54 protein-coding genes (1 of these 54 running past the window's edge) are annotated in these 57,671 nt (G+C 43.9%); 18 read left to right on the forward strand and 36 right to left on the reverse strand.

Going from position 1 to position 57,671, the window contains the following annotated elements; genetic code table 11:
- Nucleotides 1–624 precede the first annotated feature (624 nt).
- The 7 genes from R7093_RS21170 to dusA all read right to left on the reverse strand — a co-directional run bounded on the left by R7093_RS21170 (nucleotide 625) and on the right by dusA (nucleotide 7,630).
- On the reverse strand, nucleotides 625–1,404 hold the full coding sequence (locus tag R7093_RS21170) for a phosphoadenylyl-sulfate reductase (RefSeq protein WP_005382748.1): 780 nt from the start codon (nucleotides 1,402–1,404) through the stop codon (nucleotides 625–627).
- A complete protein-coding gene (cysI, locus tag R7093_RS21175) occupies nucleotides 1,397–3,133 on the reverse strand; it encodes an assimilatory sulfite reductase (NADPH) hemoprotein subunit (protein WP_047104170.1) in 1,737 nt (578 codons plus the stop codon). The genes R7093_RS21170 and cysI overlap by 8 nt, the downstream gene beginning before the upstream one ends.
- Nucleotides 3,133–5,004, reverse strand: coding sequence for an assimilatory sulfite reductase (NADPH) flavoprotein subunit (locus R7093_RS21180; protein ID WP_005381262.1), 1,872 nt, complete (start codon nucleotides 5,002–5,004; stop codon nucleotides 3,133–3,135). The genes cysI and R7093_RS21180 overlap by 1 nt, the downstream gene beginning before the upstream one ends.
- Nucleotides 5,005–5,121: 117 nt before the next feature.
- A complete protein-coding gene (locus tag R7093_RS21185) occupies nucleotides 5,122–5,352 on the reverse strand; it encodes a hypothetical protein (RefSeq protein ID WP_005381264.1) in 231 nt (76 codons plus the stop codon).
- Nucleotides 5,353–5,509: 157 nt separating this feature from the next.
- Nucleotides 5,510–6,169: a TIGR04219 family outer membrane beta-barrel protein gene (locus R7093_RS21190; RefSeq protein WP_047104168.1), complete on the reverse strand. Its 660-nt coding sequence runs from the start codon at nucleotides 6,167–6,169 to the stop codon at nucleotides 5,510–5,512.
- Between the two features lie 98 nt (nucleotides 6,170–6,267).
- Nucleotides 6,268–6,483, reverse strand: coding sequence for an envelope stress response protein PspG (gene pspG / locus R7093_RS21195; protein ID WP_005381266.1), 216 nt, complete (start codon nucleotides 6,481–6,483; stop codon nucleotides 6,268–6,270).
- Nucleotides 6,484–6,646: 163 nt separating this feature from the next.
- The gene (gene dusA, locus R7093_RS21200; protein WP_318146793.1) at nucleotides 6,647–7,630 is read right to left on the reverse strand and encodes a tRNA dihydrouridine(20/20a) synthase DusA; all 984 of its coding nucleotides are present in this window, start codon (nucleotides 7,628–7,630) and stop codon (nucleotides 6,647–6,649) included.
- A gap of 254 nt (nucleotides 7,631–7,884) precedes the next feature.
- Between dusA and R7093_RS21205 the strand changes: the two genes are divergently transcribed.
- From R7093_RS21205 to R7093_RS21225, 5 genes are all read left to right on the forward strand, one after another.
- A complete protein-coding gene (locus R7093_RS21205) occupies nucleotides 7,885–8,958 on the forward strand; it encodes a site-specific integrase (protein ID WP_065765549.1) in 1,074 nt (357 codons plus the stop codon).
- A 281-nt stretch (nucleotides 8,959–9,239) separates the two neighbouring features.
- Nucleotides 9,240–10,340 (forward strand): site-specific integrase, encoded by a 1,101-nt coding sequence (locus R7093_RS21210; protein ID WP_318146794.1) that lies wholly within the window; start codon nucleotides 9,240–9,242, stop codon nucleotides 10,338–10,340.
- A gap of 48 nt (nucleotides 10,341–10,388) precedes the next feature.
- On the forward strand, nucleotides 10,389–10,646 hold the full coding sequence (locus tag R7093_RS21215) for a hypothetical protein (RefSeq protein WP_318146795.1): 258 nt from the start codon (nucleotides 10,389–10,391) through the stop codon (nucleotides 10,644–10,646).
- Between the two features lie 448 nt (nucleotides 10,647–11,094).
- Nucleotides 11,095–11,232 (forward strand): hypothetical protein, encoded by a 138-nt coding sequence (locus tag R7093_RS21220; protein ID WP_021823223.1) that lies wholly within the window; start codon nucleotides 11,095–11,097, stop codon nucleotides 11,230–11,232.
- Between the two features lie 263 nt (nucleotides 11,233–11,495).
- Complete coding sequence (locus R7093_RS21225; RefSeq protein WP_318146796.1) at nucleotides 11,496–12,203, forward strand: hypothetical protein; 708 nt, start codon at nucleotides 11,496–11,498, stop codon at nucleotides 12,201–12,203.
- 276 nt (nucleotides 12,204–12,479) lie between these two features.
- Here R7093_RS21225 and R7093_RS21230 read toward each other — a convergent pair whose 3' ends face one another.
- From R7093_RS21230 to R7093_RS21240, 3 genes are read right to left on the reverse strand one after another with little or no spacing between them, the layout of a single operon-like run.
- Nucleotides 12,480–15,413, reverse strand: coding sequence for a type I restriction endonuclease subunit R (locus R7093_RS21230; protein ID WP_318146797.1), 2,934 nt, complete (start codon nucleotides 15,411–15,413; stop codon nucleotides 12,480–12,482).
- Between the two features lie 35 nt (nucleotides 15,414–15,448).
- Nucleotides 15,449–16,765, reverse strand: coding sequence for a restriction endonuclease subunit S (locus R7093_RS21235; protein WP_318146798.1), 1,317 nt, complete (start codon nucleotides 16,763–16,765; stop codon nucleotides 15,449–15,451).
- Nucleotides 16,766–16,777: 12 nt separating this feature from the next.
- A complete protein-coding gene (locus tag R7093_RS21240; protein WP_318146799.1) occupies nucleotides 16,778–18,322 on the reverse strand; it encodes a type I restriction-modification system subunit M in 1,545 nt (514 codons plus the stop codon).
- Between the two features lie 805 nt (nucleotides 18,323–19,127).
- Between R7093_RS21240 and R7093_RS21245 the strand changes: the two genes are divergently transcribed.
- From R7093_RS21245 to R7093_RS21255, 3 genes are all read left to right on the forward strand, one after another.
- Nucleotides 19,128–20,558, forward strand: coding sequence for a hypothetical protein (locus R7093_RS21245; RefSeq protein ID WP_318146800.1), 1,431 nt, complete (start codon nucleotides 19,128–19,130; stop codon nucleotides 20,556–20,558).
- A gap of 80 nt (nucleotides 20,559–20,638) precedes the next feature.
- Nucleotides 20,639–20,995: a hypothetical protein gene (locus tag R7093_RS21250; RefSeq protein WP_021822422.1), complete on the forward strand. Its 357-nt coding sequence runs from the start codon at nucleotides 20,639–20,641 to the stop codon at nucleotides 20,993–20,995.
- Nucleotides 20,996–21,083: 88 nt separating this feature from the next.
- On the forward strand, nucleotides 21,084–21,446 hold the full coding sequence (locus tag R7093_RS21255; RefSeq protein ID WP_318146801.1) for a hypothetical protein: 363 nt from the start codon (nucleotides 21,084–21,086) through the stop codon (nucleotides 21,444–21,446).
- On the opposite strand, the gene R7093_RS21260 is transcribed toward R7093_RS21255, so the two are convergent.
- The 4 genes from R7093_RS21260 to R7093_RS21275 all read right to left on the reverse strand — a co-directional run bounded on the left by R7093_RS21260 (nucleotide 21,443) and on the right by R7093_RS21275 (nucleotide 24,503).
- Nucleotides 21,443–22,804, reverse strand: coding sequence for a relaxase/mobilization nuclease domain-containing protein (locus R7093_RS21260; RefSeq protein WP_318146802.1), 1,362 nt, complete (start codon nucleotides 22,802–22,804; stop codon nucleotides 21,443–21,445). The two genes, R7093_RS21255 and R7093_RS21260, sit on opposite strands and share 4 nt — an antisense overlap.
- Nucleotides 22,801–23,145, reverse strand: coding sequence for a plasmid mobilization protein (locus tag R7093_RS21265; RefSeq protein WP_318146803.1), 345 nt, complete (start codon nucleotides 23,143–23,145; stop codon nucleotides 22,801–22,803). Before R7093_RS21265 ends, R7093_RS21260 begins: the two co-directional genes overlap by 4 nt.
- A gap of 190 nt (nucleotides 23,146–23,335) precedes the next feature.
- Nucleotides 23,336–24,055, reverse strand: a complete 720-nt coding sequence (locus R7093_RS21270) for a transglutaminase domain-containing protein (protein WP_140344020.1) — start codon at nucleotides 24,053–24,055, stop codon at nucleotides 23,336–23,338.
- A gap of 148 nt (nucleotides 24,056–24,203) precedes the next feature.
- Nucleotides 24,204–24,503, reverse strand: a complete 300-nt coding sequence (locus tag R7093_RS21275; protein WP_069538965.1) for a pyocin activator PrtN family protein — start codon at nucleotides 24,501–24,503, stop codon at nucleotides 24,204–24,206.
- 791 nt (nucleotides 24,504–25,294) lie between these two features.
- Here R7093_RS21275 and zur point away from each other — a divergent pair.
- Nucleotides 25,295–25,759 (forward strand): zinc uptake transcriptional repressor Zur, encoded by a 465-nt coding sequence (zur, locus tag R7093_RS21280; RefSeq protein WP_005381268.1) that lies wholly within the window; start codon nucleotides 25,295–25,297, stop codon nucleotides 25,757–25,759.
- A 9-nt stretch (nucleotides 25,760–25,768) separates the two neighbouring features.
- The gene (locus R7093_RS21285) at nucleotides 25,769–26,230 is read left to right on the forward strand and encodes a chemotaxis protein CheX (RefSeq protein ID WP_005381269.1); all 462 of its coding nucleotides are present in this window, start codon (nucleotides 25,769–25,771) and stop codon (nucleotides 26,228–26,230) included.
- Between the two features lie 98 nt (nucleotides 26,231–26,328).
- Here the strand turns inward: R7093_RS21285 and pgi are convergent, their stop codons facing one another.
- The gene (gene pgi, locus R7093_RS21290; protein WP_047104161.1) at nucleotides 26,329–27,981 is read right to left on the reverse strand and encodes a glucose-6-phosphate isomerase; all 1,653 of its coding nucleotides are present in this window, start codon (nucleotides 27,979–27,981) and stop codon (nucleotides 26,329–26,331) included.
- Between the two features lie 306 nt (nucleotides 27,982–28,287).
- Here pgi and R7093_RS21295 point away from each other — a divergent pair, with 306 nt between their 5' ends.
- A complete protein-coding gene (locus R7093_RS21295) occupies nucleotides 28,288–28,707 on the forward strand; it encodes a secondary thiamine-phosphate synthase enzyme YjbQ (RefSeq protein WP_005381271.1) in 420 nt (139 codons plus the stop codon).
- 38 nt (nucleotides 28,708–28,745) lie between these two features.
- Here the strand turns inward: R7093_RS21295 and alr are convergent, their stop codons facing one another.
- Nucleotides 28,746–29,822, reverse strand: coding sequence for an alanine racemase (alr, locus tag R7093_RS21300; protein ID WP_005381272.1), 1,077 nt, complete (start codon nucleotides 29,820–29,822; stop codon nucleotides 28,746–28,748).
- Between the two features lie 13 nt (nucleotides 29,823–29,835).
- Nucleotides 29,836–31,236, reverse strand: coding sequence for a replicative DNA helicase (locus R7093_RS21305; protein WP_005382759.1), 1,401 nt, complete (start codon nucleotides 31,234–31,236; stop codon nucleotides 29,836–29,838).
- A 221-nt stretch (nucleotides 31,237–31,457) separates the two neighbouring features.
- On the opposite strand from R7093_RS21305, the gene R7093_RS21310 reads away from it, so the two are divergent.
- The gene (locus tag R7093_RS21310; RefSeq protein WP_047104159.1) at nucleotides 31,458–32,222 is read left to right on the forward strand and encodes a DUF481 domain-containing protein; all 765 of its coding nucleotides are present in this window, start codon (nucleotides 31,458–31,460) and stop codon (nucleotides 32,220–32,222) included.
- A 77-nt stretch (nucleotides 32,223–32,299) separates the two neighbouring features.
- Here R7093_RS21310 and rplI read toward each other — a convergent pair whose 3' ends face one another.
- From rplI to pilM, 14 genes are all read right to left on the reverse strand, one after another.
- A complete protein-coding gene (gene rplI / locus R7093_RS21315; RefSeq protein ID WP_005382760.1) occupies nucleotides 32,300–32,752 on the reverse strand; it encodes a 50S ribosomal protein L9 in 453 nt (150 codons plus the stop codon).
- Between the two features lie 33 nt (nucleotides 32,753–32,785).
- Nucleotides 32,786–33,013, reverse strand: a complete 228-nt coding sequence (gene rpsR, locus R7093_RS21320) for a 30S ribosomal protein S18 (RefSeq protein ID WP_000090472.1) — start codon at nucleotides 33,011–33,013, stop codon at nucleotides 32,786–32,788.
- Nucleotides 33,014–33,029: 16 nt separating this feature from the next.
- On the reverse strand, nucleotides 33,030–33,332 hold the full coding sequence (gene priB / locus R7093_RS21325; RefSeq protein ID WP_005381298.1) for a primosomal replication protein N: 303 nt from the start codon (nucleotides 33,330–33,332) through the stop codon (nucleotides 33,030–33,032).
- 8 nt (nucleotides 33,333–33,340) lie between these two features.
- A complete protein-coding gene (rpsF, locus tag R7093_RS21330; protein ID WP_005381299.1) occupies nucleotides 33,341–33,730 on the reverse strand; it encodes a 30S ribosomal protein S6 in 390 nt (129 codons plus the stop codon).
- Between the two features lie 244 nt (nucleotides 33,731–33,974).
- Nucleotides 33,975–34,646, reverse strand: coding sequence for a ribulose-phosphate 3-epimerase (rpe, locus tag R7093_RS21335; RefSeq protein ID WP_005381300.1), 672 nt, complete (start codon nucleotides 34,644–34,646; stop codon nucleotides 33,975–33,977).
- A 92-nt stretch (nucleotides 34,647–34,738) separates the two neighbouring features.
- Entirely contained in the window at nucleotides 34,739–35,578 is an 840-nt protein-coding gene (locus tag R7093_RS21340) for a Dam family site-specific DNA-(adenine-N6)-methyltransferase (RefSeq protein ID WP_047104153.1), read from the reverse strand.
- 69 nt (nucleotides 35,579–35,647) lie between these two features.
- A complete protein-coding gene (locus tag R7093_RS21345; RefSeq protein ID WP_047104150.1) occupies nucleotides 35,648–37,159 on the reverse strand; it encodes an SPOR domain-containing protein in 1,512 nt (503 codons plus the stop codon).
- Nucleotides 37,160–37,211: 52 nt separating this feature from the next.
- Nucleotides 37,212–38,312, reverse strand: a complete 1,101-nt coding sequence (gene aroB / locus R7093_RS21350; RefSeq protein ID WP_318146804.1) for a 3-dehydroquinate synthase — start codon at nucleotides 38,310–38,312, stop codon at nucleotides 37,212–37,214.
- 32 nt (nucleotides 38,313–38,344) lie between these two features.
- Nucleotides 38,345–38,863, reverse strand: a complete 519-nt coding sequence (gene aroK, locus R7093_RS21355; protein WP_005381319.1) for a shikimate kinase AroK — start codon at nucleotides 38,861–38,863, stop codon at nucleotides 38,345–38,347.
- 187 nt (nucleotides 38,864–39,050) lie between these two features.
- Nucleotides 39,051–40,787: a type IV pilus secretin PilQ gene (locus R7093_RS21360; protein ID WP_047104147.1), complete on the reverse strand. Its 1,737-nt coding sequence runs from the start codon at nucleotides 40,785–40,787 to the stop codon at nucleotides 39,051–39,053.
- Nucleotides 40,788–40,812: 25 nt separating this feature from the next.
- The gene (locus tag R7093_RS21365; protein ID WP_005382766.1) at nucleotides 40,813–41,328 is read right to left on the reverse strand and encodes a pilus assembly protein PilP; all 516 of its coding nucleotides are present in this window, start codon (nucleotides 41,326–41,328) and stop codon (nucleotides 40,813–40,815) included.
- A complete protein-coding gene (locus tag R7093_RS21370) occupies nucleotides 41,318–41,911 on the reverse strand; it encodes a type 4a pilus biogenesis protein PilO (RefSeq protein ID WP_005381322.1) in 594 nt (197 codons plus the stop codon). Before R7093_RS21370 ends, R7093_RS21365 begins: the two co-directional genes overlap by 11 nt.
- The gene (locus R7093_RS21375; protein WP_047104144.1) at nucleotides 41,904–42,479 is read right to left on the reverse strand and encodes a PilN domain-containing protein; all 576 of its coding nucleotides are present in this window, start codon (nucleotides 42,477–42,479) and stop codon (nucleotides 41,904–41,906) included. Before R7093_RS21375 ends, R7093_RS21370 begins: the two co-directional genes overlap by 8 nt.
- Nucleotides 42,463–43,479, reverse strand: coding sequence for a type IV pilus biogenesis protein PilM (gene pilM, locus R7093_RS21380; RefSeq protein WP_005381324.1), 1,017 nt, complete (start codon nucleotides 43,477–43,479; stop codon nucleotides 42,463–42,465). The genes R7093_RS21375 and pilM overlap by 17 nt, the downstream gene beginning before the upstream one ends.
- A gap of 144 nt (nucleotides 43,480–43,623) precedes the next feature.
- Between pilM and R7093_RS21385 the strand changes: the two genes are divergently transcribed.
- Entirely contained in the window at nucleotides 43,624–46,185 is a 2,562-nt protein-coding gene (locus R7093_RS21385) for a penicillin-binding protein 1A (RefSeq protein WP_005381325.1), read from the forward strand.
- A 52-nt stretch (nucleotides 46,186–46,237) separates the two neighbouring features.
- Here the strand turns inward: R7093_RS21385 and oxyR are convergent, their stop codons facing one another.
- Entirely contained in the window at nucleotides 46,238–47,149 is a 912-nt protein-coding gene (gene oxyR, locus R7093_RS21390) for a DNA-binding transcriptional regulator OxyR (RefSeq protein WP_005381326.1), read from the reverse strand.
- A 169-nt stretch (nucleotides 47,150–47,318) separates the two neighbouring features.
- Between oxyR and R7093_RS21395 the strand changes: the two genes are divergently transcribed.
- The 3 genes from R7093_RS21395 to R7093_RS21405 all read left to right on the forward strand — a co-directional run bounded on the left by R7093_RS21395 (nucleotide 47,319) and on the right by R7093_RS21405 (nucleotide 50,349).
- Nucleotides 47,319–48,047: a redoxin family protein gene (locus R7093_RS21395; protein ID WP_005395721.1), complete on the forward strand. Its 729-nt coding sequence runs from the start codon at nucleotides 47,319–47,321 to the stop codon at nucleotides 48,045–48,047.
- Between the two features lie 190 nt (nucleotides 48,048–48,237).
- The gene (locus R7093_RS21400; protein ID WP_318146805.1) at nucleotides 48,238–49,710 is read left to right on the forward strand and encodes a dihydrolipoyl dehydrogenase; all 1,473 of its coding nucleotides are present in this window, start codon (nucleotides 48,238–48,240) and stop codon (nucleotides 49,708–49,710) included.
- A gap of 357 nt (nucleotides 49,711–50,067) precedes the next feature.
- Nucleotides 50,068–50,349 carry a DUF3624 domain-containing protein gene (locus R7093_RS21405; RefSeq protein ID WP_025768083.1) on the forward strand — a complete coding sequence of 94 codons (282 nt, stop codon included), beginning with the start codon at nucleotides 50,068–50,070 and terminating at the stop codon, nucleotides 50,347–50,349.
- 194 nt (nucleotides 50,350–50,543) lie between these two features.
- Here the strand turns inward: R7093_RS21405 and argH are convergent, their stop codons facing one another.
- The 4 genes from argH to argC form a co-directional block, all read right to left on the reverse strand.
- Entirely contained in the window at nucleotides 50,544–52,418 is a 1,875-nt protein-coding gene (gene argH, locus R7093_RS21410) for an argininosuccinate lyase (RefSeq protein WP_005381331.1), read from the reverse strand.
- Nucleotides 52,419–52,660: 242 nt separating this feature from the next.
- Complete coding sequence (locus R7093_RS21415; protein WP_017821738.1) at nucleotides 52,661–53,875, reverse strand: argininosuccinate synthase; 1,215 nt, start codon at nucleotides 53,873–53,875, stop codon at nucleotides 52,661–52,663.
- 84 nt (nucleotides 53,876–53,959) lie between these two features.
- Nucleotides 53,960–54,751, reverse strand: coding sequence for an acetylglutamate kinase (gene argB, locus R7093_RS21420; protein WP_005381333.1), 792 nt, complete (start codon nucleotides 54,749–54,751; stop codon nucleotides 53,960–53,962).
- A 21-nt stretch (nucleotides 54,752–54,772) separates the two neighbouring features.
- Nucleotides 54,773–55,777, reverse strand: a complete 1,005-nt coding sequence (gene argC, locus R7093_RS21425) for an N-acetyl-gamma-glutamyl-phosphate reductase (RefSeq protein WP_005382790.1) — start codon at nucleotides 55,775–55,777, stop codon at nucleotides 54,773–54,775.
- A 144-nt stretch (nucleotides 55,778–55,921) separates the two neighbouring features.
- Between argC and argE the strand changes: the two genes are divergently transcribed.
- Together argE and ppc are read left to right on the forward strand one after the other, a co-directional pair.
- Complete coding sequence (gene argE, locus R7093_RS21430; RefSeq protein ID WP_047104137.1) at nucleotides 55,922–57,058, forward strand: acetylornithine deacetylase; 1,137 nt, start codon at nucleotides 55,922–55,924, stop codon at nucleotides 57,056–57,058.
- A gap of 272 nt (nucleotides 57,059–57,330) precedes the next feature.
- On the forward strand, nucleotides 57,331–57,671 hold the beginning of the coding sequence (gene ppc, locus R7093_RS21435; RefSeq protein ID WP_005381336.1) for a phosphoenolpyruvate carboxylase. The gene runs 2,293 nt beyond the window's last position; only the first 341 of its 2,634 coding nucleotides appear in the window; it begins with the start codon at nucleotides 57,331–57,333; its stop codon lies off the right edge, out of view.

Here is a 57,671-nt window from a genome sequence, read left to right on the forward strand (position 1 = left end):
GCCGCCAGCGTTCAATCTGAGCCATGATCAAACTCTTCAATTTAAGATTTTGTTCGGCTCAATGAATACTGAACATTACATAAGTAATGTTTGAATTGACTGTGCTGAATCTTTCGATTCAATGGTCACTTCGTTTCATTGAAACCTAATTTGATACCGAAGTATCTAATTGGATTATCATCAACGAGTGCCCACACAGATTGATAGGTCTATATTGTTAAAGAGCAACTCTTCTTTGTGATTGACATCACTTCGGAAGAGGCGGCCATTCTAGCGAGATAATTTATCGTGTCAAACACTTTCTTCAAATTATTTCGTTTTTCTTTTCAGCCTTATCAACTTCGCTTAAACCCTTCTGAGCCCTTGCCCTGTCGACGAGGAGGCATTATAGAGATCGCGCTCACATTGGCAAGTGTTATTTTTCAAAAATTGCAAAAACAATGGTTAAACGATGAGTTTTCGATCAAACCTTTATTTATTCAACTTTACCCCAAACTCTCACACAACTTATCCACAGAGTTGTGCTTTGAGACGTATTTTTCAAGTACCATAAATAAAGAAAGCTGCTTTATTGCAGCTACCTTTATTAAACTTAACCTAAACTCTATTTAAAGAGTATTATGGCTATATGCCAGACCCATCTTGTTCAGAGCCATCATCTTCGTGTAGGCCACATTCTCGCTTTAAGCCAAAGAATCGAGTTTCTTCCTCTGACATTCCCGGCTCCCATTTACGAGTGGTATGTGTATCACCAACTGAAAGGTAACCTTCATCCCACAATGGGTGGTATTTAAGGCCGTGTTGTTCTAAGTAGTAATGAACGTCTTTATTAGTCCAATCAATTACTGGTAGAAATTTAAACACACCGTTCTGAATTGATAGAATCGGTAAACCTGCACGAGATTTACTTTGCTCTCGACGCAGTCCAGAGAACCACGTTCCAACATTAAGCTCTTTTAACGCTCGACGCATCGGCTCAACTTTATTGAGCTTGTTGTATTTTTCAATTCCCTCTACGCCTTGCTCCCATAATTTTCCATATCGAGCTTCTTGCCAATTCGCACTTTCCTTGGCTCGATAAACTTTTAAATTTAGGTTGAGAGCATCTGTCAGCTCATCGATAAATCGGTACGTCTCAGCAAACAGGTAACCAGTATCGGTTAGAATGACGGGGATGTCCGCTTTGGCGCGAGTAACTAAATGAAGCATAACCGCGGCTTGAATACCAAAACTAGAAGAAACCGCGAACTCGCCTTCTAGATTATCTAAAGCCCACGCTACTCTCTCTTGTGCTGAAAGCTTTTCGAGCTCGACATTAATTTGAGCAAGACGGAGGATTTGCTCCGTCTTTGTTAATGTCAGTAACTCTGTGAGCTCCAGCTTGGATGCTACAGAATCAAGCATGAAAGTCCCTCTTTGATACGAGCACTTCTTGGATAATGCCAGCACGAATAGTGAAATCGCCAAAGGCTTCGCCTTCTTCACGCTCTTTCGACCATCGAGCCACCAGCAGATCAATCTCTTCTAAGATTTGCTTATCCGTGATGTTCTCTTTATACATTTTTGGTACTCGAGTACCGGCACGGTTACCACCTAGGTGCAAGTTGTAACGACCCGGCGCTTTGCCAACTAGACCAATTTCAGCCAACATTGCGCGACCACAACCATTTGGACACCCAGTTACACGCAAAATGATGTTGTCATTTTCTGGTAGGTTGTGCTTCTCCAGAATCCCCTCAACATCAGTAACAAACTGAGGAAGGAAACGTTCAGCTTCTGCCATCGCTAGCGGACAAGTTGGAAAAGCAACACAAGCCATTGAGTTCTTACGCTGTTCACTTACGCCGTCGTCCATTAAGCCATGTTCACGAGCGATCTTTTCAATCTTCGCTTTTTCGTTTTTAGGTACACCCGCAACAATTAGGTTTTGGTTTGCTGTCATGCGGAAATCGCCTTTGTGGATTTTGGCAATTTCAGCAACACCCGTCTTAAGTGGTTTACCTGGAAAGTCTAATAAGCGACCATTTTCGATGAAAAGCGCTAAATGATATTTACCATCAATTCCTTCTACCCAGCCAATACGGTCACCACGTTCTGTGAATTCATATGGACGGCTTTGCTCAAACTTAACACCAGCACGTTTCTCGACTTCCGCTTTAAAGACATCGCTACCTACACGATCCAATGTGTATTTGGTTTTTGCGTTCTTACGGTTTGAACGGTTACCCCAGTCGCGCTGAGTTGTTACTACAGCTGCGGCAACATCAAGTGTCTTGTCCAGCGGAATAAAGCCAAAGTCGTCAGCGCGGCGCGGATAAGTTGATGTATCGCCATGCGTCATCGCTAAGCCGCCGCCGACCAGGACGTTAAAACCAACCAGCTTGCCGTTATCTGCAATCGCTACGAAGTTGAGATCGTTAGCGTGTACATCTACGTCATTTTGCGGTGGGATAACCACTGTGGTTTTAAACTTACGTGGTAAGTAGTTCTTGCCTAGAATCGGTTCGTCTTCTTCTGTGCTTTCTACTTTTTCACCGTCTAGCCAAATCTCTGCATAAGCGCGCGTCTTTGGTAATAGATGCTCACTGATCTTCTTCGCCCATTCGTAAGCTTCTTGGTGTAACTCTGACTCCACTGGGTTAGTGGTACACAACACGTTACGGTTTACATCACCCGCGGTTGCAATCGAATCAATGCCAATACTGTTGAGCGTTTGATGCATCAACTTAATATTCGGTTTTAATACCCCATGAAACTGGAACGTTTGGCGAGTCGTCAGACGAATACTTCCATATAAAGAGTGCTCCGTTGCGAACTTGTCGATCGCTAACCATTGCGTTGGCGTGATGATGCCTCCAGGCATACGAGCACGAAGCATCACATTATGTAATGGTTCCAGTTTTTGCTTTGTGCGTTCATTACGGATATCACGATCGTCTTGTTGATACATACCGTGGAAACGAATTAACTGGAAGTTGTCGGCAGTAAAGCCACCTGTAATAGGGTCCTGTAAATCTTGCTCAATAGTGCCACGTAATAAGTTGCTTTCTCGCTTCAGGCGCTCGTTATCAGATAGCGGCCCTAACTCTTCACCTAATACAACCTGCTTATTATTGTCCGTAGAAAAAGTCATTAGTAAACATCCCTCTGATAACGTTTCGCTTTACGTAGGTCATTAATAAATTGTTCTGCATCGTCACGCGGCATCTTGCCTTCTTGTTCAGCAACGATAACCAATGCGTCGTGCACATCTTTTGCCATACGCGTTGCATCACCGCAGACATAGATATAAGCGCCTTCTTGGATCCACTGCCACACTTGAGCTGCGTTTTCTAAGATGCGATGTTGTACGTAAACCTTTTCTACTTGGTCACGACTAAAGGCAACATCCAATCGGCTTAGTACTCCTGACTTGAGATACTTTTGCCATTCCACTTGGTACAAGAAGTCTTGAGTGAACGTGCGATCACCAAAGAACAACCAGTTTTTGCCTTCAGCATCGCGGTTTTCACGTTCCTGAATAAAGCTACGGAATGGTGCGATCCCTGTGCCAGGACCAACCATGATAATTGGAGTACTATCATCTTCCGGCAGTTTAAAGTTGTTGTTATGCTCAACAAATACTTTAACTTCATCTCCCTCTTCGAGACGCTGAGCTAAGAAACTAGACGCACCACCATATCGTTTTTCGTCGTTTTGTTCGTACTCAACCAAAGCAACCGTTAGGTGTACTTCTTCATCGACCTCTTCTTGGCTTGATGCAATAGAGTAAAGGCGTGGAGTAAGACGACGAAGCAAACCAATCAACTCATCTGCGGTTAACTTGGTTTTCTTTTCTGCCAGTACATCAACGATTTGAGTATTTGCAGAGTACTCGCGAAGCTTATCTTTATCTTCAACTAACTTTTGTAGCTTCTTGCTACCGGATAACTCGGCAAACTTTGTGATGAGCTGCGGGTTAGATGTTGTGATTTCATATTTACTCACGAGAGCACTGTGGATTGACAAGCTTTCACCATCAACGTCAACAGTCTCAACCCCAGACAAACCGACCTTACCAAGAATGGCATTTGCAAGTTCCGAGCTATTTTCAAACCACACACCTAGTGCATCACCTGGCTGATACGTTAAGCCCGAGCCTTCTAAGTCGATTTCTATATGACGAACGTCTTTTCCAGAGTCACGGCCCGTGATTTTTTGACTGGTCAGTAACGTCGCAGTGTACGGATTTTGTTTATTGTAAGGAGAGTGCGCAGTCGCAGCTTGACCCACAGGAAGTTGAACCACATCCGCTTCAGAGCCAGAAGAAAGTGTATCTTTTACCTTGTCTAACGCATTCTTACGCCATTCAGTTGCGGGGGCTTCATAATCCACATCGCAATCAAGACGCTCGATAAATGGAGTCGCGCCTAGCTTTGATAGGTAAGTGTCGAAGTCTTTACCGGTCTGACAGAAGAACTCGTAGCTAGAATCTCCCAATGCAATAACACCATATTGCAGGTTTGGCAGCTTAGGAGCCTTCTTCGATTGCAAAAACTCATGTAGCTCAATGGCATTGTCTGGCGCTTCGCCTTCGCCGTTAGTCGATGCCACAATAATGACATGCGTTTCTTTGGCTAAGTTTTTACCTTTGTAATCGCTTGCATCAAAAAGTTCGACTGCAATTCCTTCTGCTTTTGCTTCCTGTTCCAGAGCTTCAGCAACACCTTTAGCATTGCCCGTTTGGGAAGCAAAAATAATACTCAACTTACCTGCTGGCTTCGCTGATACGGCTGCCGTTGCTTGTGCAATTGGCGTTACCGCTGTGTTTGGTTGATTTTGAGCTAATCCCCAAAAATACCCACTGACCCAAGCAAGTTGCTGTGAAGACAACTCAGAGACAGTTTGTTGGAGTGAGCTAATTTGTTGGTCATTCAGAGGGCTTGCGATTGGAGGATTTCCTCCTTGCCCATTATTATCTTCAGACACATTCTTGTGAGAATACTCATTCTTTTGAAAAGACATTATCACGACATCCCTATTCATTGCGTGACGATAGAGTACCCACTCTCCTTAATAACAAGAAAGAATAGAAGTGAATGTTTTATAACTTTTTGGAAGTAAGAACGGCTTACTTTTTGCTCATCGATCTTCAATGCGGACTTGTTGAAAGCCTACTGCCATTGCCGATTTTGACGCAGTATCCAAATCTTCATAAAGACATTCTTCGCCGTGACTGTCCGTTAGAAAAACAAAACCACCGCGCGCATGTCTGAACTCTACAACCCAACCACCCTCTTGGATTGCAGGCTCAATAATCGCTTCGATAAGCTGATTTTCACGGAATAGATGTCTTAGTTCATTTATTGTCATCGCTATCCCTGTTTTAACTTTCACATTGCTCCTAGGTAAGCATGGTCTAAGTCAGCCAAATAGGGAGAAATTTCGATTAGATATAATGAAGTGATATAAAAAAACGCCGCTTATAAAGCGACGTTTTAAGTAAATCGAATATCTAACATGGCTGAGTTTAGAACGCGTATTCCGCACTCACAAAGAAGCCGTTAGCAAAAATAAACTCTTTCCCTAGATCCGACATGAATTTATCGGACTCTAAATCAATCACACGGTAACCTCCACGAAAAGCCAGTCGAGCTTTTTCGAGCGGTACATTGTATTGAACACCTGCCATGAAATCGGTGCTTTTGATACCTTTGTTGTCACCAAAGTTTATCTCACCAATCACATCAAAGTTTGTATCCGGAACTTGAATTTCTGCGTAGCCATACCAAGCCCAAATCAGCTCATCAAATTCTTCTACACGCCTGCTTGAGCCAGCATCAATATATTTAGTGTCACTTAAATTACTGAACGTAAAACCCGCATCAAAGTGCAATAAATCATGCTCTAGAACGTGGTAATACAAGGTTAAATCGAGCTTATCGAACCCCATGTAATTCGCATCAACACTTGAGTAACGAAGGCGCGCATTAGGGACGTATTTAACATCATGTTCAATCGCCGCGAAAAAAGTGCCTGTGGTACTGCTATCTCGTCTCACTTCATTAACTTTAGTGTCGGCAGCCCATACCTCTGCGCCGACTTTTGTCGATACAGAGTACTCTGCAAAAACAGGAAAAGATACTGCTAACGATAATGCCGTTAAAGCGATGTTCGCTTTATTTGTCATGTAGTATTTACTCCGAGATAGCTGATATTCACGTAGAGGACGTGAGAGGAAATATACCATATTCTCACGCCTCTCCATCAACTAAATGATGTTACTCATTATTTATAGCGGGGCTGAGCAACGTAATTCTTGAAGAACCAAATACCCAATGCAATCACGATTAACCATGGTAATAGCTTGAGTACCGCTCCAACCATTCCCAGTAAAAACATCACAACTAACGCAATACCAGTTGCTGCAAATACGGTCATCATTGTGATACCCGTAACCAACAAGGTCGCCGCAAAGACTAAAATAAAGATTAGCTCCAACATAATCACTTCTCCATTTGTTTTCAATAAACAGAGCAGTTTCCATACCAACTTACAGAAACGAAGTTAAGATTATGATTTTTAATAAAAAACAAAGCCAGAGGCATTTCTGCACTCTGGCTTTATCATTCTTTAGTTGGTAATTTTAGCCATTCACTGGCGAATTTTACACATTCAATTCTTTTGGAATCTTAGCTAGCGCGTCTTGCAATACTTCTAGACCAGAACCTGGTTTGTGCGCATTTTCACTGATATGACGACGCCATTGACGAGCACCGGGCATGCTTTGGAACAAACCTAACATGTGACGGGTAATGTGACCAAGATACGCACCTTTCGCTAATTGCGCTTCAATGTATGGGTACATCTCTTCAACAATTTCGCTGCGTTTCTTCACTGGAGCATTAGAGCCAAACAACTCTTGGTCTACCGATGCCAGTAGATATGGGCTTTGGTATGCTTCACGACCAATCATCACACCGTCAAGATGCTGAAGATGTGCTTCTGCTTCTTCTAATGATTTCACGCCACCGTTAATCGCAATCGTTAGGTGTGAGAAGTCTTGCTTCAATTGGTAAGCGCGTGGGTAATCCAATGGTGGGATCTCACGGTTTTCTTTTGGGCTTAAACCACTTAACCAAGCTTTACGAGCATGGATAGTGAACTGCTCACAGCCACCCTTTTCTGAAACAATAGAAACGAAATCCGTTAGGAATTCGTAAGAGTCTTGATCATCAATACCAATGCGAGTCTTGACTGTTACAGGGATATCGACCACGTCTTTCATTGCTGCGACACAATCCGCAACTAACTGCGGTTCAGCCATTAGGCAAGCACCAAATCGACCGTTTTGTACGCGGTCAGATGGACACCCCACATTTAGGTTAATCTCATCGTAGCCACGCTCTTGCGCTAGCTTGGCACACGTAGCCAAATCTGCTGGGTTTGAACCACCAAGTTGAAGGGCTAACGGATGCTCTTCTTCGTTATAAGCCAGGAAATCTCCTTTTCCATGAATGATCGCACCTGTCGTCACCATTTCAGTGTACAACAGGGTTTCTTTGGTCATTAAGCGATGGAAGTAGCGACAATGACGATCAGTCCAATCTAACATAGGAGCAACGCTGAGACGAGAAGATGGAAAGTTCATAATTAAAACCTTAAAAATCAACAATATAGAAATATGTCATATGTATTTTGCAATGACCTATTTCTGCATATTTTGTCCGGTTTTAACTTAAAAAGTCCCTAAAGGGATCAATTTGGGGACTTTTAGGGACACGAAAAGCAGAAATCTTCATGCGAATTTGGGTCGGGGATTATACAGCCAAGGTCACATTTCGCAAAATCTGTACCGCCACCATTGCAAGAGTCTTTGCCACAACCTGACCAGAGGAAATTAATGTGGCAACGATTAGTATTGAAAAAGTAGCAAGTAAACAGGGGACGCGATACAAAGCACGGGTGAGAGAAGCAAGAAACGGAAAACGTCTGTTCGAAAAATCTAAGACATTCGGCAAAAAGACAGACGCGAATAAGTGGGCAAAGCAGTTAGCTAAAGAGCTACGAGAAGATGGCATCCCCTCACTTGAATCTAGTTCGAAAGAAATTTTGATTGGCGATTTAATCACGCTCTACCTTGAAGATCCCATTACCTCACGAGATCTGGGACGCTCTAAATCCGCGGTGCTGAGAAGATTGCGCTCTTACGACATTGCGCTTGTTCCTGCACATCTGTTGACCGCAACACATTTGGTACAGCATTGCCGAGTAAGGTTAGCCGAGCCAACTGCGCCGACACCACAGACGGTTTATCAGGACATCACTTACTTGCGCAGCGTAATCAACGTGGCTGGGCCAATGTTTGGCTACAACGCAAACGTACACGCACACAACGAAGCAATACCTACCTTAATTAAATATCGCCTCATTGGTCGCAGTGAGAAACGGGATCGACGCCCAACTGAGGTTGAATTGAATCTAGCAGAGCAAGGTTTAAGAAAACGTGAAAGCCACCGAGCATCATCCATTCCACTAGTCGATATTTTCCACATGTCACTTTCTACTTGTATGCGCCTCGGCGAAATTACAAGGATCAGGTGGGAAGACTTTGATGAAAACGCAGGTACAGTGGTCATTCGAGATCGCAAAGACCCACGGCAGAAAAAGGGCAATCACTGCACTATCCCTCTATTCAGTGATGCCATTGAAATCATAAAACGTCAGCCAAAAATTGATTCGTGCATTTTTCCCTACAAATCAACTTCGATTGGTGCTGCTTGGCAGAGAATCTGTCATGAACAAGGTATTGATGACCTCCATTACCATGACTTACGAGCAGAAGGAGCGTGCAGGCTGTTTGAACAAGGACTCAACATCGTTGAAATATCACGTATTACAGGACATCGCGACATCAACGTTTTGAATAACATTTATTTGCGGTTGAGTGTTGAGGATATTCACCAACGCATCAACTAGCAAACGAGTGGCTCTGTCATGATTGAAGAGCCACACCCATTGTTACATATAGTTACATTTTCAAAGGTATGGTTTGTTCTTTGACGAAAAGGAGCGGAATCATGGACTCAAACTTTCTAACTAATTGATAAATCGCCCCATCTAAAAAAACCAATAATCTCATGCACTAATATAAATAAAAGTATCTTACAATCAATAACTTAAAACAAAAATACCATCATATTTACAATCAAACCCAAACCATTACTATCGACTCAAACCAGTTAAAAAAGAGTCAAAAAATGGCAACAATTAGTATCGAGCCACAACATCTCAAATCCGGCATGTCTTACAAGGTCAGAGCAAGATCAGGCAAAAAAGACGCTATTAAATTTTCCATGTCTCGCACATTTAAAAAACAGTCACAAGCTGCGCGACTTGCCAAAAAAATCTCAGCGCAGCTTAAGGAGAACGATTTTAGTTTTCTTCATTCAAAGCCTTTTGCTCTTGCTGTTAGCGATGCCCTAACCCAATTTCAATCTTATGTGTCAGCGGATGAAGAAATGGCCTCCAAATACAACAAAAATATCTCAACCGTCATTAAGCGTTTTATTAACTCTTCATTAGCAGATCTGCCAATCGATTTGATTACACCTAGGGATATCATTCAATCAATGAGAGAGATTCAGGAAAATTATCAACTTTCACCCTCAACGCTAGGCTTTTATCTAAGCGCACTATCCACGGCGTTTTATGATGCGAACACGCTATTAGGATTCAATTTCAATACAGATGCACTGCGAGATGCGAGACCAACGTTAAAAAGGCATGGATTGATAAGTCGGAGTCGTCCTCGCAATCGAGTTTTATCACTTGATGAGCTGAATCGCATTACTGAATACTATGACAAAATGAAATTAAGGGGGCGTTCATCAATCCCGATGATAGACATTATGTGGTTTGCATTATATGTCTGCTTACGACAAGGTGAAATTTGTCAGAAACTCCAATGGAAGCACTACGATGAAACGACACATGTCCTTACCGTCGATAAGCGAAAAGATCCGACAGATAATAAAAACAAAATCACTAAAATCACGCTCAATGCTGCCACCATTGCCATCATCAACAAGATGCCAAAAGGGAGGCCAACTGATCCGATTTTTCCATTCAATCCAAAATCAGTGAGTACATCATGGACGAAAGCAATGAAGGCGCTCGGTATTGATGATCTGCATTTTCACGACCTACGAGCAACTGGCTCGTCTGAACTCTACAAGTACGGCATGGATCTTTATGGGGTGTCCAAACTAGCAGGTCATAGCTCGGCTAAGATGCAACTCACACATTACCTGCGTAGTATCCCAGTGGTCTTGCCTCAAGATCACATCAAGCTCAATTAGAGATTAATGTTCGCTGTGCCATTGAATGTCAGGAAGTAAAGGTTAACGATGAAACATATTGAAGATTTAATTTTTGAGGCGAGCCTCTGGACACTAAACTTCCATAATCAATATAAGATTGTTGGTAAGCCGCACCCTGATGCATTGATTTATCGTGGCTTTATTGATTATCACTTGGGGGGTAAACGTGTAAAACTGGTAGTTAACAAAGAGAGCTACGACTCTTTCTTGTGTAAAATGCAACACCATGAGAAAGCGGTTGATTTTGCTAAAAATTGTCTAACGATTGATGACAAGGGTGCATAAAAATCACTCTAGCCGCCACCTTTGATCAACTTCAAGACAGTCTCCATACCAATAAAGCCATACAAAACAATATATTGCTGTTTATAATCTTGCATTAAAATACATTTAATTGCATAATCGTCCCATATAAGCTTATGATTTTTTTTATAAAAACGAAAGACAACACTAACAAAAAAATGCACCCAATTCTGAAACTTATTAATTTAATCGTAGCGCTGATTGCTGTAGCTGGTTTGACATATGCTACCGCTGAATTCTTAGCCAGCAGTTATTGTCAAACTGCTTACGGTACTAGCGTTAGCGAGCATTCTGACTGGAAAGTAAAAGCTTGCGCTAAGTACTATTGGGATATGGACTTAGAAAATCTAGGTCGCTGGTAAATCAACTCTAAAAACCCGATTTCAAGCAACGTTCAAACGGCTTAAAAGAAAAATAAACGGAGATACCCATGTCAGATGATTACATTTCAATAAAAGACAGAATGAAAAGCTTTGCGGTTGGTTTAGGTGTCATGATGGTCATTGCCTTCTTACTTCTGAAGGGCGGTGATTTGATCGGATACCTAGCAGAGTACTACGACTTGTAAGAAAAAGAAGCACAACGAGCCTCCATTAATATGGGGGCTTTTTTATGGAGACGATTTCAACGGGCATGGTAATTAAATGATTGAATTTTCTTTCTTTACTATTTATAGTCCTGTACAGCTCTCTCAGGCTAATGGTGCGTTTGCTGTAAACTGAGATCATTTTTAAGTGCTCATTTAATATTGCTACGACTAGATGCTGGTCATTGGCAAACCAACAAAATCAAACGCGGTGTGTCAAAAATCCAGCATGATATCGAGGCAGTATGAACATTAATGCTTATTCTCAATTTTCAGAACTCACTCCAGTACAGTTACTTTCAGTCTTTAAAGATGAGTATAGAACCATCGATAAAGACAATCGCACGTTGTCTCTTAATCAAGGCTACCAAACCTTAGCAAAGCACGCACAGTGCAATAGCCTTGAATCGATGAAGAGTCAGTCGATTATTCTTATTAAAGTCAGCGAATTTATTAACGCATTGATCGCTTGTGGCTTACCTGTGTCAAAAACCACTAATACAGCAAGGTTTGAAAGGCTACTAAAATGCGATGTGCTTTGCCCGCCTTTGAGCGGAGGCCTTTGTGTCGCAATCACTAATGATGGTTTAGTCCTTGAAACACCTTATCTAAGTAATCCTACTCCGTACATTGCTGGCTCTGAGATTTGTCATTTGCAAATCGATATGGTTAATGGGGCTTGGCTTAGCAATGAGGAGTGGGTCAGTTTTGTGAGCAACTTAGAAGATAATTTGGATTTAGATGATGATATTCAGCAACAAGCTAGTGAACACTGGAGCGAAGTACATACTGAAGAAAATGAACTAATCCTAGATCCCACTCCCGACTATGAAGAGATGGCGACTTGTTCTGAAGGTCGGTTTAGGCAGTTTGTTCTAAAACACTCTCTATATACACATGTAGATACTGTATACAACTTCTTCGACGAAGAACGCAAAAGGCAATTAGCTTAACCCTAGAAAAAGGCTTCGTCCCTTAAATAAACGAAGCCTTTCCTGCTATCCTAGATAAATACCCTAAGAAACATCTTGATAACGGGTACCTCGTTTACGATTACTTCACCCCAGTCAACATATAGAAGATAACCCACGCAAATTGTTTTGTTCTGGTCAGGCAATAACGTTTTAGATCAGGTAATTATTGCCTGTCCCCTCAACAATCCTTGTCATCTTTTCTGGTGGTTTTATTTTTGATTTAAAGCTGAAAATAAGAAAGCACTGCGACGATGGTTAGTGGAACCCTTCAACAAAAGTTTCTGCGAAGCGTTTTAACCGCTCGGCAATACGAGGAATAATAGTCCGGCGGGATCGGAACGTCATTTTCTCTGTGGTCAGCTTGACAATATCATCCGATTTGAGGTCGTCGACTTTCAAACCCTGCTCGATATCAAGAATAATTTCTTTAAACTTATCGCCATCAAGCTTTTCTTCCTCTGCGAGTTGACGCATTTCTTTTTGTTTCTGCTCTTCGATGTACTCATCAAACTCAGCACCTTGCACTAAACCTTGCATGCTCTTCTCAATAAAATTTTCGATGAGAGCACGCTTGCTGTATAACGTTGGTTCTGTCGCCAACAAGTTTGCGATGACTTGACGCTTTTTGTCTTTTGCTTCTTCACAAGACTCTTCAAGCATCGTCATCAGCAAATGACGAATGTAACCAACGTTGACTTCATCTCGTTGGAGCAGTTCAAGCTCAAAGTCGATGTCCGCAAGGATAGATTCTTTCTCCGCAGGGCCTTTCTTGATTTCACGGGCTAAATCGCTGTATTTAGAGGCGTAGTCGACGAACTCTTGCTCAGAAATGCCAAGCGTTTCAATATCGAAGTCGCTGAATGTCTCTAGTTGGTTCTTTAAGCGCATTAAGATACGGAACTGCTTGATGAAACCTGCTTGCATGTCCTCGTCAGGCAAGTCATCGACACTTTGCACATCAGGAGTAATTGCTTTCAACGCTTCAAGTGCTTTAGTGAAGTCCTCAGTCAAACCGTTAAGGTCTGGAACTTCGATATGCTCTGTAGGCTTCTTATTCGAGAATAGCGTAAACGCCTCATCTGCTTGCGGTTTGAGGTTGCGGTAACACATAACGTTACCATGCGACTTCACCGTGCCATTTAAGCGATTAGTACGGGAGAACGCTTGTACTAAGCCGTGGTACTTAAGGTTTTTGTCAACATAGATGGTATTCAATCCGGGAGCATCAAAACCCGTAAGGAACATATTCACTACTAGAAGGATATCTACTTCGCCGTTCTTAGTGCGGTTAGAGAGATCTTTGTAGTAGTTGTAGAAGCTGTCGGTATCTTTGGTTGAATAGCTCGTGCCAAACTGCTGGTTGTAGTCTTCGATGTAAGCGTCGAGCTTATCACGGCTATGCACTTTGGCGTTTGCTTCAGCCAAGCCTTTAACATTAACCTCGCCTTCAAATTCTTCTTCCTCATTCACACCATAGCTAAAGATCGTACCGATATTGAGCTTATGTTTGCCCTCTTTTTTGAGCGCTTTGAAAGTATCGTAGTAAGTGATGAGATCAGGCACGCTTGCCACACACAGCATGGCGTTAAACTTGCGTTTAGTCTTATGAGCGTGAATGCCAATGATGTGCTCACAGACTTGTTTAATACGTTTAGGAGAACTAAAGAACTCCGCGACATCGATACTGCTCACATCGACATCCATACCGTCATTTTTATGTTTCAGCTTGCCGTAATACTCAATGGCAAACGGCAGCACGTTGTCATCTTTGATGGCATCAACAATCACATAGCTATGGAGACGTTCCCCAAACAAATCCTTTGTGGTTCGCTTCTGCGTTCCCTTTCCTTCCACTTTTTTAACGGTCGCATTGTCGGCAAAGATAGGTGTACCCGTAAAACCAAACAACTGCGCTTTCTCGAAGAAATCGACGATGTTTTGGTGTGTTTCACCAAACTGGCTGCGGTGGCATTCATCAAAGATAAAGACCACACGTTCTTGGCGAAGGTGTTCAACCTGCCCTTTGAAACGAGGCTTAGTGATCAGGTTATTAAGCTTTTGAATCGTAGTGATGGTGAGCTTGTTGATGCGATTGACTTTAGTACTGTAGATAGGCGCATACTCTGCGACTTGTGGCAACTCTTCACTATCGTTGGCACTACTATCTTGGGAATTTAGGGCTTTTCTAGGTACAGGTCGTGAGCCGAGGAACTGATTCAGAAGGCTTTTGGTGTTACCCGTGCTGTCGACACTACCTCTCAAAAATGCATCAAACTCTTTGGCAGTTTGGTAATCGAGGTCTTTACGATCAACTACAAAGACCACTCTGTCGACCTCTTCCAACGTAGAGAGGATCTGAGCCGTTTTGAAGCTAGTCAGCGTCTTGCCACTGCCTGTGGTGTGCCAAATGTAACCGTGATTATTGTTGGTTTTAACCTGATTAACGATCGCTTCTACCGCATAGAACTGGTACGGACGAAGCACCATCAAAAACTTACCTGACTCGTTCTGTACGATGTAACGACTCAGCATCTTAGTCAGGTGTGGTTGATTTAAAAAAGCATTCGCAAATTGAGGGAGCGAGTTAATCTTGTTGTTTTCAACATCCGTCCAGTGGAATGTCTGCTTGAATGACAGCTCACGGTTATTGGAGAAGTATTTGGTATTAACGCCATTAGAGATAACAAACAATTGCACGTAATTAAACAGCCCACCTTGAGCACCATAGGTATGCTTGTCGTAGCGTTTGATTTGATTGAATGCTTCTGCCAGCTCGACGCCTCGGCGTTTTAGTTCGATTTGAACCAATGGTAAACCATTTACCAAGAGGGTGACGTCGTAGCGGTTCTCGTACGTACCTTGAATGGTGATCTGATTGGTGACTTGGAATAAGTTCTTGCTTGCATCATCAAATAACAACGTCAGATAATCGGTGGTGCCGTCTTCACGAGTGACATCCACCTTACCTTTTAAACGCTTGGATTTATCGAAGATGTTGCCCTTTTCAAGCTTAATGAGCACACTTTCAAACTCACGTTCTGTCAGTATTAAACCGTTGGCTTTTTCAAGCTGAGTCTTGAGGTTTGCTTTTAGCGCATCAGCATTGCCAATATCGACAGGTTTGAAATCGGCAGCCACAAGCTGATCGATTAGCTCTTTTTCAAGTTGTGCTTCTGATTGTGTGCTCATAATTCTTCTATTTATTAATCCAACTAACGGTTTAACTACACGAACATTTGCTGCAAAAGTCCCTTCTTCCACTCTTTGGTTTTTTCAAGCTCAGAGCTAACTAGGTCGATTTTCTGGTCGATAGATGATAGGAAGTTAGCAATCTTTGTTTGCTCATCTTGAGATGGACAAGGAATTGTTAATTGGGACAGAGACTCTTGGTTAATATTTGTATTAGCACTTGTCGTGCTCATAGCAATAAGCTTATTTCTAAACCGTTTCTCCCAGAAGCAATATTTCTTGTAGTTATCTGTTAAATCAGTGTTACTTCTAAAGCGAATGAGGAAGCCTGAATACACAGTTTTAACTAAGTTTTTTTCAACTAATGCTGTTTCACCGACACCACTTTTTTTGACTGAAGATCTTATAAAGATCACGTCACCTTTTAGTAGTTGGTATAAATCTATATCTTTATCTGAAGCATTGACCAAGCCAAGGTTACTCGTTGAACTAATAACCTGTTTACCAAACACATCTTGCAAATTTACAAATGGAGAGCCAAAGCCAAAGTCTTCTTTCCCTTTGTTCAATCCATTTTTAAATTGACCTAATTCACCCAACTTTCTCTCTTCCCAATCAGGAAATTCGCTACCATCATCGGCTTTGAAGCGCAGTGTCGGTGGGATAAAGGTTAGCTGCCCATCTTGCTCTTGGAACGATCCATTGAACAACTGTTGCATAACCCCTTTTTTGTACTCGGTGAGCTTGTTTTTCTTCTCGGTAAGTAGGGTAACCTTCTCATCGACCTTTGATAAGAAGGAGACGATTTTTTGTTGTTCTGGGAGAGAAGTGGTCGAAACTCGATATTCAAAAAGATCTACGACTGTAATATTGGATTGATTTGCATTCCCTCTTTGAATGTTCGTTATATGATTGATGTAGCGAGGAGTGTTTAATTGACTAAATATAAACCTAGGTAAGTGTTCACCTTTTGGTCTCATGATCAACAAGTTTTGATTTAGATAGCCGTGAGCCTTGTTGATGTAGATAGCTCTTCCAACCGCAGACTCTCTCAACTCAGGTTTGGAACCAACTGTGGTGATTAACACGTCGTCGTCTTTAAGTTTGTACTTAGTTGAGGACTCCATAAGCTCTTTTGGAAGGAAAACTTTCTGATTATCGATCTTTACTGATTCTGAAGACAGGTCAGACACACGAATCAGCCTCGAATCAGCATGACCGCTGCTCAGATAGTCTTCCGATTTGAACGCAAAGCCTTTCAAGTATGACGTTATTTCACCAAGCGGCATCGGCTTCCATTGAGTATCAAACTCATCAAACCTAAGCTTCGGCACGTTCATCTGTTCTTTCATAATTGACCAACCTTAGAGCGGAGCTTTGATGTTTAGCTGAGCACAAAAATCAGCAATATCAGCATCAACAGAACTCATCTTGGTTTCAATATCACTGATCTCGGTGGCGACGGTATCCAAGTTCACCTGCGCTTCTTCCTCAAAAGTATCCACGTAGCGAGGAATATTAAGGTTGTAGTCGTTCTCTTCAATCTCAGTAAGCTTGGCAACGTGTGCAAACTTTTCGATGGATTCACGCTTGCTGTAGGCTTCAATAATACGCTCAACGTCTTCATCACGAAGGTAGTTTTGCGCTTTGCCTTTTTCAAAGTGACTAGAAGCGTCGATGAACAGCACATTGTCATCGTTTTTGCGGTTCTTTTTAAACACCAAGATACAAGTCGGGATACCCGTACCGAAGAAGATACCAGCAGGCAAGCCAATCACGGCATCTAGGTAGTTCTTTTTCTCAATAAGGTGCTTACGGATGTGACCTTCTGCTGCGCCACGGAAAAGGATGCCGTGAGGAACAACCACCGCTAACGTGCCCGTTTCATTCAGTTGATGGATCATGTGCAGTACAAAAGCAAAGTCTGCTTTCGATTTAGGGGCAAGCTTGCCGTAATCCGCAAAGCGTTCACTATTTAGGTGAAGTTCGTTAGCGCTCCAGTTCGCTGAAAACGGAGGGTTTGCTACCACTGCATCAAAACGTTGATCTAGGTGCATTGGGTGCTCTAGGGTGTCATCGTTTTTGATATCGAACTTATCGTAACGCACACCGTGCATCAGCATGTTCATGCGTGCTAGGTTAAACGTGCTTGGGTTTTGCTCTTGACCACAGAATTCTAAGTTATGGCTGCCAACTTCACGCGCAACACGCAGTAGCAATGAGCCAGAACCACAGGTCGGGTCGTATACCGATTTCACATTGCCATCAATGCTCACAAGCTTGGCTAGAATTTTACTGACCTGCTGTGGTGTGTAGAACTCACCCGCCTTTTTACCCGCACCAGAAGCAAACTGACCGATAAGGTATTCGTAGGCATCGCCCAGCAAGTCAATCTCGGTGTTTTCTAGGTGGAAGTCGATGTTATCTAGGTGAACCAAAACCTGACTGATTAGCTTGTTACGTGCGTCTGGGTTTTTACCTAGCTTGCTTGAGTTAAGGTCTAACTCTTCAAACAAACCGTTAAAGTCATCGGCACTATCCGCTGCTGTGGTGGATTGCTCAATATCAGCAAGAGTGCGATCAAGCTCATCGATAATAAACTCTTGTTTCTTACCACGCCCTGCTAGGCTAGAGAAAAGCTGCTTAGGCGCAATAAAGTAACCAAGGTTCTCAATGCATTCTTCGCGAAGATCATTGATCAGATCTTTGTCACCATCAGCACCAACAAAGGTAATACCATCTTCGGCAAGTAGCTCATCACAGTAGCGGTGCAGCTTGTCTGATAGATACTTGTAGAAGATAAGCCCCAGAATGTAATCACGAAAATCGTCCGCAGACATGTTGCCACGGAGTGTATTGGCAATGTTCCAAAGCTGGGTTTTTAATGCGCGTTGGTGTAGTTCAACCATGGTTTTGATAAGTCTCTAAAAATAGTGCGGCTATTCTAACAAAAAACACCGAGAAGTAAGCGTTATACCCCACGTATTGCGTATAATTTCTTGCTCAGAGAGTTACCAACACTCAACTCGCCTCAGTGAATGCAGCCAATAATCACCATACAACGCATTTTTAGCCCCATTTTCGCTATCTATCCACCGTTTTACATGTTTACGCCTAGGTTACTCATTTAGTGGGTGAAAATGAGAGCTTTCTGATGTTTGTGCTTTTTGCCATTTCAAAACCCAAGTTGCTACTTACATCGGTTGATGTTCCATTTTCGATTTTAAGTTCAAAACAAGCCTTTACTCTCGCATGCACTAACATGAAAGAAAGTATTTTATAATCAATAAGTTATAACAAATTAACTTTGACGTTTAAATTTAAATGAGTAATATAAATTTAAGCACGGGCACACATCGGCGATAGCCGATAACCAATCTCAAAAACAACTCCGTAAGGAGCAAAACACCGTGAACTTTGCCAAGCGAAGCAGCAAAGTGCGCTATTAGGTGAAAGAAAAGAACATTTTAAAGAAAGAAGAAAAAAGAAACATATTAGTAATGATGTTCCAAATCTTATCTAACCATTGTAGCCAAAGGAGTTGAGAAAGATTTATAGGCATTGATATGTGCAAATTATTTAGATTTAGATTTGACATATGTGCAAATTATTTAGATGAACATACCCATGATATGTGAAAACTTTTTAGAAATACGTGCAATTCCATCTTGAGCTTCTTTTCACATATTTTAACTTATAGGAACTATATCTTGTATGTTGGATAATATTACCCCTGTAGAGTCCGAGGAAATACTTGAAGAGCACAAAGAGTTACTAAAACTCGCAGAGGATACCATTACGCCACCCTCTATCATTGAGATCGATGATGACAATTTCAATGTTGCTAATGACGGCAGCACTTTTGCTATGTCTAATGATGTCATTGATGCTTCGTTTGCAACTGCACTAGATCGCAAGCACCTCAGTGCGCTCTCAATGCAACTTATGGATGTATCCCTTGCAGCGATAGATAAAAGACTTTACCAAGTGAGAGCTAATGTCTTTGCAGATAAAAACTATGATGCTGATGCATCTAACCATCAAAAAGACAAGGCTAAGGCAAATAGAGATGACAGGGCTGAGGCGGCAAGAAACGAGTTACGACAACACTTTAGAGATGAGGACTCAAGAACTATCCGGTTAACAAACGTTCAGATAGCCTCAATCTTGAACTCGAAAAAAAACTCAACCACCAATCTTAATACCACGCACACGGCAAATGCTATTCGATCTCTTATCGATGTGAAGCTTGTGCTCAAAATGTATGATGATGAGGATAAGTTTTATTATTTTGAAGACATTAATGTCTTTGAGAAAGTAATGATAGGTACCAAGCCTACAAGCTCAAACAGAGATGCCTTTCTTGTCTTTAGTTTGCCTTTTTTGGTGCATAACTTACACCCTGAAGACTATACCCGCTTTAGTCTAGGGCACCACTACAAACTCAAAAATGTATATGCCGCAAGAGTGTATAAGTTCTTGGTGTCAAGAGCCAAACGATCACGTTGGCGTTCAAGCCCAGAGCACGTTTTCTCTGTCCAGTTCAGCGTTTCAAATTGGCGTTCATACCTTGATCTAAATGAAAAGGTCAAAATAAAGCTAGGCACTCAAACTGAATTAGAAGCTTTCATCATAGAAAAGGGGCTTAATAAAAGCGAATCAACAGTTCTAATTAAGAATGCCACTGACTTGTTGAGTTCAGAACTTCAATCAACATCGATGTTCAAAGAGTTGAAAACAGAGCAACAAGTATCGGTATCAGCTAGCAAAAAAGTATTGCTTACAAGTGTGTGTATCAATGATAAGGGTGACAACAAGGTCATTCAAAAAAAATTAGCTAATAAATGCGTTCTTGTGTACCGATCTCAACCCTATCCTCAGATGGCAAAGCTGAAAAAAGAAGTTTTTGAGAAAAACATCATGGGCAGCATTAACGCTTTTTCAGAAGGTGGTATCAAGATCACTAGTATGGATTTTGTCAAAAAAGGCAGAAGTATAACCAGTATTAAAATCAACTATAAGATTGATCCTGTAATTCTTAGCACTCAAATTAATTTTAGTGATGCCGATGAGTTACCAATGCCTGAAGAAGCATTAGAGGAAGTTCCATTTTCTGACTGGGATGAAGGCGATATTCCGTTCTAAAGGTGAGCAAATGAAGCGTCAAAAGGCGCTTCAAAAATTGATGACCTTTTTAAAATTTATTATCCTGATAAGAAACATATATGAATAATATTATTCCACCGACAACAGGTAAGACTGTACAAGAAATTCTCGATGATGATATTGCAAAAGATGATTACAACCAATCGACAGTTCAAGACTTGGTGATTGAACATTGCATTAAAAAAGGTTTCATTACATCAACTGATGTCACCACCAAGGCAAAGAAGTTCTTGGTTCTCAAAGAGGCTATAGAAACGACTCTTAATGCATTCAAATTGGTTGATGACTTCGATGACACGAATATCACTGTAGACAACCTTGACGCTTGTATCGAGTACAAAAAGAATCTCAAACGGCGTGTCATAAAGGTAATATCGGATAAGTTACTAGCTGGTTTACCTAACTTCCGACGATAGAAATTAATTAACTTATTTTAACCCTATACGTTGCATGACGTTTTGACTCTAACGTTAGTGCAACGCATCACATTGATGAGAAGATAAGATGCGCGATGTAGTATCCACAGAGCTGCTTTCAGTATTAGTACAAACTGAGCGATTGAAAGGACAGGGGTACATGATCATGTTTATCAGTGCGTTTTCCGCAGCGTTGTCGTATTCGTTATTTCCTTTTTTGAATGAGTTTTGGTGGTCAAGAGTGATCACAGGCTTGCTTTCAGGTGTGGCTGCGTTCTGTATTTCTGCCCTGTTTTTCACTGTTTGGCTGGTTGAGTGGCGCACCGATAAAGCTTTGGCTAGCTTGCAGCCATCAACCAAAGACATTGAAAAGCTATTAAGCACGGGGGTGATTTTCTCATCAGAGCAACGCCGTTCATTTGAACGCTATCTAAATACGCTTAATTGCTAGCGATTTGGTGCCCCCCTAGCTTTAACAGTTGAAGGAATGTGCTTAGATAAGCGTAATGGATGCTCTTTTAATTTATCCCCTCTTCCGTTGTCTTTAAGCAATCTATTAAGCTGATCACAGTACTGTTGAGTTGCTCGATAGACGTCTCCAAGCTGTCGCGCTTCTGTTGCTCTTCGGTCAATGCATCCTGCAAGGATTTTAATTGCTGCTCCAAGGTTTGAGAGGATTTCACGTACCCATTTTGCAGGGCTTTTAGGTTGATTAGTATGGTCGTTAACATTCGGGTTTATTGATTTTTTATTATTTTCTTCAATGGCTTTGTTATCTGGCAGTACAACTGAGTAGGGTTGTCTTGCGACCTGACTATTTGATGGCAAGGCTGAAATGGATTGATTTCGTATTCTAGTGTCAGGTATCGCCCTAATGACATCCCTGACAGTAGCACGATTAGGATCAATATCATGGGAAATAGCCAGTTCTGACGACGTTGCTTTACCATATAGTGGTTGATAGATTTTTCGACGTTGGCGAGCGAGGTGCCGATTTCGCTGTTGAAGTTTCTGTTTGTTCTCTTTAATTCGTTCGTGACGCTGGCGTGCAAAGCTCGCAGTTCTTTCTGCTTGTTTTGCTGCGCTGTTTTCAATGCCTGAGTAAGATTTGCCATAGAGTTCGCCTTTGAGGCGTATCGGTTTTTGGTATCCGTCTGCGGTAAAAGAGATGGATGATTTAGTATTACGTGTTACGGCGATGCCCTCGATGTCATTCAGTGCATCAATGACATCTTGTTGGTTGTTTAAGGTTCCACCTACTGCAAGATCAAATAGATAATCATCTATTTGTGCCATCAGCTCACGCCTTGGCCTCGGGTTATCCCCCCATGTAAAGGTTCTAGCCTTAGCTGGGTCATTGGGATCGGTAAAGCCAAAGGTGTAGTTAGCGATGCTTTTCCACGCATCAATACGCGCCATATCCCGCCTATGTACATAAGGCGTTAATGCCTTTCCTGTGGTCAGCTCCATGTTAACGATGTGGAAGTTTAGTTCTAATCGCCCTTTGTCACGATGCTCAATCCAGACAATATCGTATTGCTCTGATGTTAGTCCCGTCAGCAATGTTTGTTCAAATGAAGCCATCAATTGCTGCTTTTGGTGAGCAGGGATATCGACTTCTTCAAAGCTCAAACAGCCATACGTGAAGGCTTTTGAGAAGCGGCTAGCCTGTTTAAGCCATTCTCTTGTGATATCGGGATTTCCTGAGAGCAATACAGGTTTTACTTTGCGGCGCTTGGTGCCGCCCTCCAAATACGTAAGGCCGTTCACCGCTGCTGAGTGTTCGCCTTTGAAAAATTTCACGATCATGATGTCGGTTTGATCAAGTTACTTAATAGCGAATTGATCTGAACAAGCTGGGCTTGTACCGCCACTACATCAACCAAAGTGCCTACTTTTTTTACAGTATTTATATAACGAGCGATTTGGTTAACGTTGTTGCCAATTCGTGCGACCTGACGTACCAGTGCCGGATCTTGTTTTAGCTCTTTGTAGCGAGCTTTGTGATGGCAGGAGTCGGGATTGAGAGCTACAGCGCGAAGCCACTCGGACATATTGCCGTGCGCATTGGCAACGATTTGCTGTTTCTCTTCTTGAGTGACACGAAGCTGAATGCATTCGGTTCTTGTGGTTTTATTATTACGAATCATCGCGTTTTGGTTTTTTTATGCTGCGTAGCAGCTTTAGGGAGGGGATTAAAGGGGGCGGAACATACCCCTTTGCCAGTGATTTGGACAGAAGGGACGTACTGACAAATCTATGCTGGCTAGAGAATCCACTCTTTTAAAAAATACAAATTTTTTAAAAGAGTGGCAAATAGGTAAAGCGTTTATTGTTAGTTTAGGCTGCATTTCTAGAGTAGGAGTTTTGCACTGTTTGCAAATCCCACAAGAATCTGGAGCCAAGATCGGCTAACTGATGTACCCGCTCAGTGATACTTGCCACTGGTTTGGTGTAGTAGTAGCCAAGCATGGGTTTATGCCTTACTTGCGCTGTCACCATTTCAGAACGCTTGATCACTAATTTAGTTACATCCAACTCAATATCCTCGTGTCCAGTTATTCCCATTTCAGCATTACTGATTGCAACAAGCGTAGGAAGCTCAGGCATAGCAAAATCAATTACTGCATCCATGCCATCGACCTCAAGCCAAGCATGACCGTTGAATGATTCAATGCCTTCATGGGCATACGGCATAAACAAGTTATGTGTAAAACCGAAATCAAGCGCACCATACGACCCCGTGTTAAATCCAAATGCGGCCTTGCCGCCCACTAATTTGGTATCTATTCCACGCTTTTTTAAGGCGGCTTGACCAAGAGTAGCAAGAGGAATACAAATACCGCCTTTCATTGCAGGAATATTACCGTTAAAAGTGGTATTCATTGCGGTATCGTATTGAGCTTTAACCTCTGAGTAAACCTCGTAAACAACTGCAACAATGCGTTCTATTTCTGCCTTAACTGCTTGAGCCTTTTTCGACCTAGCAGCTAGTTGTTCAGCTTGTTTGGTTCTGCGTTTAGCTGCCGCAGCTTGCTTTTTCTTTTTGGTTTGTGCCATTACTTCTTGCCCTTAACTGCTGCATTAAGCAGATCCTGAACTGAAAAAGAGAGATGGTTAGCCATAATTTTTCCTTTAATGATCTTTACGTTCATAACGTTTAGTTTTTAGATGAACAAACTAAATTGCGGGATTGTCTGGGTATGAATTAGTTTCGAAATGACACTCTTTTCGAGCCATTATTTCGATTCCACACCCTTTCGTTTTCTCGACGTTGACGTTCAATAAACTTCGCCAAATCATCAAAACTGACAAACCAAGGCGACTTTTGTGAGTTACCCAAACGGACAACAGGAAACGGTAAGTCTTGCTGAGCAGCTTTTCGTTTGATGGTGGTTGCTGCCATACCGAACAATGATCCGGCAACGTCAACAACGGGGATAAAGGGCTGATGATTGAACTGTTGAGCTAAAAGCGATCTTGTGGTCGGTTCAGAACGTGATGTCATTGCTCTCTTCTATTAACGGCTAACGAATACTTAAGTCATAATGTTACAAGCATTAGAAAGGAATAGAAGTATGGCAAAACACTAGCACACAACGATTAAGAAGCTGTTTAATAAGAACAATGTGAATTTTCGAGGATAAATTTTTTTTTCAAAACACTCAACAAATGTGACTAAAGTCTCCATTCTTCTTGTTATGGCTAATTATTCAAAAGCAATGCTTTCCAAAACGAAGGTGACGTTACGATTTTAGACGTTGAGGCTCAAAAACAGAGCGCTGATAATTGCAAATTTATTGATGGGGAATACAATGGAGATATGAAGGCAAAGACGAATGCAAGGCGATAACTTTCTACCCCTATTTTCCCCTTCTTTTTCACACACAAACTCAAGTTACTGATTTTAAACGGTTAGATACTATTATCCGTCCAATCTAACATTGGTGCTACGGAGAGCCTGCAAGAATGAGTCATGATATAAACACCCGTTTTTATGTTGCCAAGGTCGAGCGCAGCAGTACGCTCAAAAAATAAGTCGGGTATTGTATACCCAAGCACCTCTGGGTGCTAGTTTCAGCGAGAATGATTTGGTTGGCTGGCTAGCCAAATGCTTAGGAATACGCAGAAGTAATACGAATCTGTCATTCGTTGATTCATTCTGTGATGATTATTCCGCCTTCACACCACCACCGACTTGCTTTAATTCATGATTTTCGTTCTGATAGTGGGTAAAATGAAGCATTTCTAAACGAACTTCGTATAGAAATGATTTATCATAGAGCACGTCCGATAGTTATGGTGAAAGGTTTGAACCCAACAATCATTGAACAAATTGAAAGTATCTGCGCAGAGCGTGGAGTACGACTGACTCCGCAACGCCGACGCGTATTTGAACTCATTTGTTCTAATCGCCGCGCCTCAAGTGCGTATGAGCTATTGGAGCAACTAAAAGAGAGTGAGCCTCAGGCTAAGCCGCCCACTGTTTATCGAGCATTAGATTTTCTCCTAGAACAAGGCTTCATCCACCGAGTGGAATCGACAAATAGCTTTATTACTTGTTGTTCTTTCAATACTCAGCAGCACTTTTTCCAATTACTAATTTGCGATAAATGTGGTGATGTCGTTGAACTCGAAGATGAGACGCTGATATCCTTGTTAGCCGAAAACGCCGAGAAGCATGGATTCAAACTGACCAACCAAGTTATTGAAACTCATGGTGAATGCCAGGCCTGTTCCTCCGAGACGAAAGAAAAAGTATAGAAGAACGTTATGCGCGCTGAATTTGTAAACCCGTTTTTAGCTTCTTTAATGAACGTGCTAAAAACTATGGCTTCTCTTGAGCTGAAGCCACAAAAACCGCGAATCAAAAAAGATGAGATCGCACGAGGTGACGTTTCTGGTCTGATTGGTATGGTAGGCCCACAAACTCGTGGTTCAATGTCGATCACCTTTGATGAAGCACTCGCCCTAGAAATCATGCAGAACATGCTTGGTGAACGTCCAAATGGGCTCAATGAAGAAGTGACCGATATGGTGGGTGAGATCACCAACATGGTTACTGGTGGTGCGAAACGCATTCTGGCGGAAAGTGGTTTTGACTTTGATATGGCAACACCGGTTGTGGTTTCGGGCCGAGGTCATACGATTCGCCACAAGTGTGAAGGCTCAATTATTATCATGCCTTTCTCTTCCCAATGGGGAAATGCCTTTATCGAAATTTGCTTCGAATAAAAGAGAAAAATAGGTTGGCACTGGCCAACCTATTTTGTTTTTGCCTCAGGCAATAAAAAGGTCAGCATTTGCTGACCTTTTCTTTATCTATTCAAACATTAAGCTTTGAACGCTTTAAATGCGTTGATTAGACCGTTTGTTGAGCTGTCATGCGAGCTGATTTGAGACTCGTCTGCAAGCTCAGGTAGGATTTGGTTAGCCAGTTGTTTACCTAGCTCCACGCCCCACTGGTCAAAGCTGAAGATATTCCAGATAACACCTTGTACGAAAATTTTGTGTTCGTACATTGCGATCAAGTTACCTAGCGTACGAGGCGTGATTTGCTTCACTAGAATAGAGTTTGTTGGACGGTTACCTTCAAACACTTTGAATGGCGCAATCGCTGCCACTTCTTCAGCATTCTTACCTACTTTCACCAACTCTTCTTTCACGGTTTCTTCATTTTTACCAAACGCTAGAGCTTCAGTTTGCGCGAAGAAGTTAGACATCAGTTTTTGGTGATGATCGCTAGCTGGGTTGTGGCTAATTGCAGGTGCAATGAAGTCACATGGGATAAGCTTAGTACCTTGGTGAATTAGCTGGTAGAACGCGTGCTGACCGTTGGTACCTGGTTCACCCCAAATGATTGGGCCAGTTTGGTAAGTTACAGCATTGCCGTCACGGTCAACGTATTTACCGTTTGATTCCATGTTGCCTTGCTGGAAATATGCTGCAAAACGGTGCATGTATTGATCGTAAGGTAGGATAGCTTCTGACTCCGCACCGTGGAAGTTGTTGTACCAAATACCAATCAAAGCAAGAATCACTGGAATATTGCTTTCTAGATCTGTTGATACGAAGTGCTTGTCCATCTCGTGAGCACCATCAAGCAACTCAACAAAGTTGTCGAAACCTACTGCTAGTGCAATTGATAGACCGATCGCAGACCATAGTGAGTAACGGCCACCAACCCAGTCCCAGAATTCAAACATGTTCGCTGTATCGATACCAAATTCAGACACGGCTGTCGCGTTTGTTGAAAGCGCAGCAAAGTGCTTAGCCACATGAGCCTGATCACCCGCCGATTCTAGGAACCAATCACGAGCAGTGTGCGCGTTAGTCATGGTTTCTTGTGTTGTAAACGTCTTAGACGCGATCAAGAATAACGTCGTTTCTGGGTTAACTTTCTTCAACGTTTCAACGATGTGTGTACCATCAACGTTAGATACGAAGTGAAGGTTTAGATGATTTTTGTATGGCGCTAGAGCTTCCGTCACCATGTAAGGGCCAAGGTCAGAACCGCCGATACCGATGTTCACAATATCGGTAATTGCTTTGCCTGTGTAACCTTTCCATTCACCGCCGATAACGCGCTCAGTGAATGATTTCATTTTTTCTAGAACCGCGTTCACTGCTGGCATTACGTCTTCGCCATCTACCATAACTGGAGTATTAGCACGGTTACGTAGTGCAGTGTGAAGAACAGCGCGACCTTCTGTTTGGTTGATCGCTTCACCACTGAACATCGCTTCAATTGCAGATTTCAGCTCGGTCTCTTTCGCAAGAGCAAACAGGTGCTTCAGAGTTTCCTCATTGATGAGGTTCTTTGAGTAATCGACTAGGATGTCTGAGCCGAAACGTGCAGAGTATTTGTCGAAACGCGCTGCGTCTTGAACAAACAGCTCTTTAAGATCCATATCTTGTGCAGATTCGAAATGCGCCGTTAGCGCTTTCCAAGCTTGTGTTTGCGTTGGATTGATATTTTTCAACATGGTCTTTATCCCGATGTTACAGTAGGTTCCATTCCTTACAGTCTAGCGAAAACTGTGGAATCCCCGATTTAGCAAATAGAATATAAATTAGATGTTTGGGCAAATTGCCACAAAACAAGTCTTTGTAATTTTTTTTCAGGCGCCAATTATGACCGAGAGCTTTTACACTCACATTGAGTTAGGTCACGTTCCCTGCCCTGAAATTGAACAATTCATTTACGATGACAAGAATCATATCATTTACTAATGACAGGCTCTAATTGGAATAGGATAGACGCCAATTTATAAATTTCCAAAGGAACACGTATGTGGGCACAAAAAACACTGCAATTAAAAGCGAGAAGCCGCGGTTTTCACCTGATAACTGATGAAATTGAACAACAATTACCACAAATAAATGAACTTTCAGTAGGTTTATTACACTTATTTATTCAGCACACCTCCGCCAGTTTGACCTTAAATGAGAATGCTGATCCAACCGTGCGTATGGACATGGAAGCGCACTTCAATAAGTTTGTGCCAGAGCGTGCTCCTTATTATCAGCACACCTATGAAGGTGACGACGACATGCCTGCACATATTAAAGCATCACTGCTTGGCAGTAGTGTGACGGTACCAATCCAAAATGGTCGATTAGCTTTAGGAACATGGCAAGGTATTTACTTGGGTGAGCATCGAGACTTTGGTGGCGGCCGCCGCGTTATTGCTACGATTAACGGTGAGTAGATAAAACAAAGGCTAACCTTGGGTTAGCCTTTCATTGTTTATTTTGAGTATTCCATCTCGACGCGAGGCGTTAGCTTAGTCACGAGTTCATACGCAATCGTACCAATGTGACCCGCCACTTCTTCTACTGGGAGCTCTTTCCCCCAAAGAATCGCTTCGTCGCTGACTTTATCCGTTGCGTCTGGTCCCAAATCGACCGTCAGCATATCCATGGAAACTCGACCTGCAATAGGTACTTTACGGCCATTAACCCACACCGGCGTACCGTTTGGAGCACTTCTTGGGTAACCGTCGCCATACCCTACAGCGATGACACCCACTTTTGTATCTCGCTCACTGGTCCAAATACCACCGTAGCCAACACTTTCGCCCTTCTTCACTTCACGTACCGCAATAAGGTGGGATTTAAGTGTCATGACAGGCTGATACCCAAGATCTTGCGCCGTTTTGTCATCGAATGGCGACACACCATACATGATAATACCCGGACGAACCCAATCTAAATGGCTTTGAGGCCATGCCAATAACCCCGCAGATGCCGCCAGTGAACGTTCCCCTTGGCAACCAGAAGTCAACGATTTAAACAGCTCAATCTGTTGTGGGGTAATATCGCTATCCAGCTCATCTGCACAGCCAAAGTGGCTCATGTAACGCAACGGTTTTGCTACATTTGGACACTCCTTCAGCCGCGTTACAAAGTCGTCATATTGTTCAGGACGAACCCCAAGGCGGTGCATGCCACTGTCAATCTTCAGCCACACGACAACCGGAGTTTCAAGGTCTGCTTGCTCCAAGGCGATAAGCTGCTCTTCACAGTGCACCACGGTTTGGATGTTGTTCGTCACAAGAACAGGTAAATCACCAGGAGAGTAAAAACCTTCTAGCAATAGAATCGGCTTTACTACTCCACAAGCGCGCAGTTGCAATGCTTCTTCAATGCGAGCCACGCCAAACGCATCCGCATGGTTAGCATGTTTTGCGACATGACGTAATCCGTGACCATAACCATTGGCCTTGACGACAGCCATCACTTTACTTTGTGGCGCTTGAGCTTTTACGCGCTGTAAGTTGTGCTGCAACGCAGACAAATCAATGCACGCCTTGGCCGCTTTCATATAGCTCATGGAATTACTCATCATCAATATCGAATGCAGGACCCGCGTAGTTGTCGAAACGCGAATGTTGACCTTGGAAAGTGAGGCGAACAGAGCCGATAGGACCGTTACGCTGTTTACCAATAATGATTTCGGCCGTACCTTTGTACGGACTATCTGGGTGATAAACCTCATCACGGTAGATGAACATGATCAAGTCGGCATCCTGCTCGATGGAACCGGATTCACGCAAGTCCGAGTTTACTGGTCGTTTATCCGCACGTTGCTCTAGGGAACGGTTTAGCTGCGACAGTGCCACAACAGGCACATTTAGCTCTTTTGCCAGCGCCTTAAGAGAGCGAGAGATCTCAGCAATCTCAAGAGTACGGTTATCGGTTAACGAAGGCACGCGCATCAACTGAAGGTAGTCGACCATGATCATCGATAGACCGCCATGTTCACGAGCGATACGGCGAGCGCGCGAACGCACTTCGGTCGGAGTTAGACCAGAGCTATCATCAATGTACATATTTTTCTTCTGCATCAGGATACCCATAGTAGAAGAAATACGCGCCCAATCTTCGTCATCTAGCTGACCCGTACGGATCTTGGTTTGGTCTACACGAGACAAAGAGGCCAACATACGCATCATCAACTGTTCAGCTGGCATCTCTAACGAGAAAATAAGTACGGGCTTTTCTTGTTGCATGGCCGCATTTTCACACAAGTTCATCGCAAAGGTCGTTTTACCCATCGATGGACGCGCTGCGACAATCACCAAATCAGAGCCTTGCAAACCTGCGGTTTTCTTATTGAGATCGGTGAAACCGGTATCGACCCCGGTAACACCATCTTGTGGCGTTTTATACAACAACTCGATACGTTCTAACGTCTTTTCGAGGATGTTGTCGACGTTTTGTGGTCCTTCGTTTTCACTAGTTCGAGACTCGGCGATAGCAAAAACTTTACTCTCCGCCATGTCTATTAAATCTTCAGAACTGCGACCTTGAGGGTCATAGCCCGCGTCCGCAATTTCATTCGCGACACCAATAAGGCCACGAACAATCGCACGCTCAGCGACAATATCAGCATACGCATTGATGTTAGCTGCACTTGGCGTATTCTTCGCCAAGTCAGCGAGGTAAGCAAAACCGCCTACATCTTCTAACAACTCGTGACGCTCTAGATATTCCGATAAAGTAATAAGATCGAGAGGTTTACCCGCTTCAAGAATGGTTTTTACACCTTCAAAAATCAGGCGGTGTGGACGACTATAGAAATCACTGCTCACAACACGTTCGGCAACGGTGTCCCAACGTTCATTATCCAGTAAAAGACCACCAATTACTGATTGCTCGGCTTCTAGTGAGTGAGGTGGCACTTTGATTGCGTCGACCTGACTGTCTGAAGGTTTGCGATTTCTGTTTTCCGCCATGACTTTGCTCGATAACTACTATTGACCCACGATTATAACCTTAACCTAACTGAGATGCTTCCCCGAAGCGACAATTACTTGTTAAGAAATCATCATGTGAACCACCCGGGTAATAGCCTGGTTCTTCCGCCTAGCTCTAATAAAAATTAACCTACCATTGACCCAACCAAATATCTGTATCAGTATCATGCCCCTCCTTTTTGATTACGTTCGAGGTTGATGTGTCCCGATACTGGTTACTTAGCTTTAGCCTACTGTGCGCTAGTGCATCGTATGCTGACGAATCAGTACAGCCAGAGCAAAATATTGATGTACCCGACCCACTAAAAACCGAGGTGGAGTTCGGCTATCAAGCTCACACAGGTAACACGGACTCTCGTTCCCTGAATGCTCGTTTGAGTGCTGAATATACGTCAGGTCGACACCGTTCTAATGGTGAATGGAAGTACTACAACTTGTACAAAGACGGTGAAGAAGACAAACGCTCATCCACCTACTCCCTACAGAGTGACTACAAGTTAGGCCCTAAGACGTATTTGTATGGCAGCTTTAAAGGGGTGGATTCTCGCTACAGTGCTTATTTTAAAGACTATACGTTGTCAGGTGGTTTGGGTTACCAGTTCTCCTACACTGAGAACTTCATTTTAGAGGTAGAGGTAGGCCCTGGTTTTCGCTATCAAGAGCCAAACTTAGACGAAATAGATGATGACGATATTGTCTTTCCCGATATCGTTAGAGAAGGCATTTTTCGAGGAAATATCAACACAACTTGGCATGCGTTGGATAATTTAAGTTTCGCAGCTGATATTACGTTGGTAACAGGTAGAAGTAACACACGTACTGATAGTGAACTCAGTGCAACCAATGATATTACTGAAGATATCGCACTGAAACTGGCGCACTCTCGTCAGTATCACGATAAAGTGCCTGAAGGCTTAAGCAAAGCAGACAGCGTATTTTCCGTTAATTTACTTTTCGCTTTTTAACCCTTTTTCTCTCAGTTTTAGAAATAAAAAAAGCACCTCCGAGGAGGTGCTTTTTAGTATTTCGTCTTGATACTGAATTACTCAGCAGCAACAACTTGTAGGTTCACAGTTGCGAAAACTTCAGAGTGAAGTTGAACGCTGATCTCGAACTCACCAGTGTTACGTAGAGCACCTTCAGGAAGGCGAACTTCGCTCTTAGCAACTTCAACGCCTGCAGCTGTGATAGCGTCAGCGATGTCACGAGTACCGATAGAACCGAATAGTTTGCCTTCGTCACCAGCTTTAGAAGCGATAACTACAGCTTCTAGAGCGTTAACTTTCTCTGCGCGAGCTTCTGCAGCAGCTAGTTGCTCAGCAACTTTAGCTTCTAGTTCAGCACGACGAGCTTCAAACATTTCAACGTTAGCTTTAGTTGCCATAACTGCTTTACCTTGTGGGATAAGGAAGTTACGAGCGTAGCCAGATTTAACGTTTGCAGTATCGCCAAGACCACCTAGGTTACCAATTTTATCAAGTAGAATAACTTGCATTGCTTAATCCTCTTTCTTAATAAAATGAACCGATTACTGATGCTTGTCAGTGTACGGTAGTAGAGCTAGGTAGCGTGAACGCTTGATAGCACGTGCTAGTTGACGCTGGTACTTAGCGCTTGTACCAGTGATACGGCTAGGTACGATTTTACCAGCTTCAGTGATGTAGTTTTTAAGAGTTGCTACGTCTTTGTAATCAATCTCTTGTACGCCTTCTGCAGTGAAACGGCAGAATTTACGACGACGGAAGAAACGAGCCATGGGCTATCTCCTGATCTTAAATTTGAGTAATGTTGTCGGCGTGTAACACTAATTTTCCCACGCCATTTCGGCCGGTTTGATAAGTGACAAAACCACTTACCTTAATGTTACTGCCTTGAACTAAATTCTGAGTTAGTGCTTGTGACCCAAGCCCGCTGACGACTACCGGCATACGACAATAAACTTGTCGAGGTAAGTCAGCTTCGATAATAGTAGAGCGATGCTCCAGCCAAAACCGACAGTGTTCAATGCCACCAGGGCTTTTACTACGAATGGGCGGTTTGGCAATGGTGCCGCTCAGCTCCATTCGATTGGCCATAAGAAAACTTACTCAGCAGCTTCTGACTTAGCTTCAGGCTTAGCTTCAGAACGCTCTTCACGACGTGGAGCACGCTCTTCTTTTTGCTTAAGCATGATAGATTGCTCAGTGATCGCTGCTTTAGTACGCATGATCATGTTACGTAGAACTGCATCGTTGAAACGGAAAGCAGTTTCTAGCTCATCAATTACAGCTTGGTCAGCTTCAACGTTCATAAGAACGTAGTGAGCTTTGTGAAGCTTGTTGATTGGGTAAGCCAGTTGACGACGGCCCCAGTCTTCTAGACGGTGGATTTTACCGCCAGCTTCAGTGATTGAACCAGTGTAACGCTCGATCATGCCAGCAACTTGCTCGCTTTGATCTGGGTGCACCATGAATACGATTTCGTAATGACGCATTGGTTGCTCCTTACGGATTATTCAGCTTCCACAAATGGCTCAGTCGTCCAGAGGAAGCAAGGAACTAAAGATAATTGACTGAGTTTAAGGAGCACGAATAGTACAGAAAGGGCGTAAAATAGGCAAGTGATTATTTGCTCAGCGCAGTGGATATTTAATTTCTTCTAATACTAGAAAACACAAAGGCTGCCAACAAGCTGGCAGCCTTTAAAATCAGCGTGTTATTGCGCTGGCTTATCGGTGCTTATTTAACTTCAGCCAGTTCAGCGCGCATTTGATCGATCACTTGTTTGTAATCTGGCTCACCGAAAATCGCCGAGCCTGCAACAAACATGTCTGCGCCCGCTTCTGCAATTTCACGAATGTTGTCAACCTTCACACCGCCATCGATTTCTAAGCGGATATCACGGCCAGACTCGTCAATCATCTTACGAACGGCACGCAGTTTATCTAGTGTATGAGGAATGAATGATTGACCACCAAAACCAGGGTTTACCGACATCAGTAGAATCATGTCGACTTTATCCATAATAAATTCAAGACTTGCAAGTGGCGTTGCTGGGTTTAGTACCACACCAGCCTGACAGCCGTGCTCTTTAATTAACTGCAGTGTACGGTCTACATGATCAGAAGCTTCTACATGGAACGTAATCATCGACGCACCCGCTTTTGCGAAATCAGGAATAATACGGTCAACGGGTTTCACCATTAGGTGAACATCGATTGGCGCCGTGATGCCATAATCGCGTAGTGCTTTACACACAGGCGCACCAAAAGTCAGGTTTGGTACATAGTGGTTATCCATAACGTCGAAATGCACCACATCCGCACCCGCTGCGAGTACTTTTTCTACATCTTCACCGAGACGAGCAAAATCTGCCGATAAAATGGATGGAGCAATAAGAAAATCTTTCATACCTGACCTCAGTAGTAATGAGCAAACAATCTGCGCGCAATTCTACCGAAGCCAGTGGGGAGATCCACTATTTAGATATAATAGTGTGAGAATTAAGAGTTTGATTTATCCATGTCTGGGGCATGAAAAAGCGCAAGTAGCTCATCAACTTTATTACGACCGTTACCATTACGGCTAATGGTACGCTTTACTTTTACCACATTAAGATCCGCACCGTGATACAACCGACGTGTCAAGGTAGTGTCGTGGTTAGAAATCAACACAGGAATGCCACGTTCAGTCGCTGTTCTTTCAGCAATGTCGGCTAATGCAGCTTGGTCGTCCAACGTGAAACCATTACCTGCGTATGAGGTGAAATTTGCCGTATTTGAAAGCGGCGCATAAGGTGGATCGCAATACACGACGCTCCCTTTGCGCGCACGACGAAATGTTTCAGGATAACCTTCACAAACGAACGTAGCTTTTTTGGCTTTTTCTGCAAAAAACTCCAATTCCGCCTCAGGGAAATACGGCTTTTTGTAAGAGCCAAACGGTACATTGAAGCCACCTTTTTTGTTGTAACGGCATAGGCCATTAAAACCAAAGCGGTTCATGTACAAAAACGCTAAAGAGCGGTACATCACGTCATCGGTTTTATTAAACTCAGCGCGAATGTGTAGGTAGGCTTCTTTGCGGTTGTTATCAGCGACAAACCAACGCTTCGCTTCAGAGATATACTCTTCAGGGCGTTCTTTCAGCAGGTTGTACAGATTGATCAAATCTGGATTGATATCTGCAAGTAGATAATGGTCATAATCGGTATTCAGAAACACTGAGCCCGCACCAACAAAAGGTTCAACTAGCTTTCGAGCCGGCGGCAAATGACGTTGGATGTCTTCAACCAGTCCGTATTTTCCTCCTGCCCATTTAAGAAAGGCTCGTTGCTTTTTCATCTACTGCTCTATCTATCGACCAAAAATTAAGGCTGCGGAATGTAACATATTTTTCAGGGAAGCTCAGGTTTATTTCACTCGTTCAATTTCACGGTGAACCTGACGGAGTGATTTTGCCCAAGGACTCACCGACTTAACCGAATCTGGCAAGCTTGCGACGGCATCACGAGCCATTTGAATTGTCGGATAATCTTGATATGTGATGATATACCACTCGGTGTCATTACGAACAGTAGGATAAATTCGCACTTGATTATTCAGTTGATGCTCATTGAGAAAGGATTGTACATCTTCCATTGAGGTCATAGCCGCGAGTTGTAAAGTATACGCTCTTGGCGATAGCGCTTTTAGTTCTTCACGAGCAAATGAAAATTTCACAACAGGTTGGTTTGCCTCACCCTCTTCTGACTGAGCAGGTGCTTGCGTCATATCTTGATTCGGTTTTACGACTTTAATCAAAGGGGAGCTAGTTTCATCGGCGGTTTCTGTCTTCTCAGTACCTACGACATCATCAATCGCTTTTGTGTCTGCTGAATCAGCTTTACCTTCAAGCAATGCATCGACCACATTCGACTCAATCACCACTCTTTGTTGATTGTCATCACTGCCTACGCTCGCTACTTCTTCTGTCACTGCTGGCGGTAATGAATCAGAATCATCAACCGCACCAGACTTATCAAGACTGCTAGAGCCATCGGTTACAGGTTGCAGTGAAGACTGCGCTGCACTGATTCCTGACTCTTCAAAAGTTGGAATAGCCGTTTGCTCTAAACTGCCAGCAATTTGCTGCGCTTTATCATCAGGACTTGGTTGACTAAGCATCCACCAATAGCCACCAGCAGCAAGCAACAGTAATACTAATACCACCAACGCAATATTCAGGGGTGAACCGACAATCGAGCGGATAATGATCCTTTTTTCCACTTTCATCTCTCCTAACGCCATGATGTCACCCGGTACTGGGTCGACTTTTTTAAATGCATCTCGAACCCGTTTCTCAGACTCATCATCGACGTAGCGCGCAACAAGTGACTCAAAGAAACGACGAGCTTCCACTTCGGACAACATATCAATATCAAGCTCAACAGGCTTTATCTCTTGTCCATAACTGAGACGTGCTAGCAAACCTTCTAAACGTCCAGACTGTGTAAACAGTAGGATATTGATGGTCCAATTTGGCTTATGGTGCGCCTCTAAGACCAGCATCCAAAGCTCAGAGATAAGTGTCTCACTCAATAAATGCGCATCATCTACAACAATTGCAATGTCACACGGCTCATCACCTAAAAGCCTTTCAAGGCTATCAAGTAAAGGCTCTTGCTGATTAAACAATGCGTCTGAAACCAGTTGACTCAAAATAAGGACGCGATGCTGCACATCGTCTTGATTAGAATGACAAAGTAACAAACATTGATTCTTGTTACTGGCACCCACTTCAAGGTATCGCTGCGCTAGCCAAGATTTCCCGTACCCATCATGACCATTAATCGCAATGAGATTGGAACCAAAGTTAGTCAGTAGACCTAATCTATCAAGCAACTCGATTTGAGAATCTAATTCCAGTACGTGAGCAACACTCATCTAATAACCTTAATACACTACAAGAATGACGCCCAAAGGCGCCATTACAAGGTTAAATATCGCGACCGAAGTCTATCGCCTGTTTGAGTACGTCTTGCGTCGTATCAGCAATTACCTCGGCAGTGCCAATGCCTGTAGGCAAAACCAATCGTAATTGACCAGAGAGGACTTTCTTATCTCGCATCATGTGCTTGATGAAGTCATCGAAATTCATACTGTCTGGAGTATGCACAGGCAGTTTTGCACGACGCAAAATCGCAACAATACGCTCAAATTGCTCTTCCGAGATCAGACCGCGTAGATGCGACGTTTTGGCCGCCATAACAGTGCCGGAAGATACCGCTTCACCATGCAGCCAATTGCCATAACCAAGTTCCGCTTCAATCGCATGACCAAAGGTGTGACCTAAGTTAAGCAAAGCACGGATGCCCGACTCTTTCTCATCCTGAGCCACCACTTCCGCTTTTATTTCACAGCAACGTGCGATCGCATAAGTTAGTGCTTCTTCATCCAACGCATACAAGCGCTCAAGATTGTCTTCTAACCATACAAAAAAATCTGCATCGTAAATAATGCCGTACTTAATGACTTCGGCGATACCCGCAGCGAACTCACGTTCAGGCAACGTCGACAGGCAGTTGGTATCAATGATCACGGCTTTAGGTTGGTAAAACGCACCTATCATGTTCTTACCCAACGGATGGTTAACCGCGGTTTTTCCACCAACCGAAGAGTCCACTTGGGATAGTAATGTGGTCGGTATTTGAATAAAGTCGACCCCACGCTGGTAACAGGCAGACGCAAAACCCACAAGGTCGCCAATAACACCACCACCTAACGCGATGATCACAACATCACGAGCATAACTCCCTTCCAGTAAGAAGTTCATTACTTGATTAAATACATCCAAGTTTTTGTACTGTTCACCGTCAGGCAATTCTAACAAGGATGCACTACAACCGAGCTGCTCGAGTTGCTTTAAAATTTTGTCTGCATACAAAGGCGACACTGTGACATTACTGATCACAACAACTTTTTGTTTTGCATTTTTGTTTGAGAGAACTTGAGAGAGGTACGCCGGGTCCTCAAATAACCCGGCGCCAATAGAGATTGGGTAGCTACGCTCAGCTAGGTTGACCGTAATCCGTTCCATCGGTTTGCTCCAATTAAAAAAAAGATAAAGACTTATCTCTCTTCTAGCATTTTTACGATCTGGTTGGCTACCACTTTTGCACTTTGATCGTCAGTGCGAACAGTGTAATCCGCTACTTCTTCATATAAAGGATTACGTTCTTCAGCTAATTGCTCCAATACTTCGCGAGGGTTATCCGTTTGAAGTAAAGGACGCTTCTTGTCGCGGTTTGTACGCGCAAGTTGCTTTTCAATCGTCGTTTCTAAGTAAACAACAACACCACGTGCCGAAAGACGATTGCGGTTTTCTTTGCTCTTAACAGAGCCACCGCCAGTCGCAAGCACGATGCCTTGCTCTTGTGTTAGGTCTTCAAGTACCGCTTCTTCACGCTTGCGGAAGCCTTCTTCACCTTCTACATCAAAAACCCAAGAGATGTCTGCACCAGTGCGTTCTTCGATCACTGTATCGGAGTCAACAAACTCCATATGCAGTTGCTGTGCTAGATGTCTACCAATTGTACTTTTGCCGGCGCCCATTGGGCCAACAAGGAAAATATTACGTTTCTCAGCCATGTTTAGCAGTAATTTACAACATTGATTCAATAAGATCGCCACAAGAAAACACAGCTAAACTGCTGTTCTACAAGGCTTGTGGCACCAGTTCCTCACAGATAATTCGTGATAAGACCCGAAATTATCCAAGCATGGTGCCACTATTGCAACTTTATTTTTGATTTAATCAGTTTTTCCCGAGACAGAACTACTGAATCACCACCTTAGGCGTGACGAAAATTAACAGCTCACTTTTACCAACATTTTCATAACTTCGACGAAAAAGCGCACCTAATAGCGGAAGATCGCCCAACAAAGGCACTTTGTCCACCGAGTTAGTAATGCTGTGCTGAAAAATACCACCAAGAACGACCGTTTCACCGTTATTCACTAACACTTGCGTCCCGATACGTTGAGTATCAATCGCAACAGCTTCACCAGTGCCTGTCTTCACGACTTGTCCTGGTCTATCTTGCGTGACACTTAAATCCAATACTAAGCGGTTATCCGGTGTGATTTGCGGGGTTACCTTCAAACTTAATACCGCCTTTTTGAACGTCACCGTCGTTGCACCACTTGATGATGACTCTAGGTAAGGTATCTCTGTACCTTGTTCGATATAGGCTGGTTTCTTATTGGTAGTGATCAAACGTGGGCTCGAGATAATCTCAGCTTTAGACTCTTGTTGCAGAGCAGAAAGCTCAAGATCCAACAAGGTGTCTGAACCTAACTTTGCGACCTGAAAAGCAATGCTGGTCGCATTCGGACTGGTTGCAGCTAAGTTTACATTTAGGAAGTCATCGATCCCTACTCCATCACCGTCATCACCCCCTTCTCCATTATAGAGACCGATCGTGGCGAGGTTGTTCTCAATAGAACCGCCCACTGTATTACTGCCATTAATAGACGTAAAACCCCAACGAATCCCTAACTCGTCCATGTTACCTTCATTGATGGTCACAATACGCGCCTCAATTTGAACCTGTTTAACTGGAATATCCAAAGACTCAATAATTTCTCGAATCACCTCGATGTTTTCAGGTAACTCTCTAATCAATAACGAGTTAGTTCGCTCATCAATGGTCATACTGCCGCGCTCTGACAGCATGCTGATATTTCCTTCACCATTGATCATCTCCGCAATGTCTGATGCTTTAGCAAAGTTAACTTTGATGATTTCAGATGAAAGCTCTCCCATTTCTTCCGTCAGTTTTTGTTTTTCTAACTGCTGCTTCTCACGCAAGTCCAGCTCATCAGTCGGAGCAACTAAAATCACGTTGCCATCAACACGCTTATCTAACCCCTTAACTTGCAAAATAATATCCAGCACTTGCTGCCAAGGGACACCATCAAGACGAAGCGTGAGGTTGCCTTCTACAGAGTCGGAGACAACCAAATTGAATTGGTTGTAATCAGCAATAAGCTGCAAGACGTTTCGCACAGGAATATCTTGGAAGTTAATCGAAATAAGCTTACCTTCTCTTTCTAAAATGCTTTTATCTGGGGCTTTCTCATTGGGTTTGATCTTCGCTACTTTGATTTCCAAAAAACGCCCCGTTAAACGGTAATCATGCGTGTATTCTTCATTGATGTGCGCAACCAAGCGCGTCGTCGAGGTGTCGCGAAACACTTCTACGCTCTCAACCACAGTCGAAAAATCTTTCACGTCTAGGAGATACAATTGCTCGTCTTTTACTGAAGTGTTAAGCAAATCGATACTTAACCCTTCCTGTACACGCTTGATATCTACAATCGCGGCCGGTGACAACAATTCGACGACAATCACGGCGTCTTTATCTTTATTAGTTCGAAAGTCGATACTTTTTAGGGCATTGGACGAAACTTCTTCAGCTGCCGCTAAAGGGGCTAAAAATACAAACAACCATAAGGAGAAGAGCCCAGTAAGTATCCTTGGTGTACGTGTTAATCCTTGTCTCATTTTCATTACTCAATATCAAAAATAAATGGGGCTATCTCAAAGCCAACTTAACTTTACGTTTTTGCCAACATCCTAAGCCGTCGGGCAACGTTTCATTAATCAACAAGTAGGAGTGGCTGACATGGGTCACTTTGCCATTATTGCGTCCGAGGTATTGACCCGGCTTAACTTTATAGACGGTGCCATTGGGAGCCTGAACGAGGCCAGAAACCGTGTTATCCATGCCCATGACACCTTTCAAACGTAATTGGCTTAATGGGAATTTTTCTAATTTACCAGTTCGCCTTCTTGAGGGCGGTTGCCAACAATCTTTTCTTGCAACTGGCTGAGTCGCGATAGTGGCTTCTTTGGGTAATTCAAAGGGTGCACGCTGTACTTCCGGTGCGTACGTGACTGCAACATACTTGTCTGCGGGCTTAAGCTTCTCGACCTCTCGACGCGCCTGTGTTTCCACTCCTCGAATAAAATCCGTCAATGATTCATCATTCGCCTGGCAACCCATCAATAGAGAACCCATCAGTACCAGCAACAAAGACTTACTTGTCATTTTTCGTCTCCTCCGGCTTAAACTGATAGGTGTTAGCGCGCACCCGAAAGTGCAGGGTTTCGCTCTCTTGGCTGACACGTTGCCAAGTCACATCTTTAAACGTGATGATTCGAGGTAGCGTCGCTATCGCCTGAGAAAAATGGCCTATGTCATGAAAGTCGCCCGTTAACTCTATGTTTAAAGGGAGACGATAAAGGAAGTGCTCTGATTGTTTTTCGCCCCAGTCGATTCGAGTGAAAGTCAGCTTATTGTCGATGCCAAGTTCATTCACTGAAGCGAGCATTGTAGCCAGCTCTTTTTGCGCAGGCAGTTGCTGCAGTAATAACTCGTAACGGGTGGTAAGTTCATCCAATTGAGATTGAAGCTGAGGCAACGCTGCCACTTTGTTCGCTTTGATCTTCAATGCCACCTTGAGTGTCTGCTCCTGCTGGATCAAGTGATTCAACTGTTCGTCTTTCGGTTTAAGGTAAAACCAATAACCTAAGCCTTGAATCACCATGATCAGAAGCGCGATTACTACAATCTGGGGCAACAATGGCCACTCGGCCATTTCATCTATTTCGAGATCCTGCCAATCAACCACGTTGAGCCTCCAATTTCTTCTCCGTTACTTTGAACATGAAAGACACTTTGAATGTTTGAAACTCTTTCCCAAAACGGGCTTTGCCGTGAACGATGGAATGCATTTCTACGTCGTTCAACTTGGCCGAGCGCTCCATGTTGTCCAGCATCGTGGCAAGTTTTGGAGTGCTATCTGAGATCCCAGAGATCTCAATTTCCAGATCATTCATTTTGATCTTGTCGACATATACACCTTCAGGGATAACGGCAGGCATTAAGTTCATGAACTCGGTCGTTTTGTTTCGTCCGTTTTGTAAACCTTCAACGACCTTTAGACGTTCGAGGATTTTGCTGTGCTCTTGCTCTGCAATTTTCATTGCTTCAATACGCTGGTCGAGTTCGGCAATGTAGTGAGTGAGGTAATCGAGCCGCTCCTGTTGTTGATCTTGTTGGTACTCAAAAAACTTTCCAATACCCCACTGGATGCCAACAGCGACCAACATGCCTAATGCGACCAAACTGATGAAACGACGTCGGTGCTCTTCTCTTTGATTCTCTCGCCAAGAAAGTAAATTAATGCGATAAAGCACGGGCGCCTCCTAGCCAATGAATGCCACGAACGGCCAGTCCGGCTGCTGTTGAGAAATGCTGCCAATCCACAGCACGACGCTTACGCTTAGACACCTTCATCTCAAATAGCCCTAGCGGATTTAGCAATTCACACTCTAACGACAATTGTTGAGACAACTCCTCTGCGAGCATGGGAGTGGAGGCCCCTTCCCCTGATAACCAGATACCCTTGATGTTTTGTGAGCCATTGATTGAGGTATAGAGCTGCATCTGGCGCTTTACTCGCTCTACGATTTGACGGTTAAACAGCTCTGTTTTCTCCTGAGCATCATCGGACAGAAAATCGACTGGAGAAGCGCTGTTTGCTCCGCGTGTGCCGTAAGCAAACTCTTTGTGAAACAGTTCACCTTGTTCGGTAAACATGGTGAAGGAGCTCGATAAGGTGCCAATATCGAGTAAGCAGTATTTGTTTTTGTCAGGAAAGCGATCGGCGGTGAGCTTCCAGATATGACCAAGGCTTTGCGAATGCACGTCCACTAAAACAGGTTTTAGTCCGGACTTTTGTAATGCATCAACTCGGCCTTCTACCACATCTTTTCTTGTCGCAAACACTTGATAGCTATCACTGCCACTCTGCCCGCCCTCCGCGCGAAGACGAACGAAGTCTAAACTCAGCTCTTCGACAGGGAATGGCGATTGATGAGAAAAGGCTTGTATCACTGCAAACTCAACTTCACTCTCTTCAAGATTTTGTTCTATTTGCAGTTTCTTGCTAATTACCGAGTTATCAGGAACTGAAATCGCAACTTTTTTAGCGCCAAAAGGCAGTTCTTTTTTTATCTGCTTGAGGGTCTTTACAATTTCTTGATGATTTATGGTGTTATTTTCAGCGACAATACCTTCCTTTAGTAATATTTCTTTGTAACCCAACAGAGCGTAATTGTTGCCTGTGGGTTTAAGTACTACGGCTTTGAGGCTGTTATGGCCTATATCGATGCCGGTAACGATTAGCTTATCCATCTCTTACTCTCGCTCCGAAATTTCTTCGTGCAAAGGTTGTTATTAGCATCCAAATAAGAGTTAATATCTCTTATGTGCTAAATTTTTGACCTAAGAGTACAAGGGTTTGCCGTTACACAGCCTCAACCAATCAGGGATTCTCCGGTGAAGTTCATAAAGCGTTTATTATTTTTAACATTGATTTGCATAATTCTTGGAGTCACCACAATATTTGGCTTCTATCAGTATGTGAAGCCTGAATTGCCAGATGTTGCAACTCTAAAAGACGTTGAATTACAAACACCTATGAAGGTGTTTAGTCAAGACGGGAAGCTGATCGCACAGTTCGGTGAAAAGCGTCGTATTCCTGTTACTTATGACGAAATTCCTCAAGACTTAATTCACGCGCTCATCGCAACCGAAGATAGCCGTTTCTACGAGCATCCTGGTATCGACCCTATCGGCATCACTCGTGCAGCTGTTGTTGTTGCGGTTTCAGGCTCGGCTAAACAGGGTGCAAGTACGATTACGCAACAGCTAGCTCGTAACTTCTTCTTATCTAATGAGAAGAAGATCATGCGTAAGATTAAAGAGATTTTTATTGCTATCCATATTGAGCAGCTTTTAAGTAAGCAAGAAATCATGGAGCTTTATGTCAATAAAATCTTCCTTGGTTACCGCTCATATGGCTTTGGTGCTGCCGCTCAAGTGTATTTTGGCAAGAGCCTTGATGAATTGACGTTAAGTGAGATTGCAACACTCGCTGGTATGCCAAAAGCGCCATCAACCATGAACCCAATTTACTCTCTTGAGCGCGCAACAAAACGCCGTAACGTTGTATTAATGCGAATGCTTGATGAGAAATACATTACACAAGAGCAGTATGACGAAGCACGCAATGAGCCTATTGTGGCGCGTTATCATAGCGCTGAGATTGAGCTTTCCGCACCTTACGTAGCAGAGTTGGCTCGTGCATGGGCAGTAAAAGAATACGGTGAAGAAGAAGCTTATACCTCTGGCTTGAATATCTACATGACTGTGGATTCTAAACTGCAAGATGCTGCAAATACGTCTGCGGTAAATAACCTCTTGTCATACGATGAACGTCATGGCTACCGTGGTGCAGAAAGTGTGCTTTGGAAAGAAGGGGAAGCGGCCTGGGACAATGAGCAAATAGAAAAGCACCTGAAGAAACAGCCAACTTATGGTGACCTTTACCCTGCGGTTGTGACGAAAGTCGATGATAAGACGGCACAAGTATGGGTTAAGAACCATGAAGAGCAAACCATCCCTTGGACTGGAATGCACTGGGCGCGTAAGTACATTACTGATAACCGCCAAGGCTCAACACCAAAGTCAGCGCATGATGTGCTAGCGACAGGTCAACAAGTTTGGGTTCGCGAAGTAAGTGAAACCGATGAAGATGACAACACAACACTGAGCTGGAAACTGAGCCAAGTGCCGACAGCAAACACCGCGTTTGTTGCGATGAACCCAGAAAATGGCGCGATATTGTCGCTGGTTGGTGGTTTCAACTTTGTTCACAGCAAGTTTAACCGTGCAACCATGTCAGTGCGTCAGGTTGGTTCAAGTATCAAGCCTTTCATCTACTCGGCAGCAATTGACAAAGGGCTGACTCTAGCCACTTTGATTAACGATGCGCCGATTAACAAGTGGGATGCAGGTTCTGGTTCAGCTTGGCGACCAAAAAACTCACCACCGACTTATGGTGGTCCAACGCGTCTTCGCCTCGGCTTAGCTCAATCAAAAAACGTCATGGCAGTGCGTACACTCCGTGAAGTTGGCCTCGAGGAGACACGTCAGTACCTTACTCGTTTCGGTTTTGATATTAACCAAGTACCGCGCTCAGAGACCATCGCACTCGGAGCTGGCAGCTTAACACCAATGAAAGTGGCACAAGGTTACTCTGTGTTTGCGAACGGTGGTTATTACGTTGAACCATTCTATGTAGAACGCGTGGAAGATGCATTCGGTGAAGTACTGTTTAAAGCCAATCCAAAGAGTGTTTGTCATAAGGATTGTCCGCAAATGAGCGAGCAGCCAGAAAATCGCTACGCTGATGAATTTGGCGAACAAGACGTCGCAATTGATGGCCTTGCAACAGACAATGCCCTTGAAAATGATGAACCTCAATATGCACCGCAAGTTATCTCTGAACAGAATGCATTCTTAATGCGTGAGATGATGTACAGCAACATTTGGGGTGGCGGTAACTGGCGTGAAGGCACAGGTTGGAATGGTACAGGCTGGCGCGCGCAAAAACTTGGTCGTCGAGATATCGGGGGTAAAACGGGTACAACGAATGATTCCAAGGATGCTTGGTACAATGGCTATGGACCTGGTGTCGTTGCGATAGCTTGGGTTGGCTTTGATGATCACTCACGTGCACTTGGCCGCACCACTGTTAACAGCAACCTAGGGCAAGGCCAAATTTCTGGTGCCGAGTCGGGTGCGAAAACCGCAGAGCCTGCTTGGATTGACTTCATGCGTGTTGCGCTAGAAGGGACGCCGGAGCAAGGTAAAAATATTCCAGAGGATATTATTCGAGTTCGTATTGATCGCAACAGCGGTATGCTAACGCACAAGGTAGATAGCACATCAATGTTCGAATACTTTGAAAAAGGCACGGAGCCTACCGAATACGCTGGCGACCGTTTAGAAGATAGTATTTACTCTTCAGGCTCTGGCGCAGAAGAACTGTTCTAAATCACAAAAGCACAAGGGAGAGCATCAAGCTCTCCCTTTTTTATGTCGGCTTTTACGCCGCGGCGTTCAATGAAGGATAAGAAGCCAATACTTCTTTAATCTTCGCCGCCAAAGCTTCAAACCTAGCTCGTAATGGTGAGCCCGGACGGTATACGAGAACGATATTACGCGAGGGGGTTGGGTTAACAGCTGGTACGTAGCATACGCCATCTTTTTGCTTCTCATTAGGGATAGAAAGCTGAGGCAATAACGTAATCCCCGCACCGGCAGCAACCATGTTGCGTAACGTCTCCAAGCTGGTGGCTTTAAAACGCTCATCGTCTTTTGCACCAGCGGCAAAACAAAAACCTAACGCTTGATCTCGCAGACAGTGGCCGTCTCCCAACGCTAAAACGGTTTTACCATTCAGCTCCAACATATCAACATGGTCGAGAGAGGCCCACTCGTGGTCACATGGCACTGCGACACTTAATGGCTCTTGATACACTTCGATCTCTTTAAATGGCGCAGTTTCATCAACCGAAGCTAAAACTAAGCAATCTAGTTTGCCTTCTTCCAATTGACGCACTAATTGATGTGTCTGAGCTTCGTGCAGAAATAGCTCCAGCTCAGGAAATGCTTCTTTTATCTGCGGCAGAATTTTGGGTAATAGATAAGGCCCAACCGTCGGGATGAAACCAATATGCATCGGTCCAGTCATGGCTCCGCTTTGACCGCTTGCCATATCTCTGAAGGTTTTCACTTCACTTAAGATGCGTTTAGCCTGCTCCACCAGCTGTAACCCTGAATCGGTAAACAAAACACGTCGGCTGCTTCGCTCTAAAAGCGTGGTCCCGAGTTCATCCTCTAGTTTACGAATTTGCCCACTCAATGTTGGCTGGCTAACAAAACATGCCTCTGCCGCTTTGCGAAAGTGCTTATGTTCCGCAAGTGCAACTAAGTACTCAAAATCTCGAATATTCATAATTCACGCTTCGCTTCTTTAACAATAGCTAATGCCTATCAAAACCATAACACCAAACGATTAGAGCTATCAAAGGATTTTTACAATAATGGGCTCAACAAAACGAAACAGAGCGACGAAAAACGCTAAGCTCTATACGCATAATTTAAAATAGTTAAAGGAAATCATTATGTTTGTATCTAAAGAAGGTCAACAAGTCCCTCAAGTTACTTTTCCAGTTCGTCAAGGTGACTCTTGGATGAATGTAACGACCGATGAGCTATTTAAAGGTAAGACCGTCATCGTATTTAGCTTACCGGGTGCATTTACTCCAACCTGTTCATCAAGCCATCTACCTCGTTACAACGAATTGTTCCCTGTATTTAAAGAGCACGGAGTGGATGAGATTATTTGTGTCTCGGTCAATGATACGTTCGTGATGAATGCATGGAAACAAGACCAAGAAGCAGAAAACATTACCTTCATCCCGGATGGTAATGGTGAATTCACCGATGGCATGGGTATGTTAGTGGATAAAAACGACATCGGCTTTGGCAAACGTTCATGGCGTTACAGCATGCTAGTAAAAGATGGTGTAGTGGAAAAAATGTTCATTGAGCCAAACGAACCAGGCGACCCATTCAAGGTGTCAGACGCAGATACGATGCTAAACTACATAGCGCCTGACTACAAAACGCAAGAATCCATCACGGTGTTCACTAAACCAGGCTGCCCTTTCTGTATGAAAGCGAAACAAAATCTGATTGACCACGGTCTTCAATATGAAGAAGTGATTCTGGGTAAAGACGCAACAACAGTTAGTCTACGAGCTATATCTGGTCGCACGACTGTTCCACAAGTCTTTATCGGTGGCAAGCACATCGGCGGTAGCGAAGAGCTAGAAGCGTATCTAGGCTAAGCTGTCCAAAGCCTACACCCTCGGTCTCCGGTGCCTTTGGCTCGGAGGCCAACCCTAAACCACTTCTTCTACTAGTCTAGATAAGTAGTCATCTGCCAATAAGGTGACTACTTATCCAGATTCAACTATCCAATTCACTCTCCAAGCTCAATGTAGCTAGCTTGGCTTAAAACAAAAGCGAGAGTTCACGATGAAACAAGTTAATGTCGACGTAGCGATTATTGGTGGCGGGACGGCTGGTCTTGGTGCTTATCGAGCAGCAAAAGCTCATACCAACAGCGTGGTAATGATTGAGGGCGGTCCCTACGGAACAACCTGTGCTCGTGTCGGATGCATGCCGTCTAAGCTGTTAATTGCGGCAGCAGAAAGTGTTCATCAAATCGAAAAAGCACCTGGATTTGGGATACACCCGCAAGGTGAAGTACGAATTAACGGACGAGAAGTTATGGATCGTGTAAAGCGCGAACGCGATCGTTTTGTTGGCTTTGTGCTTGAAAGTGTCGATGATATTCCCGCTGAAGACAAACTATCGGGCTACGCGAAGTTTGCCGATGACCACACTCTCATCATAGATGATCATACTCAGGTCACCGCACAGCGCATTGTTATTGCGACAGGATCTCGTCCGACATATCCGGCAGCTTGGAATGAACTGGGTGATCGCCTAGTGATTAACGATAATGTATTTGACTGGGATGACTTACCAGAGTCCGTGGCAGTATTTGGCCCAGGAGTCATCGGCCTTGAATTGGGTCAGGCTTTACACCGCCTAGGAGTGAACGTGAAGCTCTTTGGCCTTGGAGGACAAGTGGGCCCACTGACAGACCCAGAGGTGATGGCGTATGCAGATAAAGCCTTTAAGGAAGAGTTCTACCTTGATGCAGATGTAAAAGTCGAAAGCATGAAACGCATTGCTTCGTCAGACAAGGACGGCGAAGACAAGGTCGAAATCCAATTCATCAACCATGATGGCGAATTAGAAACTTTCGTTGTCGATTACGTATTGGCCGCAACGGGTCGTCGTCCAAACGTCGATAAGCTGGCGATCGAGAACACCAATGTGGCTCTCGATGAACGTGGCGTACCAACGGCGGATCACTATACATTGCAAACTTCGGTAGAGAGCATCTTCATTGCAGGTGATGCAAGTAACCAAATTCCACTGTTGCACGAAGCCGCTGACCAAGGCCGTATTGCTGGAGACAACGCAGGCCGTTTCCCAGATATTCGTGCGGGTCTGCGTCGTTCACCAATTTCAGCCGTGTTCTCCGACCCTCAAATTGCTATGGTTGGAGAAACATATAAGCAACTAGAAACACGTCTAGGCACATGTGGATGTTTCGCAACCGGTGAAGTCTCGTTTGAAAATCAAGGACGTTCGCGCGTCATGCTTCGTAATAAAGGTATTCTGCATGTCTACGGAGAGCAAGGCACCGGACGTTTTTTAGGTGCAGAAATGATGGGCCCGAATGCAGAGCATCTTGCGCACCTTTTAGCGTGGGCGCACCAAAATAGGATGACGATTTCTGAGATGTTAGATATGCCCTTCTATCACCCAGTGATTGAAGAAGGCGTCCGCACCGCTCTACGTGATTTGAATGCAAAACTACACTTAGGGCCAGAAATAGTGAAACATTGTCTTGACTGCGGCCCAGGCTGCTAACGCTTTCAGGCTTCTATCTAAATATAAAGCAAAGCCTCGTCATCAACGAGGCTTTGCTTTACTACTTTGGCGCAATGAAATCTCTCTTACGCTGCCATCATTGCATAGCGACTGACCATACAAATCGCGACAACACCGATCATAAAGAACCCACCAGCGATACTTAGCGCAAGTTTCAACTCTGTCGACATAATTATATTTCCTGTTAAAGACTGACAGAGCACCATACATCAATTACGTGCCACAAAACTTTCCATTTTTGGTTGTGTCATGGCGCTCTAAGCCCGTGTAAGAAACGCTTTCCACCATTTAGTTAGATATATAATCTGAAGCAACACTAATGGTTTGGAAAACACTATGACTTGTCGCCGCTGCGAGGAACATTGGTTTTGGAAAAAACTTGGACGTTGCCAACGATGCTTGGATCAATTGACGGTACTTTCTGTACTGTGTTGGATTGTGTGGTGGTTTACGCTCAAAGATGATCCACAAAGCATCGAGTCGATCGCTTTGATCTTTGCCGGCTTCGCTTTCAACGTTTTGTTGTTTCTACACTTATGGATGCGTTTTGTCATCTTGCCTTGGCAACGTCGAAAGGGACAAAAAAAGGCGAATAAAAAAGAGAAAAGTGACAGATAGAAAAAAGCCCCAAAACCAATGTCAGTTCTGGGGCTCTCTTAGATTCTTCTAAGAAAAAGCAGTGGTACTTTAATAGACCGGGCTTCCTCTCAAAGGTTCCAAATTTTTTCGATTTTTTTAGCGAATACTGATGTAAGTAAACAGGAAAATGACTATGTCATTGAATGCTAATAAAATCACTCCACAACTTCAGTTCATGCCACATGCGTTTTTTGGATCACTTGCTCCATTAAATTGATCTCAAGCGCTACCTCATCACATGCATGTTGACGTGGGCACTGATCGCAATCTTTCAGAACTTTCTCCGGCAGTAATGACTTCGATGTCGGTAAAAAGCTTTGCTTCATAAAGAACTCAGGCGTTCGCGTTAGAACAAAGACTTTCTTGATCGCCATCTGGCGCGCTTTCTCAACCAAATAGTTCACAATCGCACTGCCCTGCCCTTGGCCTTGCCAGCCCGCTTCGATACCAAGAGAGCGTATTTCAGCCAACCCTGAGTCATACACATATAGAGAAGCGCAACCCGTCACTTCACCATGATGCTCAGCCACCGCGAAAGAGCCAATATCTCTCACGAGCTCATTACGAGAGCGCGGAAGATTCTCACCAAGGTTCGCCCAGTAAGCAACCATACCTTCCAACGTTTCAATGTCCGTCAAACGTGCAGGACGCACTTTCACCGCCGAGCTGTCACGCTGGCTCAGGCGCTTATCCGCTTGTTCTACCGCGTAAGCGACCTGGTGAGGCGAAACACCACCCAAAGCACAACGCTTTTCCAAACACGAGTCGATAGTCAGAATGTCATACACATCCGCTTCAATGACTTCTGAGAAGGCTTTTAACTCTTCGATAGACAGCTCTTCTAGCGCACAACCTTTAGCAATAGCACCAACGACCGCGACACCGACGATGTGGTGAGCTTCACGGAATGGGATGCCTTTCGCCACTAGGTAATCAGCTAACTCCGTCGAGTTTGCGTAACCTTGTTTCGCCGCTTCTAGTGTGCGCTCGCCATTCACTTTAATACCGTCAAAACACAGAGCTGCCATTTCCATGCAGTCGTTCCATGTATCTAAAGCGTCAAACAACCCTTCTTTATCTTCCTGCATGTCTTTGTTGTACGCCAATGGCAAGGCTTTAACTGTCATCATCATGCTCGATAATGCGCCATAGACACGCCCTGTCTTACCACGGATCAACTCAAGTGCATCTGGGTTTTTCTTCTGTGGCATTAATGACGAACCAGATGTCACCGTATCCGCTAACTCAATGAAGTTTGACTCGCCTGAATTGTAGAAGATCATATCTTCTGCAAGACGAGAAAGGTGCAGCATAGAAATCGACGCCACCGACATCAGTTCCATCACATGATCACGATCTGAAACCGAATCGAGTGAATTACGCGTAGCACGGTGGAAACCGAGATTATGTGCTAATTGTTCGCGATCAATCGGATAAGCCGTTCCCGCTAAAGCACCCGAGCCAAGTGGACAAGTGTCGAGACGCTGTAAGGCATCATTCAGACGAGAGTAGTCACGCTCGAACATTTCAACATAAGCCAAGCACCAGTGAGCAAAGGTTACAGGTTGAGCACGCTGAAGATGAGTATAGCCTGGCAATACGGTGCCTTGGTGCTGTTTAGCAACATGGACCATTTGTGCTTGTAGGCGATCTAAAGCAATCAATAATTGCTGACCTTGCTGACGACACCAAAGTTTCAAGTCTGTGGCGACTTGGTCATTCCGAGAACGCCCAGTGTGGAGTTTTTTACCTAAATCTCCCACTTTACTGATTAGCTGCTGTTCAACCCAAGAGTGGATATCTTCTGCATCAGAGCGAAGAATTTGGTGAGGGTCTTCCATCACTTCTAACTTCAGCTCATTTAAAGCAAGTTCCAGTTTTTGCTGTTCTTCTGCCGATAGCACATCAACAGAAAGCAGAGCTTTAGACCATGCGATTGAACCTACGATGTCTTGCTCAGCCAATCGGTAGTCAAAACGCAACGAATCATTGAACTCTTTAAATCTGGTGTCTGCCGCTTGGGTAAATCTTCCGCCCCATAATGCCATTGCGTCTCTCCTGATGACTATTGCTTACTCTAACGTTCTCGAATGAGTAGTAACCAATTTGATGGTCATTTGCTCACTTTTTCTTATGGGTCAACGTTACGGCAATTTCGATAAAAAATAAAGTATAAATTCAATATTTTTACATATATATTCAAACAAACTTTAGATACTCGCTTTTAGAAACCAAAAGACCCGCCTATAAATGGCGGGTCTTTATTCAATCCAAGATGGATGTTAATGGATTATTTCTTCTGGCTGTTCAATGCACGAATACGGCTTGATAGCGAGTAAAGACGGATGAACCCACCTGCATGGCTTTGGTCGTAAACTTCATCTTCACCAAAAGTCGCGAACTCTTCTGAATACAAGCTGTTGTCAGAACGTTTTTGCGTCACTGTCGCTTGACCTTTGTAGAGCTTAACAACCACTTCACCGTTAACGTCTTGCGCTAGCTCTTCTGAAGCGGCAAGGATCGATTTACATAGTGGCGTAAACCAACGGCCATCGTATACAAGGTGAGACGCTTTTAGACCTAGCTCCTCACGGAATTCGAATGATGATTTGTCTAGCACAAGCTGCTCTACAGCACGCAGCGCTTCCATCATGATGGTGCCTCCCGGTGTTTCATAACAACCACGAGACTTCATCCCAACAAGACGGTTTTCCACGATATCGATACGGCCAACACCGTGCTTAGCGCCCTTCTCGTTTAGGTAAACCAGTGCGTTGTATGGTGTCATCGCTTCACCATCAACTTCGACCACTTCACCTTTTTCTACTTTCAGCGTGACGTATTCCGCTTCATTTGGCGCTTGCTCTGGGTCGACAGTCCACACCCAGCAGTCTTCGTTTGGTGCGTTCCACGTATCTTCTAAAACGCCGCCTTCCGTCGAAATGTGCCATGCGTTTGCATCACGTGAATAGATCTTAGTAAGAGACGCAGAGCAAGGAATGTTACGCTCAGCGAGGTAATCCAAACACTCTTCACGGCTCACTAGGTCCCACTCACGCCAAGGTGCAATCACTTGTAAGTCCGGTGCTAGTGCTGCGAATGCACCTTCGAAACGCACTTGGTCGTTACCTTTACCTGTACAGCCATGACACAGTGCATCCGCGCCCACTTTACGTGCCACTTCAACCTGCGCTTTAGCAATGATTGGACGCGCCATTGATGTACCTAGCAGGTACTTACCTTCGTAGTACGCGCCGGTTTTTAGCGTTGGGTAAATGTAGTCTGCGACCATTTCTTCTTTCAGGTCAGCGATGTAGCATTCAGAAGCACCGGAGGCTTTTGCTTTCGCTTCAATGCCTTCTAGCTCTTCGGCACCTTGACCAACATCGGCAACGAAAGCCACTACTTCACAGTCGTAGTTCTCTTTTAGCCACGGGATAATTACTGAAGTATCTAGACCGCCTGAGTATGCGACTACCACTTTATTTACGTTCACTTTGCTCATGTTTTTTCTCCAAACTTAACTGGCGCTGCGCTCGGCGGTCAGTGCCAACTACGACTTCCTAATATTGAATTCTTTTGCTGATGCTTATTGAGGCAAGAATTGAGTACCAATACTTTCACCAGCGAATAACTGTGCTAATTTTTCTGGGTAACGCCAGGTCGCGACTTCAATTGGACGGCCAAGATCATTGGCGGCCTCCAAAGCGGCTTTAACTTTGACGATCATGCCATCGGTGATCACATGTCCATCGATCAACGAGTTAGCTTGCTGCTCTGACAGGGTTTTGATCAAATGGCCTTTTCCATCTAATACACCACTCACGTCTGATAACAGGACTAACTCCGCATCTAATGCGCCCGCAACCGCGACTGCTGCTTGATCAGCATTCACATTCATCATCTGGCCATCTTTGGTTAAACCAATTGAACTGATGATCGGCAGTGCACCTGTGTTTAGCACCGCTTGTAATAGTGCTGAGTCACCCGGTGATGCTTTGCCTACCGCGCCGAGTTCTGGGTCAAGTTCTTCAACAAGACACAAACCACCATCCGCAAGGCTAAGGCCCACAGCGTTAAGACCGTCCGCAATCGCTTGACCTTGAAGTAACTTATTCGCAGTGCCTGCAAGCGCGCCTGCAATCACAGGAATTTGATCGTAAGGCGTTACGCGTAAACCGTTTTTCTTAACGGTTTCAAGCTGAAGCTTTGCCATCAACTCATCAACTAGGTAGCCACCGCCATGAACGATGGCGATTTGTCGCTGTGCCGATTTTTGGTAAGCCGCAATGGCACCAAAAAGTTGGCTTAAGGTTTGAGTGCATGATAGAGCTGCACCACCTAGCTTAATGACTAAAGGAGCTTGATTGGTTTGCGTCATCGCATTTCCCTCTTTCAACGACTACAGCAACGCTGTCAGTTCTGGGTAACCGTAATGAATATTGAGACATTGCATCGCTTGACTCGATGCACCTTTAAGTAGGTTGTCGATAGCTGAAATCACAATGATGTGTTCGCCTTGTACCTTCCAGCCGATATCACAGAAAGGGGTATTTTCGACATCCTGAATACGTGGAATACCGTCGCCTTTAAGACGCACCGCAGGCTTGCCTTGATAAGCTTGTTCAAACGCCTGTGCCACTTGTGCTTCTGTCACACCTTGCGCAAGCTTCATGGTGATAGTGGCAAGAATGCCGCGTTTAAAGTTGCCGAGGTGCGGAGTAAAAATCACATCGCAACCCAAGTGCTGAGCAATCTCTGGCTGGTGACGATGGTTAAATACACCATAAGGTTGCAAGCTCACTTCACAGAAGCTGTTAACCATGGAGGCTTTACGCCCTGCACCTGATACACCACTGGTTGCGTTGATCACTGGCCATTGGTTGGTATCAAGCAACGCATGTTCTAATAAAGGTTTGATTGCAAGCTGTGAAGCGGTTGGGTAGCAACCTGCTACTGCAATCAAAGGAGTGGTTTTTATTGATTCTTGGTTCCACTCTGCTAAGCCGTATGCTGCTTTATCTAGCCAGTTGTTATGTTGATGTTCGAAGCCATAAAAAGTGTCGTAAAAGCCTTCACTTTTCACACGGAATGCACCCGATAAATCGAATACCTGACAGCCTGCCTCCAAGAAAGTTGGGGCTAAATCATGGCTGACTTCGTGAGCCGTTGCCAAAAACACCACGTCCGATTCTTGAGCGATTTGCAGTGGATCCGTTAGTGGTAAAACTGGCATATCAATGATGCCCGCTAGCTTACCGTGCAGCTGCGCGATGCTCTTTCCCGCATCAACACTGTTGGCGGAAACGTATAAACCTGATAGCGTGAGTTGTGGGTGTTTATTAACCATTAACGCTAACTCTGCGCCGGTGTAACCGCTGGCTCCAATAATCGTGGTTTTTAGCATTGTGTAACATCCATATACTTAAAGGCTCAAATGACTATTCATATTTAATTTTTGCTTTATTTTGATTTTTTATTCATTAAATATGATTTAATATGTGTTTTACATTTTTGTGGTCTGTCTGTCAACAGGAGATTTGAAGAATCCATGCAATTACCAACTTTTCTAGAGGTCTATGAAGGACTCATCAGCACCTCTTCTATCAGCTCCACGGATCCGAGCTGGGATCAGGGCAATGCAAAAGTCATCGAAAAACTCGCATCTTGGTTTAAAGATCTGGGTTTTAGCGTTGAAGTGATCGAAGTCGAGCCAGGCAAGCACAATATGATCGCACGTATGGGTGAGGGTGAAGGTGGCCTTTTACTTACTGGCCATAGCGATACCGTGCCATTCGATCAAGGGCGATGGAATTTTGATCCGCATAAACTGACGGAAAAAGACAACCGCTTCTACGGTTTAGGCACAGCAGACATGAAAGGCTTTTTCGCCTTTATTTATGAAGCAGTGAAGAAAGTCGATTGGAGCAAGCAGAGCAAACCACTTTACGTATTAGCCACTTGTGACGAAGAGACCACCATGTTGGGCGCGCGACATTTCACAGCAAACGCCCCATTTAAGCCGGATTATTGCATCATTGGTGAACCCACCAGCCTTGTACCAATTCGAGGTCATAAAGGGCATGTGGCAAATGCCATTCGCGTAACAGGCAAGTCCGGTCACTCATCGGACCCAGCGCTTGGCGTTAACGCTATTGAGATCATGCATGAAGTCATGTTCGCCATGATGCAACTGCGTGACAAATTGATTAAAGAATATCACCATCCGGGTTTTGCCATTCCAAGCCCTACCCTAAATCTTGGACACATTCACGGTGGTGACAGCGCTAACCGTATTTGTGGTTGCTGTGAGCTGCATTACGACGTGCGTCCTCTTCCCGGCATTAGCCTTGATGGTTTAGAGAACATGTTGCGCGGAGCATTAAAAGAAGTCGAAGCGAAATGGCCTGGGAGACTGGAGATTATTCCATTGCATGAGCCTATTCCGGGTTACGAATGCCAACATGACCACCCATTTATTGGTGGTGTTGAAGAGATCTGCCAAACCAGTTCAGAAACCGTGAACTACTGTACTGAAGCACCATTTCTACAGCAGTTGTGTCCAACCTTGGTGCTCGGCCCTGGGTCAATCGACCAAGCCCATCAACCGGATGAGTTTCTATCCTTCGACTTTATCGACCCCACAATTGATGTGCTTTCAAAGGCGATGGTCAAGTACTGCTGTTAATACGCGTTTAAGCTCGAAAGTCTGTGCAGCTCGATTGAGCTGCATCTTTTTATCTTCACAATTTAGCGCGAGTCTTAACACTTATTTAACTTGTTATTTTGTAATTAATTTTCACTTCTTACTCTATGGCTGCCGTAAATTTGCTCTAAATCAGGAGACAGCGGAATAATTGCAAACTTAGTCTGCTTTATTTGACTATAACTGGTGCTTTTCGCTAGATTGGAGTCTTAACAAGGACAATGGATGTAGTTTTTTTACGAGGCAGGACGACAATGAACGAGAAATACGCCGCACTCAAAAGTAATGTGCGCATGTTAGGCCACTTATTGGGTAACACCATTCGCGATGCCCATGGCGAAGAAATCTTCGAGAAAGTGGAAACCATTCGTAAATTATCCAAATCAGCTCAAGCAGGGAATCAAGCAGACAGGGACAGCTTGATCGAAGAAATCAAACATCTACCTGATGAGCAGCTAACGCCCGTTACTCGCGCGTTTAACCAATTTCTAAACCTCACCAATATCGCTGAGCAATACCACACGATTTCACGCCATTGTGAAGAGCACATTTGCGAGCCAGACGCGATTAACTCGCTGTTTTCTAAACTGGTACA

It is taken from the genome of Vibrio sp. 1580, assembly GCF_033340055.1.

Excerpts from the sequence above, each read along its gene's own strand:
- R7093_RS21395 (WP_005395721.1), top strand. The coding sequence starts at position 47,319 with ATGTTTGTATCTAAAGAAGGTCAACAAGTCCCTCAAGTTACTTTTCCA.
- argE (WP_047104137.1), top strand. The coding sequence starts at position 55,922 with ATGCAATTACCAACTTTTCTAGAGGTCTATGAAGGACTCATCAGCACC.
- R7093_RS21360 (WP_047104147.1), bottom strand. The coding sequence starts at position 40,787 with ATGAAAATGAGACAAGGATTAACACGTACACCAAGGATACTTACTGGG.
- R7093_RS21415 (WP_017821738.1), bottom strand. The coding sequence starts at position 53,875 with ATGAGCAAAGTGAACGTAAATAAAGTGGTAGTCGCATACTCAGGCGGT.
- R7093_RS21230 (WP_318146797.1), bottom strand. The coding sequence starts at position 15,413 with ATGAGCACACAATCAGAAGCACAACTTGAAAAAGAGCTAATCGATCAG.
- R7093_RS21255 (WP_318146801.1), top strand. The coding sequence starts at position 21,084 with ATGCGCGATGTAGTATCCACAGAGCTGCTTTCAGTATTAGTACAAACT.
- R7093_RS21295 (WP_005381271.1), top strand. The coding sequence starts at position 28,288 with ATGTGGGCACAAAAAACACTGCAATTAAAAGCGAGAAGCCGCGGTTTT.
- R7093_RS21365 (WP_005382766.1), bottom strand. The coding sequence starts at position 41,328 with ATGACAAGTAAGTCTTTGTTGCTGGTACTGATGGGTTCTCTATTGATG.
- R7093_RS21265 (WP_318146803.1), bottom strand. The coding sequence starts at position 23,145 with ATGATTCGTAATAATAAAACCACAAGAACCGAATGCATTCAGCTTCGT.
- zur (WP_005381268.1), top strand. The coding sequence starts at position 25,295 with ATGGTGAAAGGTTTGAACCCAACAATCATTGAACAAATTGAAAGTATC.
- R7093_RS21260 (WP_318146802.1), bottom strand. The coding sequence starts at position 22,804 with ATGATCGTGAAATTTTTCAAAGGCGAACACTCAGCAGCGGTGAACGGC.
- R7093_RS21285 (WP_005381269.1), top strand. The coding sequence starts at position 25,769 with ATGCGCGCTGAATTTGTAAACCCGTTTTTAGCTTCTTTAATGAACGTG.
- alr (WP_005381272.1), bottom strand. The coding sequence starts at position 29,822 with ATGAAAGCGGCCAAGGCGTGCATTGATTTGTCTGCGTTGCAGCACAAC.
- R7093_RS21215 (WP_318146795.1), top strand. The coding sequence starts at position 10,389 with ATGAAACATATTGAAGATTTAATTTTTGAGGCGAGCCTCTGGACACTA.
- argH (WP_005381331.1), bottom strand. The coding sequence starts at position 52,418 with ATGGCATTATGGGGCGGAAGATTTACCCAAGCGGCAGACACCAGATTT.
- R7093_RS21220 (WP_021823223.1), top strand. The coding sequence starts at position 11,095 with ATGTCAGATGATTACATTTCAATAAAAGACAGAATGAAAAGCTTTGCG.
- R7093_RS21400 (WP_318146805.1), top strand. The coding sequence starts at position 48,238 with ATGAAACAAGTTAATGTCGACGTAGCGATTATTGGTGGCGGGACGGCT.
- pilM (WP_005381324.1), bottom strand. The coding sequence starts at position 43,479 with ATGGATAAGCTAATCGTTACCGGCATCGATATAGGCCATAACAGCCTC.
- R7093_RS21275 (WP_069538965.1), bottom strand. The coding sequence starts at position 24,503 with ATGACATCACGTTCTGAACCGACCACAAGATCGCTTTTAGCTCAACAG.
- R7093_RS21245 (WP_318146800.1), top strand. The coding sequence starts at position 19,128 with ATGTTGGATAATATTACCCCTGTAGAGTCCGAGGAAATACTTGAAGAG.
- R7093_RS21170 (WP_005382748.1), bottom strand. The coding sequence starts at position 1,404 with ATGCTTGATTCTGTAGCATCCAAGCTGGAGCTCACAGAGTTACTGACA.
- aroB (WP_318146804.1), bottom strand. The coding sequence starts at position 38,312 with ATGGAACGGATTACGGTCAACCTAGCTGAGCGTAGCTACCCAATCTCT.
- pgi (WP_047104161.1), bottom strand. The coding sequence starts at position 27,981 with ATGTTGAAAAATATCAATCCAACGCAAACACAAGCTTGGAAAGCGCTA.
- R7093_RS21210 (WP_318146794.1), top strand. The coding sequence starts at position 9,240 with ATGGCAACAATTAGTATCGAGCCACAACATCTCAAATCCGGCATGTCT.
- R7093_RS21235 (WP_318146798.1), bottom strand. The coding sequence starts at position 16,765 with ATGAAAGAACAGATGAACGTGCCGAAGCTTAGGTTTGATGAGTTTGAT.
- rpsF (WP_005381299.1), bottom strand. The coding sequence starts at position 33,730 with ATGCGTCATTACGAAATCGTATTCATGGTGCACCCAGATCAAAGCGAG.
- dusA (WP_318146793.1), bottom strand. The coding sequence starts at position 7,630 with ATGAACTTTCCATCTTCTCGTCTCAGCGTTGCTCCTATGTTAGATTGG.
- R7093_RS21305 (WP_005382759.1), bottom strand. The coding sequence starts at position 31,236 with ATGGCGGAAAACAGAAATCGCAAACCTTCAGACAGTCAGGTCGACGCA.
- pspG (WP_005381266.1), bottom strand. The coding sequence starts at position 6,483 with ATGTTGGAGCTAATCTTTATTTTAGTCTTTGCGGCGACCTTGTTGGTT.
- argC (WP_005382790.1), bottom strand. The coding sequence starts at position 55,777 with ATGCTAAAAACCACGATTATTGGAGCCAGCGGTTACACCGGCGCAGAG.
- aroK (WP_005381319.1), bottom strand. The coding sequence starts at position 38,863 with ATGGCTGAGAAACGTAATATTTTCCTTGTTGGCCCAATGGGCGCCGGC.
- R7093_RS21180 (WP_005381262.1), bottom strand. The coding sequence starts at position 5,004 with ATGTCTTTTCAAAAGAATGAGTATTCTCACAAGAATGTGTCTGAAGAT.
- rpe (WP_005381300.1), bottom strand. The coding sequence starts at position 34,646 with ATGAAAGATTTTCTTATTGCTCCATCCATTTTATCGGCAGATTTTGCT.
- cysI (WP_047104170.1), bottom strand. The coding sequence starts at position 3,133 with ATGACTTTTTCTACGGACAATAATAAGCAGGTTGTATTAGGTGAAGAG.
- R7093_RS21185 (WP_005381264.1), bottom strand. The coding sequence starts at position 5,352 with ATGACAATAAATGAACTAAGACATCTATTCCGTGAAAATCAGCTTATC.
- R7093_RS21250 (WP_021822422.1), top strand. The coding sequence starts at position 20,639 with ATGAATAATATTATTCCACCGACAACAGGTAAGACTGTACAAGAAATT.
- rpsR (WP_000090472.1), bottom strand. The coding sequence starts at position 33,013 with ATGGCTCGTTTCTTCCGTCGTCGTAAATTCTGCCGTTTCACTGCAGAA.
- oxyR (WP_005381326.1), bottom strand. The coding sequence starts at position 47,149 with ATGAATATTCGAGATTTTGAGTACTTAGTTGCACTTGCGGAACATAAG.
- R7093_RS21240 (WP_318146799.1), bottom strand. The coding sequence starts at position 18,322 with ATGGTTGAACTACACCAACGCGCATTAAAAACCCAGCTTTGGAACATT.
- argB (WP_005381333.1), bottom strand. The coding sequence starts at position 54,751 with ATGACGCAAACCAATCAAGCTCCTTTAGTCATTAAGCTAGGTGGTGCA.
- rplI (WP_005382760.1), bottom strand. The coding sequence starts at position 32,752 with ATGCAAGTTATTCTACTTGATAAAATTGGTAACCTAGGTGGTCTTGGC.
- R7093_RS21405 (WP_025768083.1), top strand. The coding sequence starts at position 50,068 with ATGACTTGTCGCCGCTGCGAGGAACATTGGTTTTGGAAAAAACTTGGA.
- R7093_RS21340 (WP_047104153.1), bottom strand. The coding sequence starts at position 35,578 with ATGAAAAAGCAACGAGCCTTTCTTAAATGGGCAGGAGGAAAATACGGA.
- R7093_RS21345 (WP_047104150.1), bottom strand. The coding sequence starts at position 37,159 with ATGAGTGTTGCTCACGTACTGGAATTAGATTCTCAAATCGAGTTGCTT.
- R7093_RS21190 (WP_047104168.1), bottom strand. The coding sequence starts at position 6,169 with ATGACAAATAAAGCGAACATCGCTTTAACGGCATTATCGTTAGCAGTA.
- R7093_RS21225 (WP_318146796.1), top strand. The coding sequence starts at position 11,496 with ATGAACATTAATGCTTATTCTCAATTTTCAGAACTCACTCCAGTACAG.
- priB (WP_005381298.1), bottom strand. The coding sequence starts at position 33,332 with ATGGCCAATCGAATGGAGCTGAGCGGCACCATTGCCAAACCGCCCATT.
- R7093_RS21270 (WP_140344020.1), bottom strand. The coding sequence starts at position 24,055 with ATGGCACAAACCAAAAAGAAAAAGCAAGCTGCGGCAGCTAAACGCAGA.